General features: G+C 45.7%; 47 protein-coding genes (2 of these 47 cut by a window edge). 18 read left to right on the top strand and 29 right to left on the bottom strand.

From position 1 onward, the window contains the following. A protein-coding gene (treS, locus tag KOD92_RS06590) for a maltose alpha-D-glucosyltransferase (RefSeq protein ID WP_215232760.1) crosses the window boundary here: on the top strand, window positions 1-758 show its 3' portion. Its footprint begins 2,578 nt before the window's first position; 758 of the gene's 3,336 nt are visible here — the last part of the coding sequence; the start codon falls outside the window, past its left edge; the stop codon is at window positions 756-758. Window positions 759-768: 10 nt separating this feature from the next. After that, window positions 769-2,700 carry a 1,4-alpha-glucan branching protein GlgB gene (gene glgB, locus KOD92_RS06585; protein WP_215232759.1) on the top strand — a complete coding sequence of 644 codons (1,932 nt, stop codon included), beginning with the start codon at window positions 769-771 and terminating at the stop codon, window positions 2,698-2,700. Window positions 2,701-2,857: 157 nt separating this feature from the next. On the opposite strand, the gene KOD92_RS06580 is transcribed toward glgB, so the two are convergent. The 4 genes from KOD92_RS06580 to KOD92_RS06565 all read right to left on the bottom strand — a co-directional run bounded on the left by KOD92_RS06580 (window position 2,858) and on the right by KOD92_RS06565 (window position 7,373). Beyond that, the gene (locus KOD92_RS06580; protein WP_215232758.1) at window positions 2,858-4,150 is read right to left on the bottom strand and encodes a hypothetical protein; all 1,293 of its coding nucleotides are present in this window, start codon (window positions 4,148-4,150) and stop codon (window positions 2,858-2,860) included. A 122-nt stretch (window positions 4,151-4,272) separates the two neighbouring features. After that, window positions 4,273-5,298, bottom strand: coding sequence for a T9SS type A sorting domain-containing protein (locus KOD92_RS06575; protein ID WP_215232757.1), 1,026 nt, complete (start codon window positions 5,296-5,298; stop codon window positions 4,273-4,275). A gap of 134 nt (window positions 5,299-5,432) precedes the next feature. After that, on the bottom strand, window positions 5,433-6,743 hold the full coding sequence (locus KOD92_RS06570; RefSeq protein WP_215232756.1) for a hypothetical protein: 1,311 nt from the start codon (window positions 6,741-6,743) through the stop codon (window positions 5,433-5,435). Window positions 6,744-7,091: 348 nt separating this feature from the next. Continuing rightward, complete coding sequence (locus tag KOD92_RS06565) at window positions 7,092-7,373, bottom strand: hypothetical protein (RefSeq protein WP_215232755.1); 282 nt, start codon at window positions 7,371-7,373, stop codon at window positions 7,092-7,094. 280 nt (window positions 7,374-7,653) lie between these two features. On the opposite strand from KOD92_RS06565, the gene KOD92_RS06560 reads away from it, so the two are divergent. Continuing rightward, window positions 7,654-11,223 (top strand): histidine kinase, encoded by a 3,570-nt coding sequence (locus KOD92_RS06560; protein WP_215232754.1) that lies wholly within the window; start codon window positions 7,654-7,656, stop codon window positions 11,221-11,223. Window positions 11,224-11,229: 6 nt separating this feature from the next. Next, window positions 11,230-11,985: a LytR/AlgR family response regulator transcription factor gene (locus tag KOD92_RS06555; protein ID WP_215232753.1), complete on the top strand. Its 756-nt coding sequence runs from the start codon at window positions 11,230-11,232 to the stop codon at window positions 11,983-11,985. A 4-nt stretch (window positions 11,986-11,989) separates the two neighbouring features. Here KOD92_RS06555 and KOD92_RS06550 read toward each other — a convergent pair whose 3' ends face one another. Further along, window positions 11,990-12,376, bottom strand: coding sequence for a DUF3037 domain-containing protein (locus KOD92_RS06550; protein WP_215232752.1), 387 nt, complete (start codon window positions 12,374-12,376; stop codon window positions 11,990-11,992). Continuing rightward, on the bottom strand, window positions 12,354-13,151 hold the full coding sequence (locus KOD92_RS06545; RefSeq protein WP_215232751.1) for a HipA family kinase: 798 nt from the start codon (window positions 13,149-13,151) through the stop codon (window positions 12,354-12,356). The genes KOD92_RS06550 and KOD92_RS06545 overlap by 23 nt, the downstream gene beginning before the upstream one ends. A gap of 187 nt (window positions 13,152-13,338) precedes the next feature. Here KOD92_RS06545 and KOD92_RS06540 point away from each other — a divergent pair, with 187 nt between their 5' ends. From KOD92_RS06540 to KOD92_RS06530, 3 genes are all read left to right on the top strand, one after another. Then, window positions 13,339-14,730, top strand: coding sequence for an immunoglobulin domain-containing protein (locus tag KOD92_RS06540; protein WP_215232750.1), 1,392 nt, complete (start codon window positions 13,339-13,341; stop codon window positions 14,728-14,730). A 64-nt stretch (window positions 14,731-14,794) separates the two neighbouring features. Then, window positions 14,795-15,484 carry a hypothetical protein gene (locus tag KOD92_RS06535; protein ID WP_215232749.1) on the top strand — a complete coding sequence of 230 codons (690 nt, stop codon included), beginning with the start codon at window positions 14,795-14,797 and terminating at the stop codon, window positions 15,482-15,484. A 27-nt stretch (window positions 15,485-15,511) separates the two neighbouring features. Then, a complete protein-coding gene (locus tag KOD92_RS06530) occupies window positions 15,512-16,603 on the top strand; it encodes an Ig-like domain-containing protein (protein ID WP_215232748.1) in 1,092 nt (363 codons plus the stop codon). Between the two features lie 48 nt (window positions 16,604-16,651). On the opposite strand, the gene KOD92_RS06525 is transcribed toward KOD92_RS06530, so the two are convergent. After that, entirely contained in the window at window positions 16,652-17,653 is a 1,002-nt protein-coding gene (locus tag KOD92_RS06525; RefSeq protein WP_215232747.1) for a quinone oxidoreductase family protein, read from the bottom strand. Between the two features lie 142 nt (window positions 17,654-17,795). Between KOD92_RS06525 and KOD92_RS06520 the strand changes: the two genes are divergently transcribed. Then, entirely contained in the window at window positions 17,796-18,143 is a 348-nt protein-coding gene (locus KOD92_RS06520) for a hypothetical protein (protein WP_215232746.1), read from the top strand. A gap of 237 nt (window positions 18,144-18,380) precedes the next feature. On the opposite strand, the gene KOD92_RS06515 is transcribed toward KOD92_RS06520, so the two are convergent. Continuing rightward, window positions 18,381-21,032, bottom strand: coding sequence for a DUF7133 domain-containing protein (locus tag KOD92_RS06515; RefSeq protein ID WP_215232745.1), 2,652 nt, complete (start codon window positions 21,030-21,032; stop codon window positions 18,381-18,383). A gap of 273 nt (window positions 21,033-21,305) precedes the next feature. Here KOD92_RS06515 and KOD92_RS06510 point away from each other — a divergent pair, with 273 nt between their 5' ends. After that, window positions 21,306-23,756 carry an ABC transporter permease gene (locus KOD92_RS06510; protein ID WP_215232744.1) on the top strand — a complete coding sequence of 817 codons (2,451 nt, stop codon included), beginning with the start codon at window positions 21,306-21,308 and terminating at the stop codon, window positions 23,754-23,756. Between the two features lie 204 nt (window positions 23,757-23,960). Here KOD92_RS06510 and fdhA read toward each other — a convergent pair whose 3' ends face one another. Beyond that, complete coding sequence (gene fdhA, locus KOD92_RS06505; RefSeq protein WP_215232743.1) at window positions 23,961-25,148, bottom strand: formaldehyde dehydrogenase, glutathione-independent; 1,188 nt, start codon at window positions 25,146-25,148, stop codon at window positions 23,961-23,963. A 140-nt stretch (window positions 25,149-25,288) separates the two neighbouring features. Beyond that, window positions 25,289-25,870, bottom strand: coding sequence for an O-methyltransferase (locus tag KOD92_RS06500; RefSeq protein ID WP_215232742.1), 582 nt, complete (start codon window positions 25,868-25,870; stop codon window positions 25,289-25,291). A 206-nt stretch (window positions 25,871-26,076) separates the two neighbouring features. Between KOD92_RS06500 and KOD92_RS06495 the strand changes: the two genes are divergently transcribed. Further along, complete coding sequence (locus KOD92_RS06495; RefSeq protein ID WP_215232741.1) at window positions 26,077-27,069, top strand: ScyD/ScyE family protein; 993 nt, start codon at window positions 26,077-26,079, stop codon at window positions 27,067-27,069. Window positions 27,070-27,126: 57 nt separating this feature from the next. Here the strand turns inward: KOD92_RS06495 and KOD92_RS06490 are convergent, their stop codons facing one another. Then, window positions 27,127-28,362: an AI-2E family transporter gene (locus KOD92_RS06490; protein WP_229254571.1), complete on the bottom strand. Its 1,236-nt coding sequence runs from the start codon at window positions 28,360-28,362 to the stop codon at window positions 27,127-27,129. A 24-nt stretch (window positions 28,363-28,386) separates the two neighbouring features. Between KOD92_RS06490 and KOD92_RS06485 the strand changes: the two genes are divergently transcribed. Then, window positions 28,387-29,121, top strand: coding sequence for a DNA-formamidopyrimidine glycosylase family protein (locus KOD92_RS06485; RefSeq protein WP_215232740.1), 735 nt, complete (start codon window positions 28,387-28,389; stop codon window positions 29,119-29,121). A 24-nt stretch (window positions 29,122-29,145) separates the two neighbouring features. Here the strand turns inward: KOD92_RS06485 and KOD92_RS06480 are convergent, their stop codons facing one another. The 7 genes from KOD92_RS06480 to KOD92_RS06450 form a co-directional block, all read right to left on the bottom strand. Continuing rightward, the gene (locus tag KOD92_RS06480) at window positions 29,146-30,099 is read right to left on the bottom strand and encodes a HipA domain-containing protein (RefSeq protein WP_215232739.1); all 954 of its coding nucleotides are present in this window, start codon (window positions 30,097-30,099) and stop codon (window positions 29,146-29,148) included. Then, window positions 30,092-30,424, bottom strand: a complete 333-nt coding sequence (locus KOD92_RS06475; RefSeq protein ID WP_215232738.1) for a HipA N-terminal domain-containing protein — start codon at window positions 30,422-30,424, stop codon at window positions 30,092-30,094. Before KOD92_RS06475 ends, KOD92_RS06480 begins: the two co-directional genes overlap by 8 nt. Further along, window positions 30,421-30,645 (bottom strand): helix-turn-helix transcriptional regulator, encoded by a 225-nt coding sequence (locus KOD92_RS06470; RefSeq protein ID WP_215232737.1) that lies wholly within the window; start codon window positions 30,643-30,645, stop codon window positions 30,421-30,423. Before KOD92_RS06470 ends, KOD92_RS06475 begins: the two co-directional genes overlap by 4 nt. 155 nt (window positions 30,646-30,800) lie before the next feature. Continuing rightward, window positions 30,801-32,411: a RagB/SusD family nutrient uptake outer membrane protein gene (locus KOD92_RS06465; protein WP_215232736.1), complete on the bottom strand. Its 1,611-nt coding sequence runs from the start codon at window positions 32,409-32,411 to the stop codon at window positions 30,801-30,803. Window positions 32,412-32,441: 30 nt separating this feature from the next. Continuing rightward, complete coding sequence (locus tag KOD92_RS06460) at window positions 32,442-35,900, bottom strand: TonB-dependent receptor (protein WP_229254570.1); 3,459 nt, start codon at window positions 35,898-35,900, stop codon at window positions 32,442-32,444. A 95-nt stretch (window positions 35,901-35,995) separates the two neighbouring features. Beyond that, window positions 35,996-37,072 (bottom strand): FecR family protein, encoded by a 1,077-nt coding sequence (locus tag KOD92_RS06455; protein ID WP_215232735.1) that lies wholly within the window; start codon window positions 37,070-37,072, stop codon window positions 35,996-35,998. A gap of 80 nt (window positions 37,073-37,152) precedes the next feature. Then, window positions 37,153-37,758, bottom strand: coding sequence for an RNA polymerase sigma factor (locus KOD92_RS06450; RefSeq protein ID WP_215232734.1), 606 nt, complete (start codon window positions 37,756-37,758; stop codon window positions 37,153-37,155). Between the two features lie 75 nt (window positions 37,759-37,833). Here KOD92_RS06450 and KOD92_RS06445 point away from each other — a divergent pair, with 75 nt between their 5' ends. Continuing rightward, on the top strand, window positions 37,834-38,478 hold the full coding sequence (locus KOD92_RS06445) for a 2OG-Fe(II) oxygenase (protein ID WP_229254569.1): 645 nt from the start codon (window positions 37,834-37,836) through the stop codon (window positions 38,476-38,478). A gap of 7 nt (window positions 38,479-38,485) precedes the next feature. On the opposite strand, the gene KOD92_RS27380 is transcribed toward KOD92_RS06445, so the two are convergent. From KOD92_RS27380 to KOD92_RS06430, 3 genes are read right to left on the bottom strand one after another with little or no spacing between them, the layout of a single operon-like run. After that, a complete protein-coding gene (locus KOD92_RS27380; protein WP_229254568.1) occupies window positions 38,486-39,580 on the bottom strand; it encodes a 2'-5' RNA ligase family protein in 1,095 nt (364 codons plus the stop codon). Beyond that, window positions 39,580-39,774 (bottom strand): hypothetical protein, encoded by a 195-nt coding sequence (locus KOD92_RS06435; protein ID WP_215232733.1) that lies wholly within the window; start codon window positions 39,772-39,774, stop codon window positions 39,580-39,582. The genes KOD92_RS27380 and KOD92_RS06435 overlap by 1 nt, the downstream gene beginning before the upstream one ends. 43 nt (window positions 39,775-39,817) lie before the next feature. After that, window positions 39,818-40,330, bottom strand: a complete 513-nt coding sequence (locus KOD92_RS06430) for a DinB family protein (protein WP_215232732.1) — start codon at window positions 40,328-40,330, stop codon at window positions 39,818-39,820. 111 nt (window positions 40,331-40,441) lie between these two features. Between KOD92_RS06430 and KOD92_RS06425 the strand changes: the two genes are divergently transcribed. Further along, complete coding sequence (locus KOD92_RS06425; protein ID WP_215232731.1) at window positions 40,442-41,428, top strand: OmpA family protein; 987 nt, start codon at window positions 40,442-40,444, stop codon at window positions 41,426-41,428. 537 nt (window positions 41,429-41,965) lie between these two features. Here the strand turns inward: KOD92_RS06425 and KOD92_RS06420 are convergent. Beyond that, window positions 41,966-42,490 (bottom strand): dihydrofolate reductase family protein, encoded by a 525-nt coding sequence (locus KOD92_RS06420; protein WP_215232730.1) that lies wholly within the window; start codon window positions 42,488-42,490, stop codon window positions 41,966-41,968. Window positions 42,491-42,643: 153 nt separating this feature from the next. Continuing rightward, entirely contained in the window at window positions 42,644-42,838 is a 195-nt protein-coding gene (locus KOD92_RS06415; protein WP_215232729.1) for a hypothetical protein, read from the bottom strand. 436 nt (window positions 42,839-43,274) lie between these two features. Here KOD92_RS06415 and KOD92_RS06410 point away from each other — a divergent pair, with 436 nt between their 5' ends. From KOD92_RS06410 to KOD92_RS06400, 3 genes are all read left to right on the top strand, one after another. Then, complete coding sequence (locus KOD92_RS06410; protein WP_215232728.1) at window positions 43,275-44,885, top strand: RNA-binding domain-containing protein; 1,611 nt, start codon at window positions 43,275-43,277, stop codon at window positions 44,883-44,885. Window positions 44,886-45,257: 372 nt separating this feature from the next. Then, complete coding sequence (locus KOD92_RS06405; RefSeq protein ID WP_215232727.1) at window positions 45,258-46,643, top strand: SGNH/GDSL hydrolase family protein; 1,386 nt, start codon at window positions 45,258-45,260, stop codon at window positions 46,641-46,643. 220 nt (window positions 46,644-46,863) lie between these two features. After that, window positions 46,864-48,510 (top strand): sialate O-acetylesterase, encoded by a 1,647-nt coding sequence (locus KOD92_RS06400; RefSeq protein WP_229254567.1) that lies wholly within the window; start codon window positions 46,864-46,866, stop codon window positions 48,508-48,510. A 21-nt stretch (window positions 48,511-48,531) separates the two neighbouring features. Here KOD92_RS06400 and KOD92_RS06395 read toward each other — a convergent pair whose 3' ends face one another. Then, window positions 48,532-49,155, bottom strand: a complete 624-nt coding sequence (locus tag KOD92_RS06395) for a 2'-5' RNA ligase family protein (protein WP_215232725.1) — start codon at window positions 49,153-49,155, stop codon at window positions 48,532-48,534. Window positions 49,156-49,229: 74 nt separating this feature from the next. After that, window positions 49,230-50,096, bottom strand: a complete 867-nt coding sequence (locus tag KOD92_RS06390) for a BRO-N domain-containing protein (RefSeq protein WP_215232724.1) — start codon at window positions 50,094-50,096, stop codon at window positions 49,230-49,232. Between the two features lie 177 nt (window positions 50,097-50,273). On the opposite strand from KOD92_RS06390, the gene KOD92_RS06385 reads away from it, so the two are divergent. After that, complete coding sequence (locus KOD92_RS06385) at window positions 50,274-50,738, top strand: lipocalin-like domain-containing protein (RefSeq protein WP_215232723.1); 465 nt, start codon at window positions 50,274-50,276, stop codon at window positions 50,736-50,738. A 68-nt stretch (window positions 50,739-50,806) separates the two neighbouring features. Here KOD92_RS06385 and KOD92_RS06380 read toward each other — a convergent pair whose 3' ends face one another. The 3 genes from KOD92_RS06380 to KOD92_RS06370 all read right to left on the bottom strand — a co-directional run bounded on the left by KOD92_RS06380 (window position 50,807) and on the right by KOD92_RS06370 (window position 55,509). Next, window positions 50,807-51,199, bottom strand: coding sequence for a GxxExxY protein (locus tag KOD92_RS06380; protein ID WP_215232722.1), 393 nt, complete (start codon window positions 51,197-51,199; stop codon window positions 50,807-50,809). 122 nt (window positions 51,200-51,321) lie between these two features. Next, window positions 51,322-54,987 (bottom strand): phosphoribosylformylglycinamidine synthase, encoded by a 3,666-nt coding sequence (purL, locus tag KOD92_RS06375; RefSeq protein WP_215232721.1) that lies wholly within the window; start codon window positions 54,985-54,987, stop codon window positions 51,322-51,324. A 99-nt stretch (window positions 54,988-55,086) separates the two neighbouring features. Then, on the bottom strand, window positions 55,087-55,509 hold the full coding sequence (locus KOD92_RS06370; protein WP_215232720.1) for an organic hydroperoxide resistance protein: 423 nt from the start codon (window positions 55,507-55,509) through the stop codon (window positions 55,087-55,089). Between the two features lie 209 nt (window positions 55,510-55,718). On the opposite strand from KOD92_RS06370, the gene KOD92_RS06365 reads away from it, so the two are divergent. Beyond that, entirely contained in the window at window positions 55,719-57,098 is a 1,380-nt protein-coding gene (locus KOD92_RS06365; RefSeq protein WP_215232719.1) for an AraC family transcriptional regulator, read from the top strand. A gap of 35 nt (window positions 57,099-57,133) precedes the next feature. On the opposite strand, the gene KOD92_RS06360 is transcribed toward KOD92_RS06365, so the two are convergent. Next, window positions 57,134-57,671, bottom strand: partial view of an acyltransferase family protein gene (locus KOD92_RS06360; protein WP_215232718.1) — the 3' portion only. Its footprint extends 500 nt past the window's final position; 538 of the gene's 1,038 nt are visible here — the last part of the coding sequence; its start codon lies beyond the right edge, outside the window; the stop codon is at window positions 57,134-57,136.

The following is a 57,671-nucleotide window of genomic DNA, read 5'->3' as shown; positions in this document are numbered from 1 at the left end:
CAGAGCAAGTTTCCTTGTTGGGTATTCGTACGGGTGAAATGCACTTAGCCCTAGCCTCTGAAAAGGAGTCAGATGATTTTAAACCGGAGGATTTCTCACTGCATTACCAGCGGTCTGTATATTCTTCTTTACAGTCGCTTGTCAGGGTTGCATTCCAGAGTTTGAACCGCAACATGAAAAAGCTGACGCCGGAGGTGAAGCACGAAGCTGAGGAAGTGCTTCAAATGAAAGAAGAGATCCTGACGGAATTGAAGAAGGTATATTCACGAAAAATTGATACATCTAAGATCCGGATTCACGGTGACTACCACTTGGGTCAAGTACTGTTTACCGGAAAGGATTTTGTGATTCTTGATTTTGAGGGTGAACCGGCGAGGAGTTATAGCGAGCGGAGACTCAAAAGATCTGCGCTCAGGGATGTAGCAGGAATGCTGCGGTCGTTCCATTATGCTGCTTACGGAAGTCTTTACCTTGATAATCAGGTGAGAACGGAAGATATCGCCAAGCTGCTGCCCTACGTAGAGCAATGGTATCACTACATGAGCGGCATATTCATGAAAGCCTATCTGGAAACTGTGAAAGAGAACCCGATCGTGCCTCAGAAAAAAGAGGACCTGGATGTTCTGATGCAGACTTTCCTGCTTCAAAAAGCTATTTACGAGCTGAATTATGAAGTGAATAATCGCCCATCGTGGGTTATGGTGCCACTACGAGGAATTAAATCGATAATCAAAAAAAACGAAGCGGTGAACGCTTAACCAGGCTATTATGACTGATTTGCAAAATAATTCGTCTGCCAAGTTATCCGACTTTGACGTTAATTTGTTCCGGGCCGGCACACACTATCATGTTTATAATAAGCTCGGCTCTCACATTACTGAGGTCGACGGACAGCGCGGCACCTATTTTTCGGTTTGGGCTCCCAATGCAAAGGACGTGACAGTGGTTGGTAATTTCAACGGCTGGAATAGAACGGAAAACCCGCTGACGGTTCGCGGCGACGGTTCGGGAATCTGGGAAGGCTTTATTGCCGGATTGGGCAAGGGTGAATACTATAAATATTTCATCACTTCCCACTCCGGGCACCAGGTTGAAAAAGGCGATCCTTATGCTGTACATTGGGAAACGCCGCCGCACACGGCTTCAGTAGTGTGGGATCTGGAATATGAATGGAAAGATTCTGAGTGGTTATCCAATCGAAAATCAGGATCGCCTCTGGAAAAACCTATTTCCGTTTACGAGGTCCATATCGGCTCCTGGCGCCGTGCGCATGAAGAAGAGGGACGTTTTCTGACCTATCGTGAGCTCGCAGCAGAGCTACCTGAGTATTGCAAATACATGGGATTCTCGCACGTGGAGTTTATGCCGATTATGGAACATCCGTTTTACGGGTCGTGGGGTTATCAGCTTACCGGGTATTTTGCGCCTTCGAGCCGTTTTGGTACACCACAGGATTTTATGTTCTTGGTAGATGCGCTTCATCAGGCTGGTATCGGCGTCATTTTGGACTGGGTTCCCTCCCATTTCCCGACTGACGAACACGGGCTTGGCTATTTCGATGGTACGCATTTGTATGAACACGCTGATCCGAGAAAAGGCTTTCATCCGGATTGGAAGAGCTTTATTTTTAATTATGGCAGAAATGAGGTAAAGGCATTCCTCATTTCAAACGCTATTTACTGGCTTGACAAATTTCATATCGACGCTCTCCGGGTTGACGCAGTTGCCTCGATGCTGTATCTGGACTATTCTCGGAATGAGGGTGAATGGATCCCTAATCAATATGGCGGAAGAGAAAACCTTGAAGCGATTGACTTTTTGAAGGAATTCAATACGGCGGTACACCAGTATTTCCCCGATGTGTTTACTGTTGCGGAAGAATCTACCGCCTGGCCCGGCGTAACGCAACTCCCACAAAATGGTGGTTTAGGTTTCGATATGAAATGGATGATGGGTTGGATGCACGATACCTTGTCTTATTTCCAGAAAGAGCCTGTTTATCGATCACATCACCAGGGTCAGCTGGCATTCAGCACGCATTATGCGTTCTCCGAAAAATTTACTTTGCCTTTGTCTCACGACGAGGTGGTCTACGGAAAACATTCGATGATTAACAAAATGCCCGGCGATCACTGGCAGCAGTTTGCAAATCTGAGAGCCTTGTACGGTTACATGTTCGGCCACCCGGGTGCGAAGTTGCTATTTATGGGAGCAGACTTTGCGCAGCGTCACGAGTGGCGCCACGATTTCAGCCTGGACTGGGATGAAAATCTGAATCCATCGCACAACGGAATACAGTTGCTGTTAAAAGACCTCAACGAGTTTTATGCTTCCCAGCCTGCCTTGTACGAGAAGAATTTTTCTTGGGAAGGTTTTGAATGGATCGATAATCAAGACAGCACCAATAGTGTTTTCAGCTGGATCAGGAAAGGAAACAATCCGGAAGACGACCTTATTTTTGTGGCCAACTTTACGCCGGTAGTGAGAACAAACTATCGGATCGGCGTTCCAAAACCAGGGTACTATCAGGAAGTCTTCAATACAGACAACCAGAAATACGGCGGGTCTGACCTATTAGAGCTCAAAGAACAGGAAAGCTACCCGATCCCAAAACATTCCAGGGTTCATTCTATTCCATTACGAATCCCTGGGCTAGCTGTGGTGGTATTGAAATACGCGAAAGGGTTTGACTGGCTGTAATAACATAAAAAGAGGCTACGTCACACCGGACGTAGCCTCAAACAAACTACCCACACATACTTAATCGAAATTTCGAGGTTGTTCCAGGGGACACGTGACTTAAAAATAACCCCAGAACTTATTAAAATAATAGGCTATCGCTTATACTGCTAATCACTTAGTTCGCGGAAATGTTGATAATCGCTGCATTGTTTGAGGTATCACTTTCATTGCTAGCAACACCTATAACCACCGCAGTCAGGTTCTGAACTAGACTACTTAGTGTGCTGTTCTTACGCTTTATTTTGAATCCGACCGCCGCCTTCTGAGTACCCTGAATTAGCGTAGACTTCCTGGCAGTTATGAAATTGGCATTTTCAGGAAATGTCCATTCCGAATTCCCATTTGGAATACCGCCAAAAACATCAGAGATCCCGCTCTGCCCGCTGTAAGTGATTTCGTAGCCACTCGGTTTTGTAAGTCTGATGGTTGTGACTGTATCCGTACTTGTTCCTATTGTTTCAAAGACATTCACCACAAAATCGCGACTTGCTCCTTCGTTGAAGTTCAACCAGTTTATGGCAACCGTCGGCGAAAGGTCGAAGCAACCAGAACTTACAATTACCTTGGCCGTCGAATTATTGGTATTGTAACATCCTAGCGTATTATCGTATTTAAAAGCATAGAATATCCCGATACCGGCAGCTTCTGGATTACTTAATTTTTCACCCGAATGGGTAGGATTCGTAAACCACACCACAGAGACGGCTCCACCGGGTGGTTGTTGGGCTAATGCACCCAGATCTGTATTTGTACCACATATTATTTTTAATGAAGTGGCATCTAAGGTCACTTGATCAGTTCCGGCGAAACACTCCGTGAGGGCATTAAAGCCAATATCTAAATTTATAAATCCACCCGTCGAACTTGCTCCTGAAAAGGTTAATCTTACATTGGAAACTGTCGGAGTAAATTCAAGTACTTTACTGATCCATTTACTGGTATTAACACCGGCGGTAAAAGTAGTTGTCTGACTTGTGAATGGGGTCGCAACTCCGCCTGATAAAGTAGCAAGCTCTAATTTTCCCGTCTCTCCATAGCCGGCATCGCTGGCTCTTTTGCTAGCCATGATATTGTATTTCAAATAGTATTTTTTGTTTGGCGTAAGCCCCGTCAAGTTCGTGTGACAAGTTGCTGTCGCTATTGGCGAAACATAGGCACTAAGGAACGAACCGAGGAATGAGGGCGCCGGCCCATCTGGTAACGGACTCCAGGGCTGATTTGCCAACCCAGCAAAATGTATTTCGTTGGAGATGCTCGGAAAGAAATTTGTCGCGCCGGCGTCTTTTATCCACTCATTAGGCAAGCAGCCTTGGCAAGTATTACCCTGTGAAGTTGGTGCAACTTCCTGTCCATAAGCTGCCGAAAACAAACAAATGGCTACTATTAATTTTGTAAAATTTGATTTCATTTGGTAGATCCAAAGGATATTCGGTGTGTGCGGATTGTAAAAGCTTTTAGCATGTTTTTTCGTTGCTGGCAGCTATGATAAGCTGTGAGGCCACCTTTTTCCAGGCAGCCCCAAGCGCTCACCTATCTAACAACCAAAACTTTCAGACTCGTTTCCTGCCCGTCTTCTGTCCTCACACGCACAACATACATGCCTGCCTTAAATTGGCGAACATCAATTTCCCTCACATTAGCATTCGACTGATAGATCGCTTTTCCATTTACATCCGAGACAGTCACGTTAGCAATCTTTGAAGAAGTGCCCTTTAATATCAATACGTCTGAAACAGGGTTTGGATATACATAATGAGACGCTACGTTAAAATTAAGGTTACGCATTTCGCTATACGCACTTGTACCATCTTTGTCTATCATGTGTAAACGATACAAGTTCTGTCCATTAAAGGGAGCCGCGTCAATCGCCGTATAGGTTTTGCTAACCTTACTTTCTCCCAGCGCCTGAACCGACTCGATTGTATTCCACTTTTTTCCGTCATCACTCTTCTGAACATCAAATCGATCGCTATTCACCTCCTCTGTTGTGACCCAATTCAAGTTGGCTGTGTTTCCCTCTTTGCTGACACTGAATGATTTAAGTTTTACCGGTAAGTTCAGCTCAACAGGCATTGTTGCTGTACTATTATCGTTAGCGGCATTATTCCCAACTGTCTGTGGTCCCTGAAAGCCGAGTGTGCACGTTATAAGTCCAGTACCTATTTCTTTGCCACTAACAACAACGTCGAATTCAATACAGTCGAATTGTGCAAGTGTTCCATTATACAGCAACCTTATTGTATGATCCCCTTCAACATTCGTCAAGGACTGCACAGTATAATCCGTTAATGGAGTTCCATCAGTGTTAACTGCATCGAGTATTTCGAGATTATCCGGAAAACTTATTTGGGGTCTTAGCTTGTTTGGAGGTGCTGTAATATTCGTCGGATTTGTATTGCACATTGACACCCTTAATAATCCATTCGTATGATTCAGCATTGGAATGGTTTGAGGAGTAATGTTAATTGCAACATCCTGGGCGTAAGCTGATGTGAGGAAGAGAGAGCCAGTTAAACATAGCCCTGCACGTAGAAGTTGTCTCATTTCTGTTTTCATTTTAGTTTCTTATTTATTTGGTATTACTGTGTCGCTTATAAAGCTTTGGTTATGGGCACTATGAGGTTTTAGTCCCAATACATTATATTGCAAGGCTAACCTTTCTATGGATTGGACTAGCCTTGCATTACGATTTAATTAGTCGAGATACCGGTTATAGATAAATTATTTTCAGTATTGAGTTCCCCACCGGCTCCCCCGACCAGAGTCACAGTGACGCTTTGACTTAAATCTTTGGAAACACCTGGCTTTCTTGAAACACTGAAACCTATGGTTGATTGTCCGTTAGCAGTTATGGGTTCACTAGATGTTATAGTTATGAAGCCTGCATTTTCACTAAACTGCCATTTACTGTTTTCATTGGCAGTGCCTCCGAATACCTTTGATGTTCCACTTACAGTCGGATACGAAATTGTGAAACCTCCCGGCTTAGTTATCTTAACCGTCACGGGCCCCTGTGACCGTCCTCCGTTTATCTCATACAGGTTGATCACAAAATCTCTGGACGAAGATGAATTGAAATTAAGTGCATCTATGTCAATCGTAGGAGTCAGATCTGCGCAATTGCGATAGGTAACTTCAACTTTGGCGGTTGAAACATCTTGGTTATAGCAGTTGTTAACCGCATCATAATAGAACGCATAGTAAGTACCCGCGCCAACATTAAGGTTGCTTAGCGGAAGACCAGTGTGTGTCGGGTTATCGAAAAATCTGATTTCAGTACCTGCGGGCTTCAGTCCACCAAAAAAAGTGGTTATTAAATTAGTCGCTGTTTCCGGGCAAGTGATTTCATGAGTGGTGGCTTTGAGTGGAACGGCTGTCACTCCCGCTACGCAACGGCTCACCGCATTAGGTCCTAAGTCGAGACCTACAACACCCCGGTCGTAATTACCGGCCTCTTCTCCATCAGTAAAGACTAGGGTCGCTGTTGTTGCGATCGAAGTGAATTCAAAAACACCTGGCTTCCACACATTTTCGTCAGACTCGAGTGAGAAGGAATGAGTATACTGACTTATATCGCCCCCACCTTGCCTGATCCTAAATTGTGCTAAGCTAGTGAAGTGCTTATCTGGATAATCAGGATCTATCTGTAAACGAGCTGAAATAATATTATACGTAAATTTGTACTTTTGACCTATAACCAACCCTGTTATCTCCGCCTTCACGCCACCACCTTGTACGCCTATGAATGCACTCGCTCCGGAGGGAATTGGTGGTAAAACAGGTTGGCCAGGTATTATTGCTTTGGAAGATATAAACGGCTGATCCACTGAGCCAAAATATTTTGTACTTGAGAGGTATCCGCCATTGTCGGTCCAGTGAGACCAACCATTAGGCAAGCATTTACATATACTATGGCCGCCAGTAGACGGAATTGCTTGGCCGTCTGAGTGACTAACGCTAAACAGAAGGCAAATAAGAACAAGTAATAGTATCCGTTTCATAAACGAGTGTGTTTAAAGTTTTGAAATTTCATAATCGCTGATAGTGATATTCTGAGGTCTGAACTTGACTTTCACAGCTGGCCGGGCTGCCGTTAAGACTTAACTGATCCAAAGATGATAAGGGAAATGGCGGGCGCCGCATTTGTTAATTGAGCGGCTTCAGTTGATTGATTGAATGGTTATTGAAGCCTTTAAAACAGCAACATTCTCATTATCAACTTAGAAGTAATTACAAATGAGTTTAGCGCACTTTGAAATACTTGTAGATTTGAATTCCAACAAGCTGAGGCCGCAGCTGGGAAATAGTGATTCGCGGGCTAAGAATCGAAAATAATGAAGACCTGACTATTACTTCCAGTCAGGCTTGAAGATAATGATCAGGATAATGAATACGGTTGTCGCAATGATTGCGACGGCCTGCACCCAGACGATCACGGACGCCAGCGTGAGGTTTCCATCCCGCACACAATAAATGGATACAGCACATTCAATCACAATTAATACCACGATTGACCTGATGGCGCCCAAACCATCAGCAGGTTTCTTCATGAGGTAGAGATAAAGCAGGTAGCCAGACAACACAAGGGCAGCCAGGCAATTGATCACAAATCCAGTTAGGTATGTATTCATCAATTCAAAAGGGTTATTGTTCGCACCATCCGTTCCGGATGGTCTGTTTAAACAAATTTGACGTAATCAGAGGCCAGATTGAAAATGAATGAATAAACGGTGTCTTGTAATGATTAACTGGTCAATGTCACTAGAATTTATTCGCTAAAAACTGCAAGTAAATTCTCGTCTAACAAGATTGACCCAACCGATTAATAACTGAATGCGGCCTTTGAGGAATTGTTATTTACGCTTCGTTTATGAATAACTACTTTACGCTTAATTCAACACAACAACCTGAATGCGTCTTTTCAGATACTTAACGCTTCTTTCGTTAGTTTTTACAGCCACAACTGCCCGGGGGCAATTTATCTTTCAAAATTTTGGGGAAGTTGACGGTCTCAACGCAAAGGATGTATTGTGCCTGTCCAAAGATCCGGACGGGTATCTCTGGATCGGGACTACCAACGGACTCAACCGTTATGATGGCAACCAGATCAGAGCATACCAGAACCCGGAACTTCAAAAAAGCGTATACGTAAGTGCAATTGCTGCAATTGACAAACATAAGACTCTGCTTTTAGCAACGTCAGTCGGTTTGCTCACCTTTAATAAGAGCAAAACGGCATTTTATAGGGACAAGAGATTCGCAAGTCTTACCAACAAGCGAATTTTATCAATCAAAGAAGACGGCGATGGCAGACTTTGGATTATTTGCAAATCCGAAATTTACATTTTCAATGGAGAAAAGGTAGTACCACTCATCCAGGAATATCCGCAGGCGAAAAAGCTTCTCAGCCAGAATTTCTCGTTTTCAGCATCTAGCGCCTTCTGCTGGGATAAATCGCGAAGCGGTTTTTGGATTGGCGGTTACCAGACCTTCTTCTTCGACATTAAAAATAAAGTCCTTTACGACAGTGCCTACAACCCACGACAATATCCGATCCTCAACAAAACGTTGGTTACAGCCCTAGCACTGGATATGAATGCGAATTTATGGTACGCTTCTACCTCTGACTTTTCGCTCAATTTCTGGGACGCCAGGTCAAACGGGGTTACTACTCACTACAAATTTGACAACAAAAAAGCCACGGACGGATGCAATTACCTGTTTGTGGACAACCAAAACCGGTTGTGGATATCAACCTGGATGTACGCGGCTTACGTGAAGGATTATGGAAAACCTATAAAGAAGGTTCCTTATAATCAGGATTCCCCTAATTCTATCGGCTACGGATTCATTCAGCATATTCTGGAAGACGAAGAAGGAAATCTATGGTTTGCGACTATCAATGGCGTGAGCAAATTAGCTGTGAACTCACCTTTCAGAGCTATTTATAAATTACCGAGCTACGAATTTTTTCTCGAAACAAATTTTGCTCACATCAATAGTATTGTCATTGATCAGGATAAGATATATGCCGCGAAGGAGGATGGTGTGGTTTTGTACGATATGGAACAGCGGACCTTTAAACGCTATTTTGTTTCCGGTAAGCAGTATCATCGAAACAGATTTATAATGGTAAGTAAGGCTGCCAACGAATGGTGGATGGCCGGACCCGAAGGAATCTTTACGATAAATGGCAGGCGGCAGGTACTCAACAAGTTAAAGAACAGTCCAAATGGAATAGTCAATGTCGTTTTGACCGATCTGAAGGGGAGGATTTGGTTTCATGTTTATCGGGATGCCATTTACCGATACGATCCAAACTCGGGATCGCTGCTCCGATTCGACGGGACAGAAAGTAAATATGGTTTATTCAAATACGCTAATTGCCAGAGCTTCCTGCAGATGAGAAATGGCGACATCTTATTCGCAATCCGCGGTCTAGGTTTTCTTAAATATACCGACAAAGAGGAAAGATTTTCGGTCATTCCCGTAGCCAATCCGGAAAAATTTGACGTCAGGCAGTCCGTAGAGGATCCAGAAGGGAACATTTGGTCGGCGATCTGGGAAAGGGGTATTTATAAGATTAATACGAGGGGCGAACTGATAGATAGCCTCCACAATCAGAACGGATTGCTTTTTAATCAGATTAACAGCATTGCGATCGACGCGAGAGGTGCTATCTGGGCAGCCGGACCGGGAGGTCTGCTATTCTTTTTTACTGAGACAAAAAAAGTCACGCGTGTTCAGATTAATCTGGGCAAGACATTGCAGGATTACTGGAATTATATTTATGCGAGCAACAACCGAGTTTACGCGGTTATGCTGGACCATGTGGTTGAGATCGACCCATTTAAATTTGCAAAACTTCCGGTCAGGAAACCGCCGCACGTCACTTCCATTAAGATATTCGGAACCGAACTTGATGAAATCGACAAGCCTATTTTACAGCTGAAACCAGAGGATAACTACGTCACTTTTCAATACGCATCACTCAGTCACCGCGATGTACCCTCCCTGCAATACAGCTATATGCTGGAAGGTATTGACGATAAGTGGGTAGACGCGGGACGAAATCTGCATGTCAGTTATAACAGTTTGAAACCCGGGTATTATAACTTTAAAGTCAAAAGTACGGACGAAAATGGCCGGTGGATGGATGACTTCACCACGGTGCGAGTGCGCGTGTTGCCGCACTGGTGGCAAACCTGGTGGTTTTTCGTGCTGGCAGGTACACTATCTGCCGTATTTATGGATGCCACGTATAAAGGGTACAGGAACCGGAAGCAAAAGGTGACCTTCAACAATGCAATCGCCTATTTCGCTAATTCCGTTTATGGAGAGAATTCTGTGAATGAAATATGCTGGGATATTGCGCGTAACTGCATTTCCCAGCTTCGTTTTGAAGACTGCGTGGTGTATTTATGGGATGAAGGCAGGCAAAAACTTATTCAGAAAGCTACTTATGGTATAAAAAACGAGCGGGAACACGAGATTTTGAACCCGCTGGAACTGGAACTGGGCGAAGGTATAGTAGGTACGGCGGCCGCTACGAAGAAACCGCTGATCATTAAAGACACCAGAAAAGATAGCCGATATATTGTCGACGATGAGGCGCGTTTGTCGGAAATAGCTGTCCCGATCCTGCATGAAGGAAAAGTGATTGGTGTGATCGATTCGGAACATAGTATGAAGAGGTTCTTCACCGAAGGACATGCCCGGGTACTTTCTACGATCGCTTCGATCAGTGCCAATAAAATAGCCGAAGCGCAGGCCGAGGAACAGGCGCAGCAGAAAGAAATGATGCTGTTGGAAATCAACAAAATGTTGGCAGAAAGCCAGTTAATGGCACTGCGAGCGCAGATGAACCCGCACTTTGTATTCAACTGCCTGAACAGTATTCAGGAGTGCATCGTGACGCAGAAGTATGGAGAAGCAAGCAAATATCTGAACAAATTTTCCAAGCTTTTCAGAAGAGTACTTAACAATTCAGACCAGAATCTGGTGACGATCGAGGAAGAGAACGATGTACTTCAACTGTACCTCGAACTCGAACAAATGCGGTTTGAACAGAGCTTTTCCTTTAAAATAATTGTCGATCGCGACCTGGATGCGGAAGATATCCTGCTGCCTTCGATGCTGCTGCAACCTTACGTAGAAAATGCGCTCTGGCACGGACTGATGCATAAGGACGGCGACCGGCAGCTTAGTATAAAATATGAACGCATGGACGATGACGTTTTCAGATGCCTGATAAATGATAACGGGATAGGTAGGAAAAAGTCCCTGGAAATCAAGGAGTTTAACAGCAAGGGCAAAAGGCACAAATCCAAAGGTCTGCAAATTGCAAAAGACAGGCTCGATCTGCTCGAAAAGCAAGGCCGGCATGCATCGGTTCAGATCACAGACAAATATGATGAGCAAGGCAATGCCACGGGGACACTTGTAACAATCGAACTTTCAACTTTCTTAAATAATACCTAAAACGTTATGATAAAGGCTCTAATAATTGATGACGAACAAAAAGCAAGAAATGTGCTCGACCATTATCTTGTCAATTTCATCAAGGAAAAAATTGACGTCAGGCACGCAGACTCGGTCAGACAAGCGCTTGTTATTCTGGAAACTTTTATGCCCGATATTGTTTTTCTTGATGTAGAAATGCCGCATCAAAACGGATTCGACTTTCTGCTGCTACGCAAAAATCCTAGTTATGACATCATTTTTACAACTGCTTACAATCAATACGCGATCCAGGCGATCCGGTTCAGTGCACTGGATTACTTGTTGAAACCGGTAGACCCGGAGGAATTGCAGGGATCGATCGAGCGGCATTTGGAAAAAGTCCGCCAGAAAGCAGTGCTGACAAACCAGCAACTATACGATAATCTCGCCCAGAACATTGAAAAGAAAGAAATCAAAGACTTCCGGCTGGCGGTACCGTCAAGCGAAGGAGTCTATTTTTTTACATTGGACGAAATTCTCCGGCTGGAAGCTGATAAGAACTACACTTCTATTCATTTGATCGGAAAACGACCGTTTTTGTCAAGCAAAACGCTTAAACACTTTGATGAAATGCTGAACGAATTCAATTTCATCCGTACACACAAATCCCATTTGGTCAACCCGAAATACATCAAGCAAGTGACGCACAACAACCAGTTCCTGCTTCTGACAGACGGATCAAGAATCGAGATTTCGAGGCGGAAAAAGGAAACGGTTCAGCAGTACCTGAAATTAAAATAGCCACTCAGCATAAAACCTGTTCATTGAACAAAACGGACAAAGTATGTTCCGGATCTTCGCAAAAGCCCGCATGCACCTTCGACGTCTGCAACATCGTACTTCTGGTCGCTGTAAGCCAGCGGAAACGCGAAGAAAGTGGCAACGCACCTATCACACCACCATCTCTCCTACCCTGGCATATCTGCTTGAAAGCGAGCAGGTATGCCTGAATTTCAACTGGATCCACATTACAACCAAAAGCACCTAGTCTTGCAGGATTCAGCTCATACTTCACACTCAGAAATTGACGCCCCGAGCAGTATAGAATCACGCCTACATTAATAAACTCCTCCCGTTCGACCCTGGGTACAAGCCGGAGAACTGCATATTCATATAACTGCTTGTCTTGCATCTGCCGCTGCTTTTATAAGTACTTCGGAATGAAGAAGCCTTTGGATAAAAAACTGGATATAAGCTTCACGGTGCGCTTCTTCTGTTTCAAAAGGTGCGTCTTTCAATAGCCAGTCTCCTGGTATAAGCGATACAATATGACGGATTGCTTCCTCACTTAAAATGCCTTTAAAATGCTCGTCAACGGCACTCAGGTCTGTTGCCTTTTTAAGTAAAACGTGATCCTTAATCTGCGCAAACGGGCGGGCTGCCTGCTGCTCCCAGTCCTGCCAGGAGTGGTGAAAATACAAAGCAGCTCCATGGTCGATTAGCCACAATTCTTTGTGCCACATGAGCATATTCGTATTACGGGCAGTCCGGTCGACGTTCATCAGCAGGCAATCGAGCCACACAATCTCGGACGCAAGTCTCGCATCGACGTCACTCACCAGCGGGTCGAAAGTGATTGCGCCTGACAAGTAATGCATAGCCAGGTTCAATCCGATGCTGGCTTTCAAAAGATCCTGAATCTCCTCATCGGGCTCAGTTCTGCCGAATGCTTCATCGAGTTGAGCGAATACAATTTCTGGTATACGCAATCCCAGAAGCCTTGCTATCTCGCCTCCAATAAGCTCAGCAATAAGGGCTTTCACTCCCTGGCCCGCGCCTTTGAATTTCAAAACGTATAAAAAATCGTCGTCCGCTTCCGCGATTGCGGGCAGTGATCCCCCCTCCCGCAACGGCGTGAGGTAACGGATCACTTTCACTTCCCGGATTGCTACTGGCTGTGGTGACATCGGTTACATAGTTAATAGATTGAGCAAGTTAAAACTTTTTTTAAGCCATTTTCCCCGTCCACAATATGCAAAACGCATTTTCAAGTTTCATTGAATTATTTCTACAAGAAACTTTTTTGTAAATATTCAACTTCCCTTTTTCTTTGTAGAAGTAATTGTAAAACATTACGTACACCCGACTCTATACTTGAAACATCTTTACCCCAAATCTGCCGGCAGGCTTGTCCTGCTTGTGCTGATCCTGTATGCTCAATTTGCAGTTGCGCAACCCGGCGACGCTGTATATGCTACAGAAACCCCTGTGCCAGGCACAGATGGAGGATCAGTAACTAATCCGGGAAATGCTGCCAATAGTTCTAAAACTTCGGCTGCTGAACTTGTCGCTTCAAAGGCTGTGCTTGGAGGCGCTACTTCCTGCTCTTTACAACTGATATTCACGAATTCCGTGACTTATGAATCTGCAAATCCGAAGACTGTTTATTTCAGGATCAATCCAAATTCCAGTGCTCTTGCCAACGGCGCTATCACAATCACTGCGCAAAATAGTTCGGGCGGATCGGTCAGCCTGACGGGCAGCGGCTACAAAACTTACTATGCCCCAGATGGTTATGCATTAATAGGCATTACCCCGTCGGCCACTTTCAAATCGGTGAAGCTTACAGTAGCGTCCCCCGTTTTGGCAGGCACAAACAGCGCAAGCGTTTACTACGCCTTTTACGGAGCGGGTGCGTCCAACTCATCCAACCCTTACCCATTCAATGCAGCAGACTGCGGCAGGCCAAATGGGACCAGCATTGGATACTCGGATATTATCCTGACAGCATTCGGAGTTACAAATCCGGGCGGCGCAATTGATGAAGATCTGGCCACAAAATCTTCCTTTGTTTCCAACGGACTGCCGCTTCTTGGCGGACATATTAAGCAGACATTCTATTTCAATGGAAATTCCAATCCTGATGATATCGTGCGGGTTACGCTTTCTCAGGGAGGATCTTTCCTGGATGTGAAGCTGGGTTCGAGTATTACACTTCGCGCTTACCGCGGTGAAAGTGAGGTAGGTACGGTGAAGCTGCTGGAATCAATCGTGGAAGCTTCTCTGCTGACTTCACTTGCCAACCGCGAAAATATTACCTTTTATTTTATCCCAAAAAATGCAGACGGGAGCTCTTTCATATTCGATCGGATCGAGCTGGATCTGAATATTGCATTGCTCGGTCTGGGCCTCGGGGCCAACGGTATTAACGTGCACGATGTGCGCCGCGTGCCGGACGGAATCAGTGCACCGGATGCAGTAGCCTGTACCAATCTGGGCGGGATCACACTGTCGGCCACTGCATTGCAGGCGAGTATTGGCGGGATTGGCAACTTTCTATATTCCTGGTACTCAGAAGCGAGCGGCGGAACATTACTATCTTCCAATCAAACATTACCGATTACCGGATTGACCACCACAGGTCAGAAAACTTACTATGTCCAGACCACCAAAGCCGGCGAAGGATGCACTGCTTCACCCCGAAAGAAGGTGACCGTAACCGTGCAGAGCGCCCCGGCTTCACCCAGCGCAGCATTAAATCCCTAGAATCAATAAATAACAATTCCCTTCAATTATCTATCAGTCGTTCACTTTTAACAAAAAACAATTCATGAAAAAATTCATTACCTCCTTTGCCGTGTTCGCACTTTTTGCATTCGCCCAGGTTGCCAATGCACAATCAACACCAGCCCCAATCAATTTCTATGTTACTAATGGTGAGGAATTTACATTAACGCCCCAAGGCAACGTTGCAACATCCAAGCTGTTCTGGCGTGTAGACGGTGTATTGAACGAGATTCTTGGAAGTACGCTTGGCGGTGTTTTGAAACTTACCTTTTCAGACGCAACAACGACCATTACCAAGCACGAAATCAAGTTGAGTGTAATTGCTGATCTCCTTGCAGGTTGCGAATCTGATCTTGTTGAGTATAACATCATTGTGCTGCCAAAACTGGAACTGGCATTAGAAGTTCCCAAAACCAACTTTTGTGTGGGCGCGGAAGTAGATGTGACGTTAAATGCTTCATTCTTAACCCCTATTACTAATTTGGTTACGTACGGAGTTGAACTTCCGTTCGAGTGGAGAGGTCCTGACGATGAAATCCTGACAGAAACAGGTGCATCTTTGAGAGTAGTAAAAGCGGGTCTTTACAAGGTAGTAGCTAAATACAAATTGCCGGCTGCCGGCGCCCTGTTGCCTACTGCAACCAAACTGGCTACGAACATCATCACTGGGACAAGTCAGCAAATCCTGCACAACCTGCCATTGCCTACCATTCCTACTATCCAACTTCTTTAATTCAGAACTCCTGAATTAACCTGCACGATGCGCTCTAACCTAATCGTTTGGATGCTCCTGACGTCTGGCATTGCTTTCGGGCAAAGCCAGACCAGGGAGGTATCCATGTGCAAAACGGCGTCTATCCGGCTCAGAGCCGAATCCCAGGGCGCGCATCGCTATGAATGGTATCGTAACAATGAGCTGGTTCTAAGTTCATCTACCCACGAGCTAATTGTAAGTGAAGAAGGGACTTACAATGCGTTTGGGGTGAATGATGACGGATGTTTATCGTTGGAATCTGTCAAGATCATCGTTAAGCACCACAAGCCCACCGCGGTTGACGACATAGCGACCGGTAAGAAAAACACTCCTGTCGAGATCGATGTTTTATTAAATGACCTCGCAGTATGTTCTGCTCTCGATGCCAATTCGCTGGTTATCACCAGCCAGCCAGCGAATTGTGAAATAAGAAATGTGGCGGGAAAAGTTGTATTCACTCCTGGAAATGGCGTTGTGGGCGATTTTTCATTCACTTACACGGTGAGGGACCAAACCAGACAAGTTTCCAATGTAGGTACGGTCCTCGTTCAGATCAGCACCGACCCGCTGCCTGTTGTATTGACACGCTTCGATGTGAGCAAGCGCGAATCTCTTGCTGAGCTGGAATGGGCGACTTCGCAGGAAGCCAACAGCGATTATTTCGAAGTGCAGCGCACGACGGATATGGTCCATTGGACAGCAATCGGCCGGTGCGAGGCTGCAAGGGAAAGCGGAGATGCGCGTGATTATAATTTCACCGACAGCCTGCCGGAGTCTGGACTGAACTATTACCGCTTGAAGATGATCGACGCGGACAATACATTTGCGTATAGCCGCGTACGTTCGGTTCATTTTCCAGAATTTTCGTGGGTAGAGGTGTTTCCAAATCCTGTCGACGATATTCTACAAATTGTTGTTCGTAACAAGCGTGTGAAAAACTTCCGGATTATCAGTAATTCGGGGATGGTAAGGGTATCAAGGCCGGTGACTGACCCAACTTTCACGGTTAGTATGAGACAATATCCGACCGGCATGTACTATGTTCACTTTGAACAGGACGACGGCGCGGTCAAGATTTACAAGTTGATGCACAATTAATGACAAATCCCGGCTTTGGCTGGGATTTGCATTTCCTTTAAATCTGGTTTAAACGTTGGTCAGCACGATCTTGCCGAACTGCTTTCCTTCGTGCATGTAGTCCAAAGCATCCTGCGCTTCGGCCAGTGTTCCAAACACTTTGTCAACGATCGGTTTGATGTTATGCTTTTCCGTAAATTCAAGCATATCCTTAAAATCCTGCATCGTTCCCATCGTCGTGCCCAGTATTGAAATGTTGCGCCAGAAGATTTTGTTTGGAACGATATTCCCGATCACGCCGTCGGTACCGCCAAAAAATACGATCCTGCCGCCGGGACGGGCTGCTTCGATCAGATTTCCAAAACCTTTGCCTGAGGCACTATCAACGATTACGTGGAAACCGCCCGTTTCTTCTTTCGCAGTCTGAAACCAGTTTTCTTCTTTGTAGTTAAAGCCACCTGTCGCGCCTAACTCGATTGCACGATCAATTTTTTCCTGCGAACTGGACGTCACGTACACTTCTGCTCCTGCTGCAAGCGCATATTGCAATGCCAGCAAAGCAGTACCCGCGCCGATTCCTGTAACAAGTACTTTCTCACCACTTTTTACAGCAGCTCTCACAAACAGCGCCCGATAAGTGGTTACTCCGGCGAGCGGCAATGCACCAGCTTCTTCGTCTGTCAGGTGTGTGGGTTTTAAATGAACATATTTTTCCTCCACTGCAATATATTCTGCAAAAGTACCCGGCTCGGGATTGCCCAGAATTTTGAAATCGTTGCCAAATGCCGCGGGATCATCGCCCCAATCGTGGCTCGGATTAATGATCACCTTTTTCCCGATCCAGTTTTGATCTGTCTCACTTCCAACTTTCACTACAGTTCCCAGTCCGTCAGAACCAAGTATCAGGCCCGATTTTGGACCAGCGTACTTTCCTTTCTGTATCCACACATCGCGGTGGTTCAATGCGGAGTATTCCAGTTTGATCAGGATCTGGCTTGCACCCGGCTCCGGTGTTTGCACTTCTTTAATAGTAAGCGGCACGTTGGTATCGAGAAGAAATACTGCTTTCATAATATTGCTATTGATTTGATAATGCGAAGTAATCAGTTTGGGTGAATTTAGAAGAAAAAACCACAAGCTTGCATTGGTTGAGCTGGTTTGGAATGGATTTTGTTAATGTGTTAAAACATCTTCAATCTAAATCCAGCAAAATATGAAAGCGCTTCCCATCCTACTTGCCCTGCTATTTGCCGCTCCCGCACTGACGTTCGCGCAGTCGTCGGAAAGCAAAAAATCGGCCAGGGAATACCGTAAAAGAACTACAACCTCCCGATCAACGAGAGATACTTCTGACGTTTCTGCAATCCTGAAAGATTCTTCAAATGCAGAAACCGGTCCTATTCTGAACGATAATGGGAGTGTAAATTCCACCGGCACGATCGATGGACGCAGCAGCACCGGCCGCCCCGACGCGGATACAACCGGTTCCTATTCTGTCAAAAAACGAAAATCCACCATTAAGGCAGTTCCGGGAGGATCCAGGAAACAACAGCGGCCTTAACACAACGATATTCGCTTTTTATTAAAAAATAAAAAAATCCCCCAACCGTAAAAGGTATGGGGGATTACTGCTTTATAAACGTTGAGTAAAAAGTTTTTTCAATAAATATCTAGTCGATTAAAATCACTACTACAAAACTTACGAAAAAGACTACTCACTTAAAAACAAAAATCGAATGAAATTGCCGGCCTCTTCAACCGGCAATACAAAAAGCAAATATTATACAATTCTAACCTATTATTTTTTCTGTTCATAAAGAAATGTAATCAACGAGGCAAATTCCTCGTAAGACAGCTCATTCGCCAGTCCTGGGGGCATCATTGAGTTTTCAAGTTCTTTCCGAGAAGTAATATCCGACATTTTGAAAGTGTAAACAGCTCCGGTAATATCCCGCAAAACCAGCTTTTCAGCCGACTCTTCGGAAACAAAACCCATGTAGCTCTGGTCGCCTTTGGTTGTGATCAGCACTGAAGCAAAACCCTGAGAAATGGATGCATTTGGCTTCAATATCGATTCAGCAATCTGTTCACGGTTCATGATAGAGCCGATCTGGCCCATGTATGGTCCTTTCAGCGCGCCATTTTTGTTGATACTGTGGCAGGCCACGCAACCTTGTTTTGTGAATAACAACTTACCAGCCGCCGCATCGCCCGGAATTCTGGCGATCGCGAGCATCACGTCTTCAATGGAATTCTCGCCGATCTGGCCTTTCTTATTACTGATCTTGCTCAGGTCGATTTTCAGTTCCTGCTTTTCAACCACAATATCTTCTCCTCCAAACTCGTCAATTCCCATACGCTGGCGACCATTCAGATCAGCGAAAAACTTCTTTCCGTTATCGTCGGCTTTGGTCCACTGCTGCAATAAAAATCCCTTGATCGCATCAGAAGACTCCCACGTAACCGCTTTATAATAAGGGCCGTGGGTATCTGGCCGGGTACTCCACCACCAGGAGCCGTCGTAAGGCGCTTCTACTTTGTAAAGCCTTCCTAATGTAGTGAGGATCTGACCTTTCAGTTTTTCATCTGTCGCTTTTTCATAAGCTGCAATCAGTCCGGTAACTGCCTTCGGATCGTGCATATACCGCAATGCCCACAATGCAATTGTCGAATTTTCTGTTCCGATCGCCTGCACGCAAGCGTCGACTGCATTAATCGCAACCAGTGATCTTACCGCAATATGAGCCGGAATGATTGCGGAGTTGGGCGTAGCATGCGGCCCCTCCGTCCCTTTTGCGGGCGATACAAATGAAGCCGGCACTTTAACTTCCAACAAAGATTGTGCAGCCTCAGCTCTGCCTATTCTTCCCAAACCCACCGTCGCGGCGATCTGAACACGTGGCGAAGCGTCTTTCATACCTTTCAAAAATGGCTCGATCGGCACCTGAGCAACATTCGGCTTTCTGTCAGCCAGCGCGCGTAATGCAAATTCGCGAACATCATTTTCTTCACTCAACTTCACAAGATCATTAAATCCATCTTTCCCGGAAGCCTGCGCGTAAGTATAAATACCTGCCACGCGTACATATAAAGGAAGGCTCTTGTCCTGCGCGATTTTCAGTGAAAGTTTCGCAGCCTCTTTTGGGAAACGCGCCAGCAATTCCTGTTGCCCGGCCAGACGCTGAACCGCACTTTCAGATTTCAAAAGTGCCGCCAGTTCTTTGGCTGATGAATTTTTCACACCTTTAAAAGGCTTGTAATTCCAATCTTTGGGAATAGCGCGCACTACGAAACCCTTGTTCGGATTGCCCGAATATCCAGCTCCATCCCAGGCTGCCAGATAAACGCGGCCCGATGCATCGATATCCAGGTCGGTAACCTGCGCAAGCTTAATAAATTCCTCTTCCTTCTGGTCAAAACTCGCGGCGTCGGGGGTAAGCCGGTGCACATAGATCTGACTTCTGCCCCAGTCGGCCATCATCGGAACACGGTTGTATTTGGCTGGCCAAGTGGGATCGTCCATAAAAAGTGAGCCTGTTCCCGATCCACCGCCCAGGTCGATCAATGCGGGAATGATCTCTTCGGTAAAATTTTTGAAAAGAACCGGATATCCATATTCCCCGGACTGGATCTGGTTACTGAAACGGATATTCCAGCCGCCGCCGTCATTCGTATTATCTCTTGTAAAAATGTTCATGTACGGATCAATTGCGACATCGTAGATATTGCGCATTCCGTGCGTGTAAACTTCCATTTCCGTCCCGTCGGGCCTTACCCGCACAATTCCGCCACCGAGCTGGGTCAGTTTTTTACCAGAGCGATCCACCGCGTCGTGAAACCCGAAATCTCCCACTGCAATGTAGATCCAGCCGTCGATTCCCATACGGATACCGTTTGTAGCGTGGTCTGTTCCGCGGCTTTGCAGGAATTTTGGCGAGCTCACGCCCTGGATCAATGGTTTGGAAGGTCCGTCCGCAATACCATCGTGATTTTTATCCTCAAAAACTACCAGATCCATGCCGGAAGCCTTGCCCGTTTCTTTGGAGAATGTGGTATGCAGAACGAAAAGCTGGTCGCCCTGAGAAATGATCCCGCGCGGATCGTCCACTTTCGCGAAAGTTGTGTGCTGATCGACCTTACCATCGTTGTTTGAGTCAACCAACCGCACAATGCTCCCCTTTCCGGGATCTTTCCCCAGCGAACCGATCATATCAACTCCAACATATACTTCACCTGTGGCAGCAACAGCCAGACAAGCCGGGCTTGGAGTCAGATCAGGCCCGGCGAAATGGGTTATATTCAACTCCGCGGGCCAGCTCGCCGCATTCGGCAGTGAATCTGCTTTTGTGAAAACTCTTGCTGGTTCAGAACTTGGTAACTGCTGCAAATACAGGCTATTCCAGCCCAGAAGCAGGAATGCCGACAGTACACTCAGATAAATTTTTAACATAATAAATAGGTAATAGTAAACTTTGAGCTGCTAAATAAACTCCAAAACACGCGATAACTACTCTGTCCGGTTGTCGCATTTTTATTTTTACTAAAAATCCGGTAAAAGCAGGCGGAATATGAAAGAATAGATTGTCCGCAACTGAATCTGGTTGTCCAAAATCGAACATAATAACACACTTAAAATGCGCAACTGAGCTTTTGGAGGCACATTAATAAATTGGCAAGGAATTATTGAAAGGCTTTGAATATCCCTTTTGCTTCCTAACTTCTTATGATCAAAAATTACTTTAAGATAGCGTTACGCAATTTGTGGAAGCGCAAAGCCTATTCATTTGTCAACCTCACCGGCCTCGTAACCGGGATTACCGCCTGTCTGCTGATCCTACAATATGTAAGCTTCGAGCTGAGTTTTGACCGATTCCATCAAAATGCCGATCGGATTTACCGCGTAACTAACGACCGTTTTCAACAAGGTAAACTGATCCAGCACGGTACTATCACCTATCCTACGATCGGACCGACGATGGTGAAGGATTTCAATGAAGTAGAAGCATTCACGACCGTTTCTAACCCGGGTACATTTAAATTACAGAAAGACAGGAAGATATACCAGGAAAAGGGATTGTATGCGGATGAAAATTTCCTCTCGCTATTCACATTTCCGCTCGTTGCAGGAGATTTAAAAAGTGCGTTGAAAGCACCCTACTCTATTATTCTGTCTGAAACGAATGCAAAGCGCATATTCAATGCAGTGCCGAAGGATTACCCGGATCTGATCGGCAAAACGCTGGTTCTCGATCTGGACACTGAACCTTACCAGATTACGGGTATTATGAAGGATTTACCCGCTGCTTCGCATTTGCAATATGGTATTCTGATGTCTTATGAAACGCTGGTGCGAACCTGGGGACCGTGGGTGAAAACGAGCTGGGTCGGATCGGATATGTGGCATTACATTCAATTGAAGCCGGGAGCAGATGCAGCCGCCCTCGAAAAGAAATTTCCAGCATTCAGCCAGCGATATTTCAAGGGAGCCAGTGTTTCGGGCAGCATTGAAACTTTTCATTTACAACCACTTACAAAAGCGCACTTATATTCAGACTACGAATATGAGATCGGGAAAACGAATAACGGAAAAGCTGTGTGGACAATGCTGATCATTGCCGCATTCATCCTGATTATTGCCTGGATCAATTACATTAATTTGTCGACTGCCCGCTCGCTGGAACGCGCCAGAGAGGTAGGTGTAAGAAAAGTGGCCGGCGCTACGTCGCGACAACTTACCTGGCAATTTCTTTCTGAATCGATTTTGTTAAATGTCGCTGCGCTGGCGCTGTCAATTATCCTGGCCCAGCTATGCCAGCCGGTGCTGAATAAACTGATTGACAAACCCTTATCATTTTCATTACTCACCGGCCAAGGCTACGGAGGCTGGACAATGTCGATTGTGCTGGTCGTTGTTTTCCTGCTTGGGATTTTTCTGTCCGGGTTTTATCCTGCGTTCACTTTGTCTTCATTTGAGGCGATCAGTGTGTTGAAAGGTTCTTTTAAAAGATCGGTAAAAGGTATTTGGGTGCGTCAGTCGCTTGTTGTTTTTCAATATACTGCGTCCGTCGTTTTGATCGTAGGCACATTGATTGTCTTCAAGCAGCTCCGTTTCATGCGAACTGAGAATCTGGGTTTCAATATGGAACAGATGCTGGTTCTGCGCGGGCCGGAACTGTCGCGCTGGGACTCCACTTCGATCGACCGCATCAACAGCTTCAAAGCGGAGTTAAGACGATATCCGCAGGTCAAAGCTGCTAGCTCGTCAGGAAATTTATTTGGAAACCGGCTTTCGAGGTCTTTTAATATAAAAAAGGTAGGTTCTAATGATGAGAAGGGCGTAACATTCAGCAGAATGCCGGTCGATCTTGATTTTTTTGAAACCTATCAGATCAGAATGCTCGCCGGCCGTAACTTCCTCCCGACGGATTCGAATCCGGATGGAAGGAAAGTAAAAAATGTGATTTTGAATCTCTCCGCTGCCCAGTTGCTGGGCTTTAAAGATGCAGAGGAAGCTGCGGGTAAGAAGTTTTTAATGCAGGGAAAAGAATGGGAGATCGTCGGCGTGGTCAGCGATTTTCACCAACAATCTCTTAAACACGCGATTGAACCGATATTCTTTGCACCTTTCTATACAATGGGCGGATTTTATTCTATTAAAGTAGCTGGCCCGGACATGGAAAGAACGATACAGATAGTCAAAAACAAATACCTCAGTTTTTTCCCGGGAAATGACTTTGAGTACTTTTTCATGGACGAGCATTTTGATGAACAATACAAAGACGACAAGATCTTCGGCCAGATTTCCAGCTTCTTTTCATTAATGGCCGTCGCAATCGCCACCCTCGGCATCTTCGGACTTTCATCCTACACCATCGCGCAGCGTACAAAAGAGATTGGCGTACGAAAAGTACTGGGAGCGACCGTGGCAGGTATTGTTCAATTGTTGTCCAAAGAATTTCTGAAACTGGTCGCCATCGCAATCCTGATCGGCTCACCGATTGCCTGGTTTGGAGTGCGAGAGTGGCTGAACGATTTCGCCTACAAAGTAGATATTGAATGGTGGATGTTCGTCGTCTCAGGGCTGCTGGCGCTGTTTATCGCATTCGCCACGGTGAGCTCTCAGGCAATAAAGGCTGCATTGATGAACCCGGCGAAGTCGCTGAAATCGGAGTAATTGTGCTGGAAAACCCTAAATTCTTGAAGGGACTTTGCTGCGTTCTACAATACCCTAAATCCCTGAAGGGACTTTTTGGGGTTCCTAAAAAAAGCCCCTTTAGGGGTTGGGGCATTTGTGCAAAAAACCCTAAATCCCTAAAGGGACTTTTGCAGCTCGCAGAAGTCCCTTTAGGGATTTAGGGTAATTTAAGGAAAAAGCCTGCTACGCAATCATTCCATGCGGATCGATCACGAACTTTTTGGCTGCGCCTTTGTCAAAATCCCGGTAGCCGCGTGGGGCGTCTTGTAACGTGATCACCTCCACATTCACTGCTTTCGCAATCTTAATTTTATCAAATAAAATCGCATTCATCAGCTGGCGGTGGTATTTCATGACCGGGCACTGACCTGTGTAAAACGAGTGAGATTTTGCCCAGCCTAAGCCAATACGAATGCTCAGACTTCCTTCCTGCGCAGCCTTGTCCTTCGCGCCGGGATCGCCGGTCACGTAAAGTCCGGGAATACCGATCGCTCCGCCTGCGCGGGTGACGGCCATTGCAGTATTCAAAACTGTCGCCGGGCGTTCTTCTCCTGAATCCGCGCCGTGGCCTCTGGCTTCGAAACCAACGCAATCGACGAAACAATCAACTTCCGGAACACCAACAATCTCCTCAATCGCCTGTTCCAGCGGCGTGTCTTTGGAGAGATCGATTACCTCGCAACCAAAACTTTTGGCCTGATCAAGTCTTTCCTTAATCATATCTCCTACGATCACCACGGCTGCGCCGAGCAAATGGCAGGAGGCAGCACAGGCAAGCCCCACAGGTCCGGCTCCGGCTACATAAACAATAGAACCCGGTCCTACTCCCGCTGTTACAGCGCCGTGAAAACCAGTCGGGAAAATATCAGATAGTAATGTCAGATCCCGGATATAGGACATTCCCTGATCCTTGTCGGGGAATTTGAGCAAATTGAAATCAGCATAAGGTACCATCACGTACTCCGCCTGGCCGCCTACCCAGCCCCCCATATCTACATATCCATAAGCAGCGCCCGGACGTGCCGGATTTACATTCAAGCAAATACCTGTCCTCCCTTCCTTACAATTCCGGCAGCGGCCACACGCGATATTGAATGGTACTGAGACTAGATCGCCTTGTTTGATAAATTCTACATCACGCCCAGCCTCAACGACAATGCCCGTAATCTCGTGACCTAAAACCAGCCCGGCCGGCGCAGTAGTACGCCCCCTCACCATATGCTGGTCACTGCCGCAAATGTTGGTGGAGACAATTTTAAGAATCACACCGTGCTCGCATTTGCGATCGCCGATGGCAAGCTTGGGGTATTCAATTTCCTGAACCTCTACTTCGCCCGGTTTGATGTAGGCAACTCCATGATTTTGACACATAAACGTAAGATTTAAGGGTTAGTGATAAATAGCCTCATCTTCAATAATTAAAATATAATCTTCTAATTATTTAAAATTAAACCATTTGAATACCCTGTTATACTCTTACGTTGCGAAGAAAATATATAGCTGGGCCGGCGCTATTTAATCTTAACTGCTAGAATGATACCAGTCGCCCAAACCTGCTTAGTCAGCGCGAGATCATTCCGGCTATCCAGATAAGCGACCAGATTTTTGGCTTTTTCATCGTGCCCCTCCGGCCAGTTTGGTTGCGGCATCATATCGTCGATGATGTAAAAACCGCCTGTTTTCAACATATTCAGCGTTTCGTCGAGCATCAGATATTTGCCGTGCCAGGTGTCCGCGAAGATATAATCGAATACTTCCCCACTATTTTCATTGATCCAGTCAGCTCCGTCGGTGTGCACCAGGGATACCCTTGGGTCCTTGGCTAGAGCATCCTTTGCGATTTTCAGAAAATCTGCATCATTATCAATAGAAACCAGCGTCGATCCTTCGTCCATTCCGTCGAGGATCCACGCGGTGGAAAGTCCGGTACCGGTACCCAGTTCGAGGAAGCGACCGCCGGGCTTGGAGGCGGCAAGCGTTTTCAGAAGTGAGCAGGTATGAATGTCGGAAGCCATTGAAAAACCGACTGTTCTGGTTTGTTCATCAATGGCTGCATAAGCTTGGGGAACCGGCTGTACGATATCTTGGGTCATCACTATTGTTGGTTATTGATATTGCTGTAAAATCGGCTCTATGTCGTTCTAATTCACAATTGTACAAAAAAATCGGATTCCGTTACCGCTTAATAAGAATAGAACCGGATTGTCTGTCGGACACAAAGGAGGCAGCTGTCAATTTGCATATTTTTGTTAATGCCCAAATGGGCTCAAACTCAATCTTCCACCATACCATTTCAATTATGAAAAAACACTTCCTGACGTCCATTGGCGCCTTATTCCTGCTGGTTTCTGCTGTTATTTCCTGTACCGACCACGAAGTACCCATTCCTGAACCTACTCAACTGACAGCATCCAACTTATTCTCCGGCCTGCGCGCACCTATCGGGATGGCGAAAGACAACCGCGGCAACCTTTGGATTTCCGAGATTGGAACCGGAAAAAATGACGGCGCAGTAGTAATGATTTCGCCTGACGGCACTAAAACAACATTCGTAAGCGGCTTCACCTCTGTGATGGGGCCCGAAGGCGGCGCGGAAGGAATCAGCCACGTAATGTTCCATGACGCTAAGCTGTATATCCTGCACGGTATCGACGGAAAATTATTCATCGCTGACGTTTCCGGATTCAAAACAGGCGATCCTGAAAGAAAAATGTCTGATCTGATCGTTCATGAATACGGACAATTGATCAGAAAGATCAAGCCAACCAAGGATACCAACTCCAATCTTTACGATATGACGGTTGGCCCGGACCATAACATTTATATGGTTGACGCTGGTGCCAATGCAGTTTTCAAGCGCGAAAACAGCACAGGCGATATCAGCCTTTTTGCGTCACTGCCTGAGGTAGGGACCGGCCCGATCGTGGACGCGGTGCCAACAGGTATTGTATTCGACGGAAGCAAATTTTTGATCAGTACACTTTCCGGCGGCCCATTTGTAAAAGGCAGTGCGAAAATCTTTTCAGTAGATATGAATGGTACGGTGGGTGTTCACAGTGAGAAATTTACGACGCTGACTCACATTACATTAACAGCTAATAACAAGCCGCTGGTAATCAGGTTCGCAAACTTCGATAAAGGTTTTGTTCCCTTTTCCGGCGCAGTTCTCGACGAAAACGGGAAAGAGCTACTTGGCGGCCTGATGATGCCAACGGATATCAAACGTACCGGCGACCGCGAGTTCTATCTGCTTAGCATGCCACTTGGCACTGTACAGAAACTGACGTATTGATCAGCAAAACAAAAACCAAACAAAAACGCCGCCTGGTTTGACCGGGCGGCGTTTTTGTTATATCAGCGGCTTATCCCGCTGCTTGGTTTCTCTTGGATCCACGACTTCCTCGGGCGCGTCCTCCGGCATTTTATCGCCCAGCAATTTCCCCCAGGGTTTCAACCCGTCGACCCGGTCGAAGATAATTTTCAGCACGGCGACGATCGGAATGGATAAGAACATCCCGCTCACTCCCCACAGCGTCCCGCCGAGCAATACAATGAGTATGGAAATCAGCGCATTAACTGAAACTTTGGACGAAACCACACGCGGCACAATGATATTATTATCAGCAAACTGGATCAATGTATAGGCTCCGAATATCAACAGTGGTGTCGTAAATCCGTCCTTTGTGATAAATGACATCAACACCGGCAGCGCAATCGCGATCACGCCTCCGATGTAGGGTATTAAATTCAAAATAGCCCCGATCACGCCCAGTAACACTGCATAACGGACACCGAGGATCAGCAACGCAGCGGAATTAAGCGCCGCTACGATCGACATTTCGATCATTAACCCTACAATATAGCTTTGCACTGCACCTTTCGTTTCTTTCAGGATTTCGGCTACCTGCGCGGAGTTATCTTCATCAAATACCTCGAATATAAAGTTTAGTATCAAAGGTTTGTAATAAAGAAGCAGGAAAATATAAAGCGGGATCAGCACGAAAAAGCTGAGTATCCCGAATACCGTATTCAGCGTTTTGCCCACATATGTCCGGCTGCTGTTCACGGCCTCATTCAATACGCTCATCTGCTTCTGGGTCGACATTCCGAACGTGGAAGAAAGCCAGGCTTGCAATTCATGCAGTAGCGTCATGGTTTTCTTTTCAAGCTGCGGCAGCATTTCTCCGAACTGGACGATCTGCGAAGACAGGAAAAACATAATCCCGGCCACTACCAGAAAGGCTGCCAGAATCGTAAGTACGATCGCAAGTATTTTATTTACATGCCATTTTTGAAGGCGGTTATAAACCGGATTGAGCAGTACTGAAATCAGTCCGGCGAATGCGAATGGGACGATAATATCCTGTAAAAGAGCAAGAATGTAAACAACCAGGCAGAGACCGATCAGGATTAGCGGCGCTTTAATGTAAAACGGATAGGCATCCTGCGCCTTCATCCAGGCCGGCTGGATGCCGGGCTGGTCGTCTTTTTGGCTTTTGGAAAGTAAACTCATATAATTGGGTGTGGTGAAAATGCTGAATGCAATCTCTGTTGCCTGGCGCGGCTTTTTTAGAATGAATGCCACCTGTAAACGTATAATAAGCATGCCATGCCAGAAGGCCCGTCAATTGTAATATTAAAAGAAGCGATCGAGCCGCTTCACCTCAAAGGAAAGGTGATCCGACAAGCCGAAGGAACTACTAAAATCGACCTGGACAGGCTTATCAACCAGGAAGTCACAGATTTCAGGTCATGGGGAAAACATTTCCTGATCTGCTTTCCGGATTTTACGCTGCGCATTCATTTTATGCTTTTTGGAAGTTACCTGATCAATGCACAAAAGAAGACGCCGCCCCGGCTGACCTTGCTGTTTGATAAAGATGAACTGAATTTCTACGCGTGTTCCGTTGAGATCTTTGATCAGCCCGCCGACCAGCTTTACGACTGGCGCGGGGATATTATGGCGGAAGAATGGGACGCTTCACTGGCGCTTGATAAGCTGGTAGCAAATCCAAAAATGCTCGCCTGCGACGCATTGCTGGATCAGAATATCTTCTCGGGAAGCGGCAATATCATTAAAAATGAAGTACTGTTCCGCACCCGCATTCACCCAATGAGCAAGCTGGGGCAGATACCGGATAAGAAATTGCGGGAACTAGTCGATGAAACGCGCAATTACGCATTTGACTTTTTGAACTGGAAAAAGGAAAATACCCTGAAAAAGCATTGGCTGGCCCACACGAAAAAGATCTGCCCAAGGTGCAATATCCCTTTTCACAAGGAATACCTGGGAAAATCGAAGCGGCGAAGTTACTACTGCGAGAGTTGCCAGGAGTTTTATTAGAGGGATCTTGTTTGGATCAATTAACTAGTCGCTTTTTAATCGGACGTATCTCTCTTCAAGCACATTTTTATATGCAGCTTTATTGCTATCTGACAAAAAGGATTTGTCTACCCAGTCCATTGCGACAGGTTTATATTTCAAAAACTTTCTGAACACATTCTCAATTTGCTTTTTATTTAATCCCAGTCCAACTCCGAATCTTTCAAAATATTCGAGTTTAAGCTTTCGCTTTTTGCCTTCCAGCGTTAATGCCAGCTCCTCTGTATCTTCTGGATTTACGATTGTCACATTCAACAAATCGTATGCTGGCGCTAGAACCCAGTCACCTTTAATGTTGAGCATCGAGAAGTTTTTGAGATGCATGTCATTGTTTCCGGTAAGAAAACTAAAAACACTCAGCTCAAAAAAAGACAATTGATCAAGAAGGGTATTCGTCGAGTAGGTCGCCAAAGCCTTCCCTACTCTTTCCATGGAACTCTTGTATTTATCGAAAGCTTCCAGAATCTGAAACATATCGAGCATGTGGATCTTCTCATCGTTTTCGGTCCGGTCAATCCGCTTTGTTATATAAGACAACTCTCCCGATTGCAACCTTATTAAGCTGGATCTAACAGTCTTAATACCAAATGCCTCCGCTATCCGCATCGTCACGTGTTCATTTTGCGGCATTTCAGGATATTTTTCCATAGGAGGCTTAAATATGTAATTACCGCCCAAAGCGCCCACAACTGTCAGTCGCCCACCTCCACCGTTTTTCATTGCGTCGCCAATTAGTGAGAGGGATAATTTGGGCTGAACACCTGGTACTGCAATGCTCCTTTCAACAACATTTTTAGCCAGCTCGGTCATTTGATCTAATGAATAGGCTAATGCAGGCTGGGTCTTTGATCCGAAAAAGTCCAGGGAACAACGCTCATGAAAATCACTTTCCGATGTGTTTTCCAGAATATTATAACAATACAGGCACCTTTTAGTCATTTTCCTGAGATATAGGTTGAACACTTACAGCTCCAATGCAATTCTGACAGCAAGCTAGTAGCAAACCCATTCGATCGTTGGCGTTTATTTTCCAATTTTTAGACGCAATTTCAAGCAGCCACCCTTCGGGAATAAGACCTTCAAAAAAAGGAAAAAGTCTGTTCTCCACATACCTTCGGGTTGTTACCGGCATTGTGACCGTGATCATTTGCGTTGGATAATTTTGTATGTAGCTGCCGTCATATTCGAAGGTATATTCGCCATCGTCTGTTTCAGTCAGCACCCCTGCAACAGCGTCTTTATAATAGATAGTCGCACTTCTCATAGGTCATTACCGTCTAAATTAATTTCTCTGGCATTGACTGGCGCCAGGATGTGACCGAACATTCGGAGTACCTGATTAACTTTATCAAGATTCAGATTCTCCTTACCTTGTTCTATCTTGCGGATTACAGTTAAGGCAACGCCAGCTTTGATAGCTAGATCTTCCTGAGTCAGACCTACCTCTTTTCTCTTGTCCTTTACGAATTGGGATAATGCTCTCATTATATGCTATTACATATAGTTTTGGTAAATATATAAAAATTATATGCTTTTACATATAACAGTATACTTAATGCCAAAATTATATGTGAAAGCATACAAAAAAGTCCCTGACCAACGATCAGGGACATTTACCAATTAATCAATTAAAAGCAATACTACCAGCCAGCGTTCTGCTTCAATGCAGGATTCAATGCGATTTCGTTGATTGGAAGCGGCCAGAGGTAATCTCTGGCCGGGTTGAATTTGCGGAAACTGGCGTCCTGCACGAGGATAACGTTGTCAGGAGCAAGGTTCACCGTAGCAGCAGCGAATTCATTTTTGAAATAAAAATTACCTAAAACCGGCTTCACCAGCTCCATTTCAGCGATTTTCCATCTGATCAGATCCCAGTAACGGAAACCTTCCTGCGCCAGCTCAACCCGGCGCTCACGACGGATCTCGTCACGCATATTCAATGCATTGGCAGTAACAAATGCATTTGTCAGTTTCGCTACTTCTCCCCTCGCCCGCAGCAGATTGATCGACATATCAAGCTCAGCATCTGTGATCGCGCCTTTCAATTCGTAAGTAGCTTCTGCATAAATCAGCAATACCTCGGCGTAACGTAGCAAAGGTCTGTCGATCACAGAAGCTTGTGTATTCCAGTCATTTACATTCGCAAACTTGCGGAACATATAACCCGTTTTATTGAATACCAGGTTGGCAATATCAAAAATCGGCTTGGTGGTCATCATTGCGTCGCCTCTTTTCATAAAGGTCGCACTCATACGCAAGTCCCTGTTTTTGAACACCTTGTGCGAAGAATCCGGCACAGACCAGAGCGGCGACTTCGAAAGCGGCAAACCGTCTTTCATCAGGTACGAATCAGCCAGACTTTTGGTTGGATTGATGTTCCCGTTTTCCAGCGAACTGCGGTAGTAAGCATGCGTTAACACGCGCTCAGTGGACGAAACGCCATATTGCTTTACAATGATATTCTCCTTGTTCTGCCTTCCCTCGCCCGCCATCTGAAACAGATCAAAATAGTTTCCGAACAATGCATGCTCCTTACTATCGATCACTTCCTTGCTGCTGACAGCCGCAATATTCAGGTGTTTACTGGCATCGCCTTTTGCATGATATTTACCATAAGTACCTTCAAAAAGCCCTACTCTGGCTTTAAATGCCTGCGCAGCTGTCCGCGAAATACGTCCGTAATCTGCGGCACCTAATGTAGTGATTGTCGGCAGGTTCATCACTGCAAAATCGAGGTCCATATAGATCTGATCCACAACCGTTTCTCTGGGTGCAGCCGCTTCTGTCAGCTCAGGACTGCCTTCTTCCAACGTTTTCAGGATCAAAGGAACACTTCCGTATTTCTGAACCAGCGAGAAATAACCCCAGGCCCGGAAAAAGTATGCTTCGGCCAGGTACCGGTTAAGTACAGCAGGCGCCACAGCCGCACGCGGCGCTTTTTCCAGGATATTATTCGCAGCGCGGATCAGGTTGTAAGGCGAGTTATAATCCGCAGCGGTTGCAGGAGCCAGCCGAGAACCATCACTGATCGAATTAGAAGCAAGACCGAATGCGTCATCGGACCAAACCTCTTCATTACTAAAACCAGGCAGAAACGTATATAGGTAATTGTTAGCTGCTTTGATGTCCGATTCTGACGTCCAGAAAGTCATGTCGCTGATATTCGTTTCCGGCAAACGGTTCACGTCGCAGGCTGTCATGCAAGTGACCAGCGACAGGCTTAGCAGCGTTTGTTTAAATGTAATTTTCATTGTTATCATGTTAATGCGGTTGGTCAAAGATTAAAACGACACGTTCAGACCAAATGAGGCCGTCGCGAAGAACGGATAGTCATTTTCTACACCGTCGCGCGTTTCAGGATCGAAGAAACCCTGGAATTTACCCATTCCTGAAAGCGTCAGAATATCCTGTCCTGAGAAAAATACACGCGCTCTCGACACTTTTACCTTTTCGGTAATGCGCAAAGGAATAGTGTAGCCGAGCTGGATATTTTTCAGCCTGATATAGCTTGCGTCCAGCGTCCATTTGTCCGATGCCAGGTAATTGTGCGTAGCTCCGGTGTAAGGTCTTGGGAAAAGCGCGTCCTGATTTTCGGGTGTCCAGTAATCGCTGTGAATGCCCATTGCCTGCTTCCAGGTAACCAAAAGCGGCGCGATCGATTCTGCCGTGGAGCGGTAACTTCTTTTACCCACACCCTGGAAGAATGCTGTAAAATCGAAACCTTTCCAACCTGCGCCCAATGTAAATCCAAACAGATAACGCGGCGCAGTGGTACCCAGCAACACGAGGTCACCATGGTTTTCAACTGTGCCTTTTCCTACTGTAATCCGCTTGTCACCGTCCAGGTCATTGTATTTAACATCACCTACCCCGGCGCGGTTATCCTGGAATGCCCAGTTCTTCACTTCATCCGGCGAGGTGAAATAGCCCGAAGTTTTGTAACCCCAAACCGTGTTCATCGCATAACCTTCGATGAGTCCGTTGGTACCGGTACCTACGATATTTCTGCCTGAGAAGCTGATCAGCTTGTTATTGTTGTCTGAAAAATTGATAGCGACCGAATAAGTGAAATCCTTGCCGATTTTATCGCGGTATCTCAGCTCCGTTTCCCAACCCCACGATTTTAGCTCGCCATTGTTTTTCCGGGGTGTTCCAATACCGATCGTAGCTGGTAACTGCTGAGCGGTAAGCATATTACGGTTAAATTTCACGTAATAATCCCCGTTGAATTGCAGTCTGTTCTGGAACAAACCCAAGTCCAGACCACCGTTGGTAGTTTCAATCGTTTCCCACGACAAATTAGCAGAAGGAATTGAGCCCTGGAAAATGTAAGAAGTTCTTGAATCCCCTAAAACCAGACCATTTGCCCGGCTCAACTGGCTCAGATAATCGTAGTTCCCAATTGCGTCACCCAAAGCGCCACCGAGGCGACCCCACGATCCGCGCAGCTTGAACTCGGAGAAGAAAGGAAGTGTATTGGCAAACCAGTCTTCCTGGTGCACATTCCAGCCCACTGAAGCCGACGGGAAAAATTTCTTTCTCAATCCCGGCGCCAGCTTCGAACTTTCATCCAATCTCACCGTAGCCTCAAACAGGTATTTGTTCGCATAATTGTAATTGAACCTGCCGAATACCGACTGGAATGCATTCGTTCTGATGATCTGGCTATTGGTTTTGGTTTTATCATCACCCAAATTCAAAGTAGGCAAATCGTTGCTTACCAGGTTAGTAGCTCCTGAGAACAGAAAATCCTCACGGAACTCCTCCCATTGATAACCTGCAAACAGAGCGATATTATGTTTTTCACCAATCTTGAAATCGTAATTGGCCAAAAACTGCAAGTTCAGGTTTTTAGTAAGCTCATTATCAATATTGTAAGAATTGATCTGATTCACATAACTCGCCACTTTTGATTTGCTCCACAATGGGACGGTGCGGTTAAAGCGCTGACGGTCACCACGTCTGTACTGCGTACCAGCCACCGCGCGCAGCTGCAAACCTTTTACAAAATTAGCCGCCGTTAAAGTGAATACACCGTCAAAGAAATTACGTTTGTAGCGATTGTAACCACCTTCGGCAAGCTGTGCGTAGGTACTGTTTGACGTGTTATAGCGACCCTCCGGCGTGAATGCAGGGTTTCTGGTCCTGAACCTGTACACCTGATAAATCAATCCGCCTCCATTGGCATCCGCATACGAACTGTTGGTGTATTCATGCGTGTAAGACAAGCGGCTGTCGAGCGTCAAATGCCTTGTCAATTCGGCACCGAGGTTGATACGTGCATTATAGCGATCATAACTGTCGGGACCCACTTTAAAAACGCCCTGCTTGTTGTAGTAACCTCCCGAGATCAAAAAGTTTAGCTTATCCGTTCCGCCGCGTGCTGTGATATTGTGCGTGCTCATGGACGTCGTTTTGCGCAAAAGTTCGTCCGCGATCGGTCTTTGGTTGTAATACAAATAGGAAGAAGTGTCCGCCGGGTTGATCACATAAGGTACACCGTCGCGTATGCGCTGGATTTCTTCGTCTGTATATTCAGGACTTGAACCTGAGTTGATACGCGCCTGGTTGGAGAACAAAGCTTCGTCAAGCAGCGACATTCTGTCCGGCACATTCGTGGACCAGTCGATACCTTGCTGGCCGGTATAATCGAATACCACTTTTCCGGCTTTTCCTTTTTTAGTTGTAATTAAAATAACCCCACCCGCAGCCTGGGCACCGTAGATCGCCGCCGCCGCTGCATCTTTCAAAACACTGATACTTTCTACATCATTCGGGTTCATGGTTTGCATTGTGCTGATCGGTACACTTACGCCGTCGAGCAATACCAGCGGGTTCACATTTCCATTGGCCGAAGTAGCGCCACGGATCTGAATAGCAATATTTTCACGACCTGGCTGGCCGGTCTGGCGGGTAATGATCAAACCTGGCGTTACACCCTGCAAACCTGTCGAAAGGTTACTGGAAGGGCGGTTTTCAATCGCTTTTGAATCAATAGTAGAAACTGCGCCGGTAAGATTGGCTTTCTTTTGAACACCATAACCTACCACTACAACTTCTTCCAGCGCCTTGTCGTCAACCAGCAGCTGCACATCTATCACACTGCGCGTACCAACCTGGATTTCCTGGCTCACATAACCAACAAAACTGATCACCAGCACCGCGTCTCCACTCACGACTTCTACATTATAGCTACCGTCGGAATTGGTCGTAGCGCCTTTTGAAGTTCCTTTAATGAGAATACTCACGCCGGGAAGCGGGCTGCCGGTATCATCGGTGATTTTCCCTGAAACCGAAATATCCGCAGTCGCTTTCGTATTGGTAGTGACCGACGAAGCAGGCTGCACTTCCGCCTCCTGAGCGGCCGCCTGGCGTTTTAATATGATCTTGTCGCCTGCTACCTCATATTTCAGGTTGAGCGGCTGCAAAATTCCGTCCAGTACCTTTGAAAGTGGCTGCTCAGAAGCTGTAAAGCTAACTTTGCGCTTAGACTGGATGATTTCGCGGCTGTATAAAAAGCGCACTTTCGCAGATTGTTCCAGTCTGGAAACCACTGTTTCGATTTTCTCATTGGACACCGAAATACTAATCCGCTGGTTGAGCATTTCCTGCACGCCGGAGGCATTTGCCCAGCTCAGGTTCCCGAGCAACAGCAGCAGCAAGCCCGGAAGGAACAGCTGGCCGCGGATTTTCCTTTTTAATAAAGGTTTGTAAGATTTCATTTGCAAAGATTTTTTCATAGAGTTTAAATTATTAAGGATCAGGCGATTGTTACTTACACTTTCTTTTCATAGCGTTTGGTTTAGGGTTATTATTTAAAGGGAATTTTAGCGAATTAAGGAGTCTGACACCCGTTTCCGGAAATGATTATCTGATCTTCGAGCACCTGAAAACTGGATTCCGTTGCCAGGCAGATCAGCCTGATTTTTTCCAGAAATGGTTCGTCTTTCAGTGAGGCTGTGAGCGTACAGTCACGCATTTTCACTTCATCGAAATGAATTTTGACTGCATAGTTGGCTTCCAGTATTTTAAATGCCTCGGCCACCGGCGTGAATTCGAATTCAAACGGTTCTTTCTGCACAGGTGTCATTTCAGAAGGTTTAACCACCTCTGTGATCGTCGTGGTCAATTTTTGATTTTCAACCAACAGATTCACCTGCTGATTGGGAAGCAGGGTAAGTGATGTGTGGCTGCCGGCATTCTGGGCCGCGGTAGAAACAGATACCTTCCCGGTTTTAACTGAAACGATCGCCTCAGCACTATCAGGATACGATTTTACGGTAAAACTGGTACCTAACACTTTTGTAACCACTTTGTCTGCATACACGAAAAACGGTCGGTTTGCATCTTTAACCACTTCGAAAAACCCTTCGCCGGTCAGGTAAACAACCCTTTTCTTTCCATTCATCTGCTGGTTGTACCGCACGCTGCTTTCTTTTGAGAGTAAGACTGATGATCCGTCGGGCAAGTTCACAAGCATAGCCTGGGTGCGTTCATTACGCCGCGTCACCGACTGTTTCAATGCAGGAATGAATTTTTCCGTAGCGGCTACCTCCGCCGTTTTGTTTGTTGTTCGATTACTCCACCAAAAACCAACTGCGACGACCAGCATTGCAGCTAGCCCCCAACGTAACCACTGCCAGACAGGTAGAATGCGTTTTTCAGTTACCTTGTCCGCAATGGCGTCCTGTATTTGCCTGATTTTCCTGGATGAATTTACGGGCTGCAAATCATTACCCTGCATGATGAGAATCAATGCAATAGCCTCTTCATACAGGTGAACTTTATCCGGGTTGGAGTTCAGAAACGCCTGCCAATAGCGTTTGTCGCCGGGAGCTTCGCCGCGTGCCCATTGCTGGAAACGAAGGTCCTGCAAAAAATCCTCGACGGATTCGAAGGGTTGTTCAGGCATGACTGTTCTTGACTATTCAAATGATTTCTATGATATTATGAACAGCCGTGAACGATATACCCTCGGAATTGAAAAAATATTTAAAAAAAGAATAAGTTTAGTACCATCGTGACCAGCCACCGGTCGCGGATGCGGGCGAGCGCCTTTTGGAGAAAATTAGAAACGGACTGCCTGTTCACACCCATTACTTCTGCGATCTCAATTACACTGAGGTTTTCAAAATAACGCAGATAAAGTGCTTCGCGCTCGCGTTTTGGCAGTGTCGCCATTTGTGAATTTACCTGGGTGATCAAACCGTCTAGCGTTTCCTGCTCAATAAGGAGCGATTCTGCATTGAAATGATCGGGCATGCCGGTATCCCACTGCAACGGTTCTTCGCTTGCAAATCGCTGCTGATAACGTAAATGCCCTATAATGCTGTTTCTGAGCGATTTAAGCAGATAAAACTTAACTGATGGAGTCTGGTTGATCTTGTGACGGTTTTGCCAGAGTTCGAGAAAGAGGTCCTGAATGCAATCGTCGACAATGGTTTCGTCGACCATAAATTTCAGCCCGTACCTTTTTAAAGTCACAAAATAGCGCTCAGCCAAAGTGCCGAGGGCCTTATTGTCGCCGGTGCGAAAGGCGAGCCAAAGCGCAGCATCATCGGTAATGGCATTAACAGGCGCCGCAGTCGGGAAATACATGCAAAAGGATTTACAAGTACAAGACGAAATGCAGCGATTTTGCACCGACAACTGTTTCAAAAAAAACAAATAATAGTGCTATCTTCACTTAATCCGGCCACCGGACTTACTTTTAATCTTCACTTTTTGCAAACTGCATTTGATACACTTATCGACAGCTACATCGATAATAAAGTGGGGATAGCGGAAAATTTCCTTAATGCAACACTCGCCAACCAGCTGAGAGAAAAGCTCGCTGCATTGCATTCCCAAGGCCATTTTCAGTCTGCCGGTACCGGCAATGAAAAAATCATTCTCCACGACAAACTTTACCGGAGCGACATGATCTACTGGCTCGACCGGAAGCATAATGATCCTGTCGAAAACGAGTTTTTCGATTTAATGGACTCGTTTGTGCTGCATTTGAACAGTACTTGCTACACAGGAATCACTGGTTACGAATTCCATTACGCAATGTACCCTGCGGGGAGTTTTTACAAAAAACACTTAGACCAATTCCGGAATAATCCGAGCCGGCAATATTCAATGATCACCTATCTGAATCCCGATTGGCAGGAAGGAAATGGCGGCGAGCTGCGGATCCACCACGCTGACAGTGAGCAGGATATCTCACCTGTTAGCGGGAAAAGTGTATTCTTCAAAAGCAGCGAACTGGAACACGAAGTGCTGGTGACCAATACTGCCAGGTTGAGCATTACAGGGTGGTTGAAAGTGGGGTGATAAGGTTTTACGGATTGAACAAATCCAGCTGCACCGCAGGAGCGCCCAGCAGCGGAAGCACATCTACAACATCATACTGACGGCGTTTGTCATTATACTTCCTGATCGCAAATGCATTGCAATGAAAGCGCGCGTCATAGTTGGTAAATATTGAATAAGCCAACGCAATCCATTCACGAGACAGACGCCTTCCAATGGACATATGCGGGTTTTTAGATTCATCCGCCCACTTTCGCATGTATTGCTTCTTGATTTTTTTGTCAAAAGCCTTCATTATAACGGCAGTCCGCTCACGGATTTCCTCAGAAGAATCTTTCGTTAAGTTAATGTAAAAAGCAGAAAAGTTACCCCGGTCAAAATCGTCGAAACCGGAAAAGACAATCTCAAAAGGATCGAGCTCAGATACAATGCGGCGGTACTCTGCAAGAACATACGGATAATCTTCTTCACTGGCTTCAAACCCATCCAAAGAAATATGCCCGTCTGCATTTGCACTGCCGTAGCTTTTGCCAATTGCAGTTTTGTACTGCTGCTTCATTTCGGCTACATCTTGCAGGATTGTGGCGTTGGGCATGATGGCGAGGGAGTATGCGGAGAGATTTGGCCGACTGGCGATAGTGCTTGCTCCTGAAGCTTTGTCAAGTTCCGACACCTTTTCACTTTCCTTTAATGTAGCTACATCAACGATATCTTGCGGCCTGTTTGATGCAGTCTTATTTTCTACCAGCTGTTTAATTCCAATAAAAGCTACTTCAATCGAATCGATTATAATTGTTCGTTTTTGCTGAATCGCTTCTAAGAAAGTTACACCGTCAATAGATGTTAGTATGTCAATTCTCAACGGCGGGTAACCAATCTGATTGATAATATTATCCTTCAAAAAATCTTCCTTACTATAACCCAATGAAGAAAACCCAAACTCTTTAAGAACAGTCAGCATTTTTTCAGCATTGGATTCAGAAACTTTGATCCAAATGTCAAGGTCACCTGTAAACCGTGGACTACCATGAAACGCCATTGCATATCCCCCTACAACCAAATACTCGACTTGATGTTTATTCAACAGGTTAATAAAATCTTTGAAATCGGTCGCCAGTGTCATTATTTCATATTTCTTTGAGAAAAGAAAGTCTTGTCCATACGTTGCGAAGGTTCCAACACCTGACTAATAAGAAAGGTAACAGCCGCTAGCCTTTCCTGAGGCGTCTTTGTCAACCAATAATCAAGATCATCGGCTGCTTGATCACCAGTTTTCATGTTGATCTGCTGTTTTACCATAGCTATTTTTCGATCCATAACTCTTCTGTTTGATTAAATATATTGTTAAAAAAACTACGCCCTACTCATCAACCCGAAAAATCCATTCCGATCGCAAGTTCCGCTCCTGCCTCAGAAGCAAATTCAACTGCGCGGCGTGATGCTGCACGTGCCTCAAATTGTAGAGCAAAATTTCCAAAACCGAATAATTCATATCGCCACTCGGCTCAACCCAGCGCTCGCTTAATTTCTCTTCGGTCAGCCCAAAAACTACTTCGCTCAGCTTGGCACGGACTTCCTCAACATAAGTCAGCATTTCAGCTTGCGTATAATGCTTATCGGGCACCATATCTCCCAGAGCTCCATCGGGAATCTCGTCTGGCTCCGTGAATGAAAATGGAAGTACCGCATGAAATTCTTCCGGGGCGGGAATAGTTAGGTAGTAATCCGCCAGGATTAATGCGTGGTATCCGATGTAGAAAAACCGCTTTTTACTCTCCCATAAATCCTCCGGACAACGTTCAATTGCATTTCCCAAAGTATTGATACCCGCCCCGAATTGCTGCCAGATGCTCTCTTTGATGGTTTCTAACATGTTATGCTTATTATATCAATGTAAATTATCATACTGATTTGCAGCGCTTTCAAGTAGCAGTTAGCCGTCCTTTCCTTTTCCTTAAAGTTCTAAACTCACCGTCAACCGGCTATGCTCACTGCACTCATCCTGTCGCTTCTCGCATTTACTTCTGACTCACTCCGCCTATCTGGCAACTGTTACAATGTCGCTGACCAGACCAATGTGAAATGCAATATCACAGTAGTTTTCAGTACAAGCAAGCAGAAAATTAATCTGGATAAATCCGGAAAGTTTGCATTCGAGCTACCCGACTCAGCCCGGCAACTGACTTTTGAGTTGGCTGGATTTGAAACCAGAAACATTGGAGTAAACAGAATCGGGAAAAATCTTGCAAAAGGCACATTTGAAATAAAGGTACCTATGCTGAAAAATGGGCTGGATCCTTCCATTAAGTTAGACGAAACCATTTTCCCAAAAAGCCAATTATTCGTGCAAGTTGACGCGCCTGATAGCGTAACAATGTCAATAGTGTTAATGGACGAAACCACACGTAAAGTGCAGGAGAACAGGCCGATTGTAAGTTCGCCAAAACACCGGAACATAACCGCGAACTACGTTCTTCCCGGTGCTTACACACTTCATACAGGTATTTTTGACAAAAATGAAAAGGAGGTTGAACATAGCCTTTCAAAGGAAAAGGTAATGCTCAATGAAGGTTTTAACTTCTTGTTTGTACGTTATGAAAATGCAAAAACAAACAGCCAGGCCGCGCTTCAAATGCTGACGCCGAGGACTTTGTATTTCGACCAAAGCAGCTACCACCTCAGGAAAGACAGCCGCCTTGTTCTGGATTCTGTATGCGCAGTATTGGTACGACGGCATAATCTCATTGCCCGGGTAACTGGCCACACCGACAATGTTGGCAAGCAGAATCTGAACCTGATCCTCTCAGAATACCGCGCCCGGGTCGTGCAGCATTATATGAAAACAAACGGAGTGAGCCCCGGGCAAATCCGGGTTGAATGGAAGGGTTCTTATTTTCTTGTTGCTGAGAATGATAGTGAGGAGAATAAGAGTAAAAACCGGCGGGTGGAAATTTCGTTTCGTGAGCAGTGAGGGGTTGTGTTGTATTCGTTAATGTCGAATGCTGGATAAACAGGAGGCTCCTGCGGAGCCTGATATACAAGGGGTTAGTCTCTTTTCTAGAAACAGGAGGCTCCTCTGGGAGCCTGACATTGCTGGGCTGATCTTTTTTCTAGAAACAGGAGGCTCCTCTGGGAGCCTTGCATTGCTGGGCTGATCTTTTTTCTAGAAACAGGAGGCTCCTCTGGGAGCCTGACATTGCTGGGCTGATCTTTTTTCTAGAAACAGGTGGCTCCTCTGGGAGCCTGACATTGCTGGGTTGATCTTTTTTCTAGAAACAGGAGGCTCATCTGGGAGCCTGACATTGCCGGGTTGATCTTTTTTCTAGAAACAGGAGGCTCCTCTGGGAGCCTTGCATTGCTGGGCTGATCTTTTTTCTAGAAATAGGAGGCTCCCCAGGGAGCCTTTTTTAATGACCAAACGCAGCCCCAGCGGGGCTACCTGTTTCTAGAAACGAATCGCCACAAACGAAAAAAGGCTCCCGCGGAGCCCCCTAACTAGCAAATCGCCCTAGACCCTCCTATAAAAAAGCTGCACCAATCCGGTATCGAAACTCTTCACATCAACCAATTGCAGATCCCCGCCGGGCCGGCCGTCTTTGAAAAGCCGGGTACCGTCACCGACGAATGTGGGGATGATTGAAATCACAAATTCATCAATCAGGCCGCGTGTCAGGAGCTGGTGTACTACTTCGGCACCGCCGTCGCAGAAGATCGTGCCGCCTTCTTTCGCTTTCAATGCCTGTACCAGCTCGCCGATGTCGCCGGTATAAAAATGGGTGTTACCAACGCTTTCCTGCGGCGTTCTGGTGATGATATACGATTCCTTGTCCGAGTGGCTAAACTCAGGAACGTGCTGCATTACCCAATCGTAAGTCCGGCGGCCGACGATCACCGTATCGACCTCCGCAATGAAATCCGCATATCCATAATCCTCCCCTTCCTTTTCCACTTTCGCCAAAAATCCCAGGTCATCGCCAGGAGCAGCAATGTATCCGTCGACGCTGGAAGCAATGTAAAGAACCAGTTTTCGCATTTTTCAAGTAGCTAACAGATTGTTATAAATCGTAATAAAGGAACGTGAGTGCTATTTAACTTGTCACCCTGAGCGCAGTCGAAGGGCGCTACGATCAAGGGCGCGCTCACAACCCTTCGACTGCGCTCAGGGTGACAACGCACATTCAATTCTTCAATCATTGCCCTTCAACTCCTGAAAGAAAAACAGAAGATCGCGAAACGACCAGAAAACATTCGGAGCATCGGGGCCGTAACCCAATTCCCTTTGAGCGATGACGTACCCGCCGTACATTGCCCAGAGATGTTCGCACCAGGTGTCGGCCGAGCTGGCACTCAGCAATTCATTGACCATTTGACCGTAGGCCATACACGTCGAGTCCTCAGACTCTGGGGAGTTTGGTTTGTTGTACATAACACGTATTTATTGGGATGGAAAAAAATAAAATGCCCTGTCTTAGGTGTCCCGCGCTCGCGTAAGCGCCTTGGGGCTTTCGCCTGATCCACACCATAACAGGGCAATACTTCTAACATTTTTCATTTTACGCGCATTTATTGGGAAGGCGCATATTCGGGAGAAAATTGGTGGGATGCAAGGTGAGGGAGGGGGAATTTTTTAACGGTTCTTGTTTCAGAACTCGAAAGTAAGGCGCAACAAAAACGTTGATTGAAGCATGTACTAGTTAGATACCAATCTATTCTACAATAAGAATATCCTTCGCAGACCTTTAAATAATTGCTCAAAATATGAGATGTATGATTAATCATTTCACTAGTAGAGATAGCGAGACATTATCTCTATTTAAATGACAATAGAACAGATAAATACACTGCTAAAACAAGGTGAAGGCACCAGGTTGGAATTCAAGGAAGCCAAGTTTGCATTGCCTAAAACCCTATTTGAATCAATTTGTGCAATGCTTAATAATGAAGGTGGCAACATCTTCCTCGGTGTAGATGATTCCGGTACAGTCACGGGAGTCCTGCCTGAGCAAGTTGATAAGATGATCAAGGACTTGACATATTTGTCCAATGATCCTCAAAAAATGAATCCGCCGTTTGTATTTACTCCTAAAAAGTACATGATCGGAGGCCAACCGATTATACACATTTTGCTGCCGGCCGACTCGCAAGTGCACCGGCTGTCAAACGTAGTTTATTTTAGAAATGGGGACGCAGATCTTAGGATAAATGAGCCGCATAAGATTGCAGAGATAGTTAACAAGAAAAATTCAAAATACACTGAAAACGCTATTCTGCCACATCTTCGGTTTGAGAACTTTAAGGCAGATTTGTTTCCAAAAGTAAGAAATCTCATTCGCAGCAATAACGCGGATCATCCCTGGCTGGCATTGGACAATACTCAACTTTTGAGAGCGGCAGGACTTTGGAAGCGCGACTTTCAAACAGGAGAAGAAGGTTATACACTCGCTGCCACATTACTTCTTGGCAAGGATGAAGTAATCACACAGGTATTGCCGCATTTTAAAATAGACGCGCTAGTCAGAATAGATAATACATTTCGATACGATGACCGCGCATACATTCAGACGAATTTGATCGAAGCTTATGAACAGCTTTTAGACTTCGCTGGAAAACATTTGCCGGATAAATTTTACCTGGAAGGCAATCAGCGAGTTAGCATACGGACTGCTATATTCAGAGAAGTAATCGCCAATATGATTGTCCATCGGGAATATACCAGTGCGTCCCCTGGCCGGTTTGTTATTGGCAAAGACACGGTTGAGACTGAGAATGCTAACAAGCCGAACGGTGAGGGCATTATCAATCCTCTGGCCGGTATTACCTTCCCAAAAAATCCGGTGATAGTCAAGTTTTTCATCCAGCTTGGCAGAGCGGAAGAACTTGGTTCAGGAGCCAGAAATGTGGCTCACTATACCAAAATGTATGCTGGCAAACGAAAGCCTGAGTTTGTAGAGGGAAACATTTTCAAAATGAAGATCCCGATTCCAGTCAGTAAAGATGAGGATGTAAGTGAGGGAGTAAATGCGGGAGTAAGTGAGGGAGTAAATGCGGGAGTAAGTGAGGGAGTAAATGCGGGAGTAAATCAACTTCCATCTCCCCCGCCGACTATTCTCATTGATATACACATAGAACCTGTGGTAGTTAAGATCGTGAATCATTTGTTTGATGAAGAAATTGGGAACGGAAATTTGAACCGCCTGAAAAATGCGAGTAAGTCAGAAATCATGAGAATAGTTATGATCGTCAATGAAACTGAGGGACTTAAATCTGGCGAGATAGCAAAACGATCGGGAAAACCACAAAAGACTATTGAGCGCCAGCTTAGCAAAGCAAGAGAGTTAAACATTTTAAGGTTTGTAGGGCCGCCGAAGACTGGCGGCTACTATTTCACAGAGTTTTTTGAGAATCGGATAACCCAAAGTGATCAATAGGCAATATTCCTTTGAAATATTGCATTGGATTTTACTTCATTCTAACCAATTGTGCCGTGCCAGAAACTGAGGGTAATGGCAATAGCACAAGCAAAAATCTTCTTCACCAACTTCATTGTCACGAACCGTTTAATAAGTTTTCTGAAAAGAAAAACTTAGCTCTTCACACCGGTCAATAAACCAAACCTGCCGCTGGCTCGTCAGCGGTTAGATCGTAAAATTAATGGTCCTCTTAAGTGCTAGTATTGCAGCATACTTGTCAAACTAATAGTTGGAACCACACGCCGCCTGGTACAGCTTCTAGAATACCTGCATCCCTCATAGGCAGAACAGTCAGTCAGTGTTTACTTATTCACTTTAAACAAATTAAAAATGAAGAAGTTGTTATTTGTTTTCGCCCTCGTTGCCTGCAACAAGCCCACCAACAGCTGGCCTGATCCCAAACCCGTTGAGCCCATTTATATTCCCACTGCCGAAGACTCCGCAAAGACGGCCGGCCCGTTTATGGGCATTCACCCAATGGGGCAGTATCCGGAGATGATCCATGAAAATCTACAAAAGCAGCCTGCACTCAAAATAGAAGATTGGCTGGCTGCTCCACTTCCGACAGCCGATTTCGGGCGCATTCTCAAACCAGGACAGGAGATGGAAATGGTCGCATTCGGCGGCGGGCTCACAGCCGGTGTTATGAACGGAGGCATCACTAGGGAAAGCCAGCAAACAAACTACACAAACTTGCTCGCGCATCAAATGGGTATCAAGAACTTCGCAATGCCGCTGTTCGAGAAGGAGCATTTCAATGGAACAGGCTATTACGTATACCGTAATACGACAGACGGATATCCGCAGTGGGACAGGGTTACAAACAATGTGATCTCTGTGTTGCCAGGCAAGCCGGCGACTATGCCCAAGTACCAGGGTAAGATCTCAAATTACGGGCTCTACTGGGGAAGCACGGAATGGTTTGTTCCCGGCTGGGGCTGCGAAAATTGCGCATTATCCACACTGCTTGCATCGCGATTCGAAGGGCATGTACCGACAGATTTACCGTATAATTTCATAGTTATCGAAGAATTCTTTGATCGGTGGATGCGCGGAATTAGAAGAACACGTCAAATCGGAGGATTTGACTTAGCTTTTAACGGCTCGATAATGAACTCTGGAAGGATTACTGATTATTCAATCAATTATGTTTTACATGGTAAAAAGGGCGTCATTTTTACAATTCCACGGTATCAGGATTTGCCCTATATGGAATGGTATTCGATGAAAAAATTTCAAAACGCATACATCACTTTTGATCGCGAAGGTGTGGCGGACGGGGTGATCAATTTTACGATGCCGTTTTCGCTGATCCCAACAGCCCGGCTCCATAACCTTTGCAAAAGATTTGCCGGCGGCACCTTTTCGGCTAATCTAACTGACATCGAGGTTATCGATGCTACTGAGAGTCATCAATCTGATCCTGCACTATATTATAATCAGAAAATCAGGGATTACGCGGCGGAGAAAGACCTCGCTGTGGTTGATCTATTTGACCTTTATCAACGCATTCATCAGGGAGGTTACAAAACCGATGACGGAGTTTTGGTAGACGGAAGTCCGTACGGTAATTTCTTCTCGTCAGATGGAATCTATCCTACACCGCTTGGACAGGCCATTATTTCAAATGAAGTGATCAAAGCGCTGAATAAGCATTATGGCGCCAAGATCCCGTTGATCGACATTGCCGGTTTTGTGAAGGCAAACGGCATCTAAAAACAGCTCTATAACTTATTTTCAGCAAATTTATCTTTCTACGATGAACAGTTTCATAAAGTGGATAGTCGTATGCGCCTGCCTCTTGACAAATATTGGCCATGCACAAACTGTAACATTATCCTATCCGATCAATAATTCCGTAATCCAGAGAAGTACACTTAACAGCGCCACAGCCACTATTGCCGGTCAGCTAATTCATAATACCCTCGCTGTCACAATGAGTTACAGGATTCGAGCTGTTAGTGCCACAGGCGTCGTTGGAGCCGCAGGGCCTGCAACAAACCTGAGCCTCGCTGCGAATGGAATGTATTATACAACATTGACAGTCAACAAAGGGTGGTATTTATGTGAAATTCTTCTAAATGGCATCCCCTATGCGTCCGCCAAATTTGGAATAGGGGACGTATTTTTCATTGCAGGTCAATCCAATGCACAGGGAATTGTGGATGATGCCTACCCGCTTCCCACGAGCGCCGGTATTCCAGAATGGATTGTTGGTACTTTTCACGATTATACTTGCTCCAGACATATTCCCGGCGGGGCATTTAACGGCATGTTCTCATTGAATACGCCTGATGAAGCAAAACGGCATGGCAGACTAGGGCCGTCAGGCAATGGCATCTGGGCTTATGCGACATTGGGCAAGCTAATTTCCAATGCAACGGGAGGAACGCCGGTGGCCTTTTTTAACGCATCTACTGCAGGATCAAGCATAACTGAATGGAAACAAGGCGCGGACGGTGTTGAGGCAAAACATCCTTATACCGGAGCACAGGTGTGTTTGGGTTATGTAGCGGGAGCGTCGATAAATCCAACTGACTACTACGGCTTGCCTTACACCACGCTGAAAAACGCATTAAACTCTTACGGCTCGCTATTCGGGGTGCGAGCCGTACTTTGGCACCAAGGCGAGGCCGATGCAGATTTGAACGTCAATCCGATTTACAAAGCAACGAGCGCCGCGGACTACCAGACCAAATTACAGGCGGTAATTGCAAAGTCGCGTGCTGACTTCGGGGCACCTAACCTCACCTGGTATATTTCAAAGGCATCCATCAGTAAGTGGGGACCTCTGAACGGAACGGTCAGAACAGGTCAGGCCAATGCAGCACCAGGTGTCCCAAACCTGAGTGGTCCGGATACAGATTACGTTATAGGAAGTTCAGGCGCTATGACCAACATCGTTGGTGTGAATAGATACCGGGGAGATACCACTCACTTTTACGAAGGTCCGGGTTCAATCAAAGGACTTACCTGGCTTGCGAATAAATGGTTTGCAAGCATTGGAGCCTTGATTAATCCCATCGCCGCAAGCTGGGTGCCGCAATTAACCTATTCAAAAAATGGAGAATTAAGAACACTTACTGCTCCCGGCGGGGGAGTTCAATATGTCTGGAATTCTACCAGTATGAATTCACCCGGCGTGCCGGGAGGAAACGCAAGTGTGTACATTGCCGACGGGAAACACCTTGGTATCAAATGTCACATGAAAGACGTGACCGGTAACTGGCACATATCAGCTGCACTTAACGTCGGAAAGTACGAAAGTCAGCGGGAAGGCTATGAAATTGAAAATGACAAAGAACCGGAACTGCCTGGCTTTGAACTAACCGCCTACCCAAATCCATTTACTTCCAGTTTTACTATTGCGTTTGACGTACCCGAAGAAAACAGCCACGTGAGATTAGAGGTTATTGATACTCACGGCAAAATCTTGAAAACAGTGGTAAACAACCCGCACGCAAAAGGTAAGTGGGAATATGAAGTAACAGAGCTACCTGATACTTCAGGCGAAATTCTGTTTTGCAGGTTGAAGGTTAACGAGAGTTATACAGTGCGGAAGCTTGTGCGGGTGGGCAGGTGAGTAAGATGTAAAGACAATTAGCTACAAGATATCAAACATTTTAGTTTGCTGGCCAACTATATACTCGTTCCCTAGAAGAGGAATTGAATCCAAAATATCATATTGCCCTTTGGCGAGATTCAACTTACGCAAGGCTAGTGAACTGCAATTGAAAAAATCGTTAAAAGTTTCTTCTTTGAAGGCATCCTCACATTTTACAACGTCGGCGACAGCAACATTTCTAACGACGGTCATATGCAGCCGATGTATTTTTTTCCAGTCAGCAGTTTTATCCTTCCTTAATCTCTTATCGAAGTTTGTTTCCAGGAAACTACTAATTCCGATGGCTGTTTTCTCAGCGTCGCTCGTTAACCGGACAAAAAAAGTACAAAATTCACTTTCTTTGAAGCTGCTAAAACCATCAAATTGAACTCTAAATGGTCTGGCACCGGCCAAAATTCGTTTAAACTCTCTCAGTATCGCCGGATAGTCTTTGTCATACGCGAAAAATGCAAACAAAGTTATATGAGCCAGGGAGTTCTCACTCCCATAACGCTTGTCAAGAATTTCTCTAGACCGCTCTTTGAAATTCTTCACACACCCAATAATCCTATCGTTCGGCATCAATACCAGTGTATAAAGTGACATCCCTTCTTCTCTCTTCATTCTCCTAAAGCGTTGTTAGATCCGGCTTATTGTGTAATTGATAAATTTAGACTCAACGCGATAACAAAAAGCTGCTACGTTATCGATTTCGGATCAATAACGTTAGGGTCTTGATTTGATAAATTTCCGCTTAATACTGTCTTCGAATTTGCTGCAGTTACAACCCTTTTACCAGTCTGCGCTTCCAATTCGTCCAACGCCACTTTCGCAACATTGCCTCCTTGTTTTGCGACTTTTTTACTGTGCTCAAAGCTTTCAGGATTGACCGCTTGCGAAATATCCTTTGTAGATGCTTCCGCTAACATGTTTAGGATCAATTCTGTATTTGTCATGTTATCTCTCAGATTTTCCTTTTTGAGACCTTTGAGCATCTTGTACTCTTTCGCTGTTTTTCCGGCCCAGGTTTTTGTAATGATGTCCGTTAGCACAGCGAAATGCATTCCCTCTTTCAAGCCACGACTTCTCCACTCGTCGGTTAACTCCTTCCGGATTTCAATGCTTTTTAGTCGCTGATTGATCCAACTTTCAGAATAACCTAATTTCAGGTATTGTTCTAATGCGCGATCAATTGTCAATTCCGGATCATGCATCTCGTCCAGCCTCTCCGAAGCTATTTGCGCCAGCCATAGTTTAAAAGGTTCTGCTTTCGGCGAGGGGATGGATTGAACTAATCTAAAAAGCTGCTCTGTATCAGCGACATCCGTTTTATAATACTTCCCGTCGGAAGACTTCATTTTCAGCTGTCCGATAAAATCGGACAGCTCACTACCGTTCTTCTTTAACTTCACTTTCAAGTCATTCCAGTACTTTCTAGGCCTATCAGTATCAGTCAGAATCTCTATTACGTCGATTATTGAGAAAAACCATTTCTCCTGTTGATCATCCCACACAGTTCTTACTTTCTTCTCTTCAAACATCTGAATTGCATCTTGCTTTGTCATAGTATGCGCTAGGTTGTTTTTGTGTCTAGGTCGAATTTCTGAAAAATATATCAAAAGCAAGAGCAATCAGTAAAGTGTATATTCTCCGCTATAAATTCGAGTATCAACTACATTCCACAGGTAGAGGGAATCACAGACATCCTTTTAACACTAAACAACCTTTACCTCAAAAAAGAAATGACTCTCAAACCCGCAGTCCTCTTACTCCTCGCATTCGCAACCCAATGCACCTCAAAAACAGAAATCCCTGATCAACCCAAGGAACAAAGCATTGTCGGCACCTGGCACCTACATTCCAGCCAGATCATCGAAAAAGGAGATACTAAAAAGACCTTTCCCGTCAAAGACCAGGAAATGATTAAGCAAATTACGGACACACATTTCAGCTTCATGAAGCACGATACCCGCCAGGGCAAAGGCGATACCGCCATTTTCGACGCTGGTGCGGGTACTTACACTTTAAAAGGTGATGATTATACCGAGAATCTGCAATACTGTAATTATCGTGAATGGGAAAATCACCAGTTCCATTTCAAACTCCGCATTAACGGAGATACCCTCGTTCAAACTGGCTTTGAGAAGATTGACAGTCTGGGGATTGATCGCGAGATTCGGGAGGTGTATGTGAAGTCTAAACTATGATTTTTGATGCGCTGTGATGGACTGTGATTTTTTTGCAGGTGCTCTGAGCCGTACTTCTTGCTTAGTGATTATCGTTTCGGCTTAGGTTTCATTACTCTTTTGAATTGGAGACTGGTGTTTCCGAAATTGATTAAGAGTCCGATTTCTGTTTTGTATGCTTCAAGGTAGTTGATCGCTTGGGCGAGGTGAACGTCTTCTAATTCTTTGACTGCTTTGATTTCGAGCATGATCGTCTTTTCAACGAAAAAGTCCACTCGCCGCTTGCCTATGGAGAAGCCTTTATAGCTCAACGGCATTTCCATTTCGCGCTCAAACTTAATTCCATTCATTTCAAGCTCTATTGAAAGTGCGCGCTGGTAGACAACTTCCTGAAATCCATTCCCAAGGTACCGATGCACTTCCATCGCACAACCGATAATCCTGCCTGTCAAATCCGAATGTTTGTAAAGTTCGTTGATCATAGTGTGTAATTATTGATAGCAGCAAATCAAACAAAAAAATTGCCGCTAACCAAAAGTCAGCGGCAACATAAAAGAAAGAAAGCCAATCAAAAAATCATAGTCCTCATAGCCCATCAAAAAAATCATAGTCCAGACCCCTCAACCCACTCCCGCGCATTCACAAAAGCCTCAATCCAAGGGCTAACCTCATCTTTCCTGCCCTCTGGATAATTCGCCCAATGCCATTGGAAAAGTGATCTTTCGATGTGTGGCATCATAACCAGGTGTCGACCAGTTTCGTCGCAGAGCATGGCGGTGTTGAAGCCGGAACCGTTTGGACAAGCTGGATAAGTTTCGTAACCGTATTTGGCTACAATGCTGTAACGGTCTTCGGTATACGGGAAGTCGAAGCGACCTTCTCCGTGGGAAACCCAAACGCCCAAAGTTGAACCTGCCAGAGACGATAGCATCACCGATTTGTTAGGCTGGATCGTCAGCGAAGTGAAGATACTTTCGTGCTTGCCGCTTGCATTGTGGAGCATTTTCGGCTTCACATCGTGACCCATATTGATCAGGCCAAGCTCTACAAAAAGCTGACAACCGTTACAAACTCCCACCGACAACGTATCCTCACGCTTGAAGAAGTTTTCCAGTGCCACTCTCGCTTTGTCATTAAAAAGGAAAGCACCAGCCCAGCCTTTGGCAGAACCGAGTACGTCAGAGTTTGAAAACCCTCCTACTGCGCCGATAAATTGAATATCCTCCAAAGTTTCCCGACCAGAAATCAGGTCGGTCATGTGAACATCCTTTACATCAAAACCCGCCAGGTACATTGCATTGGCCAATTCGCGTTCGGAGTTACTTCCTTTTTCGCGCAGTACCGCTGCTTTGGGACGAGGTTTTGATTCGTCAATAACAGGTTTTTTCCCATCAAACTGCGCAGGGAATTTGTAGCGTAGTACGTGGTGTTTGTAGTTGTCGAAACGCTCTTTCGCCAGTTTTGGGCCGCTTTGTTTGATATCCAGCAAATACGAAGTTTTGAACCAAACATCCCGCAATTGATCAATATCAAAATCCCATTTGCCGGCTGCGTCTTTGATAGTCAAAGTGGAAGCCAGATTTACATTTCCGATTTTATGAAAAGTAACTCCATTTGCTTCAAGAGCATTTTCCACACTTTCCTCAGCCTGGAAAACAATACCTATATTTTCTGCAAAAAGCTTTTCAATGATATTCTGATCGCCCAAACCGGAAAGGTCAATCGAAGCGCCCAGGTCGCGATCTGCGAAACACATTTCAAGCAAGGTCGTAATCAATCCGCCGCTGCCGATATCGTGGCCCGCCTGGATTTTTCCTTCCTTGATCAATTGCTGAATGGTATTGAATGCATTCTTAAACTGATCTGCACTCTGAATATCCGGCGTAGCATCGCCGATTTTATTTAATATCTGTGCAAAAGAGGAGCCGCCCAGTTTGTAAGTATCGCCTGATAAGTTGATATAGTAAATCGAGCCGCCGCTTTTCTTCAACACCGGCTCAACCACCGCAGTAATATCGTCACAATGTCCCGCAGCCGAAATAATCACAGTACCCGGCGCAATTACCTCGGCATCTTTGTATTTCTGCTTCATCGAAAGCGAATCTTTGCCCGTCGGAATGTTGATTCCCAGACTGATGGCAAATTCCGAACAGGCTTTCACGGCCTTGTATAAACGTGCATCCTCGCCTTCATTTTTACAAGCCCACATCCAGTTTGCCGAAAGCGAAACGCTAGTCAGATTATCCTTCAATGGAGCCCAAACGATATTGGAAAGTGCCTCCGCAATCGCATTGCGACTACCCGCTGCCGGGTCTATCAATGCAGAAAGTGGCGCGTGACCGATTGAAGTCGCGATTCCGTCTTTACCCTGAAAATCGAGCGCCATCACGCCCACATTATTCAAGGGCAATTGCAGCGGACCGGCGCATTGTTGCTTGGCCACGTGGCCGCCCACGCAACGGTCTACCTTATTCGTAAGCCAGTCTTTGCTCGCAACCGCTTCCAGTTGCAGCGTTTGTTCCAGATATTCATGCAGCTTGCCGATCTCGTAAGTTACCGGCTCGTATTTTCTTTCAATGGATTTGTCGGCCATGACTGTTTTTGGCGAACTGCCAAACATATCCTCCATTTTCAGGTCCATTGGTTTCGCGCCCGTTTTGGCCGATTCAAATGTAAACCTGTGAGAACCCGTCACCTCGCCCACCTGGTACAAAGGCGCCCGCTCGCGGTCAGCAATGCGTTTCAGCGTTTCAAGGTTTTCTTTACTGATCACGAGTCCCATTCTTTCCTGGGATTCGTTACCGATTATTTCCTTGGCAGAAAGCGTAGGATCGCCGACAGGTAATTTGTCCAGATCTATGTTTCCACCCGTTTCTTCCACCAGCTCGGAAAGACAGTTCAAATGCCCGCCTGCGCCGTGGTCGTGAATGGAAACAATGGTATTATTATCACTTTCCACCATGCCGCGCACTGCATTGGCAACACGTTTTTGCATTTCAGGATTGGAACGCTGGATCGCATTGAGTTCGATACCTGAGCCAAATGCGCCGGTATCAGCAGAAGAAACCGCCGCGCCGCCCATTCCGATCCGGTAGTTTTCACCGCCCATGACCACAATCTGATCGCCCACTTCGGGAGTCGACTTTTTCGCCTGGTCCGCTTTTCCGTAACCAATACCGCCCGCCTGCATGATCACTTTATCGTAACCCAGCTTGCGGCCTTGTTCTTCGTGTTCAAATGTCAGAACCGAACCTGCGATCAGCGGCTGACCGAATTTATTTCCAAAATCAGTCGCTCCGTTTGAAGCTTTGATCAGGATATCCATGGGTGTTTGGTACAACCATTGACGCTCCTCAACGCCATTTTCCCAAGGTCGGCCTTCTTCCAGACGCGACAATGCAGTCATGTAAACCGCAGTTCCCGCCAAAGGAAGTGAACCTTGTCCGCCCGCCAGCCTGTCGCGAATTTCACCACCCGAACCAGTAGCAGCGCCGTTGAAAGGCTCAACCGTCGTAGGAAAATTATGCGTTTCCGCTTTGAGAGAAATAACTGATTTAAAATGCTTTATCTCGTAAAATTCAGGAACATCGGGCCGTTTTGGAGCAAATTGCCTAACAACCGGACCTTCCAGAAACGCTACGTTATCTTTATATGCCGAAACGATCGAATTAGGATTCGCCTCAGAAGTTTTGCGGATCAATTTGAACAAAGAAACCGGCTGCTCCTCGCCATCGATCACAAACACACCATTGAAAATCTTGTGGCGGCAATGCTCGGAGTTAACCTGAGAAAAACCGAAAACTTCGGAATCCGTCAGTTTGCGATCGAGCTTTTCGGCCAGGTTATTTAAATACCCAACTTCTTCATCGCTTAGCGAAAGTCCCTCCTGCTTGTTATAAGCAGCAATATCCTCCACTTCTTTGATAGGCTCCGGCGCGATGTTGATCGTGTAAAGCTCCTGATTCAGCTCGCTGTATTTCTGCGAAAGCATTGGATCAAAACCCGAAAAGTCAGCGTCGACTTTCTTGAATTCCTCAATACGGATAATGCCTTGAATGTCCATATTCTGGGTGATCTCCACCGCATTGGTGCTCCAAGGCGTAATCATCGCGGCACGCGGACCAACAAAAAACTCCGTGATGGTTTGTTCATCCCGGAGTTCTGCGCCGCCAAAAAGCCAGCTTAATTTGGAAGTATCTGATTCTGTTAGCGTTCGCTCTATCTGGACCGCAAAAACAGTGTTCTGTTTGTCTGCAAAAAAGTAGATCATGGTATCGAATTATGGCGCAAAGGTAACGCTAATTTGGCTTTTTGGCTAGTAATGAACGTCTTTTCTGTCTTTCGGATTAATGCCTTCAAGCTGAAATACTTACTTCACAATCAGCTCAACCTCCACGTTGCCGCGGGTCGCATTGGAATATGGACAAACCTGATGTGCTTTTTTAACGAGCTCTTCTGTTTGCTCTTTTTCAAGTCCCGGTGCTTCAATTTCCAGCACCACCGACAGTCCAAACCCGCCATTTTCAATTTTACCAATACTCACAGCCGCAGTCACCGAAGTAGTTACGCCCGTAATTTTTTCCTGGCGCATGATCAGGCTCAATGCACTGTCAAAACAAGCCGCATAACCTCCGGCGAAAAGCATTTCAGGATTGAGGTACTCGCCCGACGGACCGCCCATTTCTTTTGGTACCCGCACATCAATATCGAGCACGCCATTTTCTGACTTTACTTTTCCATTGCGGCCGCCTGTTGCTGTTGCTTTTGCGGTATATACTGGTTCAATTTTCATATTAAATGCAGGTTATTTGTTTTAAAGTGTCAACAGTATTTCCTTTAACAACTGTCAAAATTCTGCCTTGGTTCCGCAATAGAATAACCTTCCATTTAACAAATTAGAGCCAGGTAAGTAACTCCATTGCATGCAACCTTCGCCAGAAAACATTCGAAAATTGCCTATATTGGCATAATTGAACAGAAATTCAGCGCTTACCAGTGACCATGCAACCATCCATCGCCGTATTGCCATTTGCCAACCTCAGCAACGATCCCGAAGAGGAATATTTCAGTGACGGGATCACCGAAGAGATTATCAATGTACTGAGTCGCGTCCCCGGTTTGCAGGTAGCAGGGCGCGCTTCTTCTTTTACTTTCAAAGGCAGCAACGAGGATTTGCATTCAATTAGTGAGCAGTTAAATGTAAGACACATTCTGAAAGGTAGTGTGGCAAGCAATGGTAACCAGTTGCTGATCAATGCGCAGTTGGTGAACGCAGCGGGCGGATCGGTGATCTGGTCGGAGCAATACGACCGGGAGCTCGACGATATTTTTGATATTCAGGATGAAATTGCATTGGCTATTTTGGGCGCGATCAAAGTGGAGCTGCTTGGTGAAGAGCCTGCGGTTACTTTTAAGAGATATACTAACAATAAAGACGCTTACCAGCTTTACCTGCGCGGGCGGTTTTACCATAATAAATTTGCCGGAGGCGACGAGTACCACAAAGCAATCGGCTACTTCGAATCGGCTATCGAGCTCGACCCAACTTATGCGATCGCTTACGCCGGAATCGCCTCCTGCTACCTGAATATGTGGTTTTACCGTCACATGCCGGCGGCAAAAGCATTACCTTTAATGAAAGAAGCCACGGCGCAGGCACTTGCGCTCGACGATGAAATTGCCGAAAGCTACATTGCATTGGCTCGAATGCAAATGCTGTATGAATGGGATTTTGGCAGTGCGGCAAATGCATTCAAAAAAGCAACCGACCTGAACTGGAACACCGCCGAGCTGCACGTACAATTTGCATTGTACTGGGGTTTGCTGGGCCACGCTTCCATGGCCGAAAAAGAAATCGCGACGGCACTTGAACTGGAACCGTTCTCGCTGATCAATAACTTCTATGCAGGATATGTTTACTGGCTATCCGCCAACTTCGAGAGTGCGATTGCGCAAGGAAGAAAACTAACGGCGCTGGAACCGAATTTCTGGGGCGGGCACATGATCACAGGCGCCAATCTGATCACATTAAAAGACTACCCCGCCGCTCAGGAAGCACTCGAAACGGCACTCGAAATAAATTATAACGGCATTACATTAAGTGCCTGCGGCGCATTGTTCGGACTTTCCGGCGAGCACGAAAGCGCACGCGATATATTGACCCAAATGAATGCATTGAGCAAAACGCAGGTAGTATCAAACTACGATATGGGGATTGTACACGCAACTTTGGGTGATACTGAAATTGCCGTTGAATATTTCCAGAATGCTGTAAGTCAGCACGAACCGCCGATGTTATTCTTCAAATACATTGTAAGAGACTGGCTCTCAGGCACATTGCATGATGTGCGGTACGATATGCTGGTGGAGCTGATTTTGTAGTGATTAGCCCAAACGAAATTGGACCCAGTCAAATACTACATTCCTACTTGCTCTTTATCACGCTTTATAGAGACCGGCTTGTAAATTTTACCCAAAAAACTTTTTTGATCCGAAAGCGATCCGAGCAATAAAGCCCGGCTTATACTCCATTGATTTGCAGCCAGATAAAAGAGAATAGGAAGTAAAAGTGCGACTGCAATACGCAAGTTAGGATCCGCATATCCGTGGTCCCGCAATGCAATTTGCAATCCCTGATGCAGGTACATGATGACCAGCGAAGCTTTGCCAAATGCAGACAAGAGCGCGGACGAAGGAAACTTGAAAACGAAGAATAACAATGCGGCAATGATGGCTAAGCCGCTCAGGAACGTAACAAATGGAATCCCATAAAAAGCTACTTTCATATTATAGTAGTTAGGAAATCCGTAAACTGTCAGACATATACCTGCAACCGCAATTATCACAATAAGCATCTGGTTCCACTCAGTGCCGAACTTGCGGTACAGATTACCAAAACAATAAACAGGCACAGCTGCCAGCACTACATTGACGCCATACGGAAATATCATTTCG

Source organism: Dyadobacter linearis (assembly GCF_907165045.1).
Classification (GTDB): domain Bacteria; phylum Bacteroidota; class Bacteroidia; order Cytophagales; family Spirosomataceae; genus Dyadobacter; species Dyadobacter linearis.
The sequence above is the reverse complement of the archived record's forward strand: the minus strand, read 5'-3'. Positions and strand labels throughout refer to the sequence as shown.

Excerpts from the sequence above, each read along its gene's own strand:
- KOD92_RS27380 (WP_229254568.1), bottom strand. The coding sequence starts at position 39,580 with ATGACACTGGCGACCGATTTCAAAGATTTTATTAACCTGTTGAATAAA.
- KOD92_RS06365 (WP_215232719.1), top strand. The coding sequence starts at position 55,719 with ATGCAACCATCCATCGCCGTATTGCCATTTGCCAACCTCAGCAACGAT.
- KOD92_RS06395 (WP_215232725.1), bottom strand. The coding sequence starts at position 49,155 with ATGAAGAGAGAAGAAGGGATGTCACTTTATACACTGGTATTGATGCCG.
- KOD92_RS06550 (WP_215232752.1), bottom strand. The coding sequence starts at position 12,376 with ATGCAAGACAAGCAGTTATATGAATATGCAGTTCTCCGGCTTGTACCC.
- KOD92_RS06560 (WP_215232754.1), top strand. The coding sequence starts at position 7,654 with ATGCGTCTTTTCAGATACTTAACGCTTCTTTCGTTAGTTTTTACAGCC.
- KOD92_RS06385 (WP_215232723.1), top strand. The coding sequence starts at position 50,274 with ATGACTCTCAAACCCGCAGTCCTCTTACTCCTCGCATTCGCAACCCAA.
- KOD92_RS06545 (WP_215232751.1), bottom strand. The coding sequence starts at position 13,151 with ATGTCACCACAGCCAGTAGCAATCCGGGAAGTGAAAGTGATCCGTTAC.
- KOD92_RS06565 (WP_215232755.1), bottom strand. The coding sequence starts at position 7,373 with ATGAATACATACCTAACTGGATTTGTGATCAATTGCCTGGCTGCCCTT.
- KOD92_RS06405 (WP_215232727.1), top strand. The coding sequence starts at position 45,258 with ATGAAGAAGTTGTTATTTGTTTTCGCCCTCGTTGCCTGCAACAAGCCC.
- KOD92_RS06520 (WP_215232746.1), top strand. The coding sequence starts at position 17,796 with ATGAAAGCGCTTCCCATCCTACTTGCCCTGCTATTTGCCGCTCCCGCA.
- KOD92_RS06380 (WP_215232722.1), bottom strand. The coding sequence starts at position 51,199 with ATGATCAACGAACTTTACAAACATTCGGATTTGACAGGCAGGATTATC.
- KOD92_RS06555 (WP_215232753.1), top strand. The coding sequence starts at position 11,230 with ATGATAAAGGCTCTAATAATTGATGACGAACAAAAAGCAAGAAATGTG.
- KOD92_RS06485 (WP_215232740.1), top strand. The coding sequence starts at position 28,387 with ATGCCAGAAGGCCCGTCAATTGTAATATTAAAAGAAGCGATCGAGCCG.
- KOD92_RS06420 (WP_215232730.1), bottom strand. The coding sequence starts at position 42,490 with ATGCGAAAACTGGTTCTTTACATTGCTTCCAGCGTCGACGGATACATT.
- KOD92_RS06415 (WP_215232729.1), bottom strand. The coding sequence starts at position 42,838 with ATGGCCTACGGTCAAATGGTCAATGAATTGCTGAGTGCCAGCTCGGCC.
- KOD92_RS06575 (WP_215232757.1), bottom strand. The coding sequence starts at position 5,298 with ATGAAAACAGAAATGAGACAACTTCTACGTGCAGGGCTATGTTTAACT.
- KOD92_RS06460 (WP_229254570.1), bottom strand. The coding sequence starts at position 35,900 with ATGAAAAAATCTTTGCAAATGAAATCTTACAAACCTTTATTAAAAAGG.
- KOD92_RS06475 (WP_215232738.1), bottom strand. The coding sequence starts at position 30,424 with ATGAGAAGTGCGACTATCTATTATAAAGACGCTGTTGCAGGGGTGCTG.
- KOD92_RS06410 (WP_215232728.1), top strand. The coding sequence starts at position 43,275 with ATGACAATAGAACAGATAAATACACTGCTAAAACAAGGTGAAGGCACC.
- KOD92_RS06455 (WP_215232735.1), bottom strand. The coding sequence starts at position 37,072 with ATGCCTGAACAACCCTTCGAATCCGTCGAGGATTTTTTGCAGGACCTT.
- KOD92_RS06435 (WP_215232733.1), bottom strand. The coding sequence starts at position 39,774 with ATGGATCGAAAAATAGCTATGGTAAAACAGCAGATCAACATGAAAACT.
- purL (WP_215232721.1), bottom strand. The coding sequence starts at position 54,987 with ATGATCTACTTTTTTGCAGACAAACAGAACACTGTTTTTGCGGTCCAG.
- fdhA (WP_215232743.1), bottom strand. The coding sequence starts at position 25,148 with ATGTGTCAAAATCATGGAGTTGCCTACATCAAACCGGGCGAAGTAGAG.
- KOD92_RS06370 (WP_215232720.1), bottom strand. The coding sequence starts at position 55,509 with ATGAAAATTGAACCAGTATATACCGCAAAAGCAACAGCAACAGGCGGC.
- KOD92_RS06525 (WP_215232747.1), bottom strand. The coding sequence starts at position 17,653 with ATGAAAGCAGTATTTCTTCTCGATACCAACGTGCCGCTTACTATTAAA.
- KOD92_RS06510 (WP_215232744.1), top strand. The coding sequence starts at position 21,306 with ATGATCAAAAATTACTTTAAGATAGCGTTACGCAATTTGTGGAAGCGC.
- KOD92_RS06570 (WP_215232756.1), bottom strand. The coding sequence starts at position 6,743 with ATGAAACGGATACTATTACTTGTTCTTATTTGCCTTCTGTTTAGCGTT.
- KOD92_RS06530 (WP_215232748.1), top strand. The coding sequence starts at position 15,512 with ATGCGCTCTAACCTAATCGTTTGGATGCTCCTGACGTCTGGCATTGCT.
- KOD92_RS06430 (WP_215232732.1), bottom strand. The coding sequence starts at position 40,330 with ATGTTAGAAACCATCAAAGAGAGCATCTGGCAGCAATTCGGGGCGGGT.
- KOD92_RS06425 (WP_215232731.1), top strand. The coding sequence starts at position 40,442 with ATGCTCACTGCACTCATCCTGTCGCTTCTCGCATTTACTTCTGACTCA.
- KOD92_RS06515 (WP_215232745.1), bottom strand. The coding sequence starts at position 21,032 with ATGTTAAAAATTTATCTGAGTGTACTGTCGGCATTCCTGCTTCTGGGC.
- KOD92_RS06465 (WP_215232736.1), bottom strand. The coding sequence starts at position 32,411 with ATGAAAATTACATTTAAACAAACGCTGCTAAGCCTGTCGCTGGTCACT.
- KOD92_RS06400 (WP_229254567.1), top strand. The coding sequence starts at position 46,864 with ATGAGTTACAGGATTCGAGCTGTTAGTGCCACAGGCGTCGTTGGAGCC.
- KOD92_RS06500 (WP_215232742.1), bottom strand. The coding sequence starts at position 25,870 with ATGACCCAAGATATCGTACAGCCGGTTCCCCAAGCTTATGCAGCCATT.
- KOD92_RS06580 (WP_215232758.1), bottom strand. The coding sequence starts at position 4,150 with ATGAAATCAAATTTTACAAAATTAATAGTAGCCATTTGTTTGTTTTCG.
- KOD92_RS06535 (WP_215232749.1), top strand. The coding sequence starts at position 14,795 with ATGAAAAAATTCATTACCTCCTTTGCCGTGTTCGCACTTTTTGCATTC.
- KOD92_RS06390 (WP_215232724.1), bottom strand. The coding sequence starts at position 50,096 with ATGACAAAGCAAGATGCAATTCAGATGTTTGAAGAGAAGAAAGTAAGA.
- KOD92_RS06470 (WP_215232737.1), bottom strand. The coding sequence starts at position 30,645 with ATGAGAGCATTATCCCAATTCGTAAAGGACAAGAGAAAAGAGGTAGGT.
- KOD92_RS06495 (WP_215232741.1), top strand. The coding sequence starts at position 26,077 with ATGAAAAAACACTTCCTGACGTCCATTGGCGCCTTATTCCTGCTGGTT.
- glgB (WP_215232759.1), top strand. The coding sequence starts at position 769 with ATGACTGATTTGCAAAATAATTCGTCTGCCAAGTTATCCGACTTTGAC.
- KOD92_RS06480 (WP_215232739.1), bottom strand. The coding sequence starts at position 30,099 with ATGACTAAAAGGTGCCTGTATTGTTATAATATTCTGGAAAACACATCG.
- KOD92_RS06450 (WP_215232734.1), bottom strand. The coding sequence starts at position 37,758 with ATGTATTTCCCGACTGCGGCGCCTGTTAATGCCATTACCGATGATGCT.